The sequence below is a fragment of the Paenibacillus taichungensis genome, assembly GCF_003287275.1.
GTDB lineage: Bacteria > Bacillota > Bacilli > Paenibacillales > Paenibacillaceae > Paenibacillus > Paenibacillus taichungensis_A.
Genome location: NZ_QEVW01000025.1, coordinates 173,014 through 230,684, shown reverse-complemented (window position 1 = coordinate 230,684; position 57,671 = coordinate 173,014). Strand labels below are relative to the sequence as shown.

Here is a 57,671-nt window from a genome sequence, read left to right as displayed (position 1 = left end):
GTAAGTAAGAGACTTTTTACAACAAACAATCGAAGGCTGATGCGAGCGAAACCGGAAGGGGTATAGACATGAGCAGTATTCCCAAAATCGTCATCCTCGGCGCGGGCTATGGCGGGATTCTGACAGCCCAGCGGCTGCAGAAGGAATTGAACTATAACGAGGCCGATGTCACATTGGTGAACAGGCATGATTATCATTATATCACTACACATCTACATATGCCGGCAGCCGGCACAGATACCATTGAACATGCAAGGGTCCCGATTTCGAAGCTGATTGACGAGTTCAAGATAGATCTAGTCAAATCTTCGGTAAAAGAGATCCGCCTGCAGGATCGGAAGATTATTCTGGAGGATGGCACGTTATCTTATGATTATCTGATTATTGGATTGGGTGGGGAACCGGAAACCTTTGGTATTCCAGGCATGCTCGATCATGCCATGACAATTCGCAGCATTAACTCGGTCAGAATGATTCGCGAGCATATCGAATATCAGTTTGCCATGTACAAAAACGATAATAAACGTAACCGTATTCGTTTTGTTGTGGGTGGGGCTGGATTCAGTGGTGTCGAATTCGTGGCTGAACTTGCAGATCGCATTCCTCAGCTTTGCAAGGAATTCGACGTAAATCCCAAAAATGTGCACATCTATAATGTGGAAGCAGCGCCTTCAGCTCTGCCGGGCTTTGATCCGGAACTGGTTGAGCATGCAATGAACGTGCTCAAGAAAAAAGGTGTTACTTTTAAAATAGGTGTTCCAATCAAGCAATGTCTGCCAGACGGAGTCATTGTTGGTGAGGGAGAAAAACTCGATGCAGCAACGGTCGTATGGACCGGCGGTATTCGTGGGAATGCTCTGCTTGAGCAGGCAGGCCTTGAAGTGATGCGCGGACGGGTGAAGGTCGATGAATTCCTTCGTGCCCCAGGGCATGAGCACGTCTATGTCATCGGTGACAATTCACTGGTGTTTAACAACGAAGGGCGTCCATATCCACCAACAGCTCAGATCGCGATGCAGCAAGGTGTTAACTGTGCCAAAAACGTTGTCGCTGCCATCCGTAAAAAGCAGCCGCAGCCTTTTGTGTTTACTAGTAAAGGTACAGTTGCGTCACTAGGGAAAGGTGAAGCTATCGCCGTCGTAGGCGGTAAGAAATACAAGGGATGGAAGGCGGCTCAGCTGAAAAAGCTGGTGGATCTCCGGTACTTGTTTATCATCGGTGGTATTCCCCTGGTACTGAAGAAAGGGCGGTTTTTTGGATGAGACATTGCAGTGTTCAGGTCAGAGGACTACTCACACGCGAAGAACTGGATCGTTACAATGCCCTGATGCAGGTTGGCGGTTATCTGGAGGAACAGGATCAGTATGATCTGGCTTATATCGTTCAGAAGGAAGTGGATATTCTCATTTTGCCTGCCATTGAGCGGCTTAAGGAGAAGGGACGTGACCGTGACCGGGCAACAGCTGAGTTTTTGGAATCTCTGAAAGCGGTTGATGAAGAGGAACAGGATTAGGATTAGCATTCACGTTATCCAAAGGAAACTGAGTCATCCATATTGAACATTTCATATTCATTCAAAAAAGTAAAAGCACCGCTGACCTCTCCTTAATGGAGGAGTTGCGGTGCTTTTGTGATTTATCCGATTTATAGCTTGAGCATCTCTTCCAATGTTCCTTCGTTCAGCAGACTTCCTACATAGAAAGAGCCGAATTCGCCATAACGGGCACTGACTTCGTCAAAGCGCATCTCGTAAACGAGCTTCTTGAACTGAAGTGCATCATCCGCAAACAACGTAACGCCCCATTCCCAGTCGTCGAAACCGACGGAACCGGTAATGATTTGTTTCACTTTGCCAGCGTAACTGCGGCCAATCATGCCGTGGCTGCGCATCATCGTACGACGCTCGTCCATCGACAGCATGTACCAGTTGTCGTTCAGCTCGCGTTTTTTGTTCATCGGGTAGAAGCAGATGTATTGACGCTGTGGCAGAACCGGTTTGAGACGAGCAATGATTTCAGGGTTCTGCATAGGGTCTTCGCCCTCTTTGCCAAGATAATTGCTCAGTTCCACTACACTGACATAAGAATATGATTTGGTAGTGTATTGGGCAAACATCGTTTTGTTGAACGCGTTCTCCACGGCTTTCAGATCTTCCAACGTTTCACGCAAGTGCATCATGACAAGGTCAGCCTTCTGTCCCACAACGGTATATACGACAGTACTTCCTTTGGATGAATCCTCTACAGCTTTCCATTCCTTCCAGAATGCCTGAAGCTCGTCCAGTGCTACGGCGCGTTCCTCATCATCGGCTGCTTTCCAGGCGGCCCAGTTAATCGAGCGGAAGTCATGCAGGGCGTACCAGCCCTCCAGTGTTGATGCGGCTTCGTTCATTGCATTGATTCCTCCTGCAGGTTATATTTCCAAATCCCGGTAAGGGACGGTTGAGTACTTTATCGTCTTCATTGTATCCCAACAGGAAGCAGAAGGGCAAATGAAGAGAAGGTGAATATAGGGAAAATTGTCCAGAAAGTTCGTTGCTTCGCCACATTTTTTGCGGTACACTATCTACTATCGTAGTAAGAGTAACCGAGTCAGTGAAAGAAGAGGTGAACGTCACCCGATGCAGTTTATACCTGTGCTGGTATTGATGGTGTTATTTTTCGTTATGATGTTTGGTATCGGTTTCATTCTGAATATGCTGATGAAGACAACCTGGTTTCCTTCCTATCTGTTCATAATTGTCATTTTGCCTGTCGTCGTGTATTCCTTATGGGATCATACGGCATCGCTGATGTCGCATTTGGGTTCTTTCCATATTGTAGACTATATGACGGGTGTAGCTGGACTTGCTGGAGCGGTCATCAGTGGCTGGGCCATTCGCAAACTTCGTCTGGGTGGGTACAAAATGTTTTAATCGGCTAGCCAAATGGCAGCAAACGCTGGACTGCATTTTCCGTAAAGGTCTTGCCTTTGTCGTAAACGCTTACGATTGCAAAGGGAAGGCTTTTTGGCATGCAGTCAAAAAAAATGTGCATGATTATTTGGACATGTCTCATATATATATGGATAACATTTCTCTATATGTTCACTTGTTTTCTAAGGCAGTAGCTTTTATAGTAATCTAGCAACTCTGCGAAAACGTGAATGCTGTCGACCTAGGACGAAACGGAGCGAGAACAGGTCCGTTTTTTACCTGTTTTTGAGCATTTGAGGATCGGACATTTATGATAGAATAGATAAACATACTTTTGGGGAGAAGGAGATCAAGCTATGCGCATGAAGAATTTGCACCATTATACTGAACATCATCGCTACTGCGTATACAGGGAGTTTGGACTTAGTGCCCTGGATGACCGCATGCTCACCGGAGCGTATCAGCCAATGGTAGGTGCCTTTGCGATAGGCTTGTATCGACTGCTGTTTCAGCATCTTCCCGGTGAACAGGTCGGTTACTCGCCGCTTGAACAGCAACGGAGGTTGTTCATGACGTTGGGACTCGAGCCCAGCGAGAAAGGGCGTAAGTATTTGGTGGAGCAGGCATCCAAACTTGAAGCCGTTGGTTTGCTTCAGACTTCACGGCTGTATATTCCGGAAAATGACGACTACATTTATGAATATGAGCTGCAACCTCCGCTCTCTCCGGCAGAATTTTTCCGTACACAGCATTTGACACTGCTGCTTCGTGACAAAATCGGCAAGTTCGCCGTACTTTCACTACGTTCCGGTTTTTCGGCGATAGAGAGCGGTGAAGCGCCTTACCCAGCAGCGAATAAAGAAAATATTTCCGTTCCTTTTTACGATATATTTGAATTGAATACGCACGTCATTGATTATGAACTGGAGCAGGCGTTGTCGGAAGTGTCGACTTCGGCTCAGCGCAGCGGGATAAGTGGTGCGGCCGAAGAGAACAGCTTGAATTATGCCGACATTATATTGCGTTTTCCGCGTGAGTCGGTTAATCGCCGTCATGTGGAGCAATTGCGGTTCGATCACGAACAGCTTGGCATTGTGAATTATGTGGTAAACAAGTTCAATCTCAGCGTACAGGATGTATGTCGTTTGCTGGATGAAGATGATATCTTTAATCCACAGGGGCAGCTCGTGCTGGATGACCTTCAACACAAGGCGAGCCTGCAGTTCAGACAGACCAAGAAGCGACATGAACAGCAGACGGTACAGGCAGCCAAGGTTGTTGCCCTCAGACAGCATATGGAGGAGCCGGAGCGGAAAGAGGATTCTGGTGAACCGCCTGTCGAACATGTGGTTCAGATGGAATACTACGTCGAAGTGCCTCAGCAATTTTCGACCAAGTGTGATATTCATCAGTACAACATGATGCTGCGTAATGAGCCCTACACACGATTGCTTCAGACGTTCTTCCCTGGAGCCGTACCGGACAACCTGGTGGACATTTTTGAGAAGATCGACCTCAGCTACAAGTTGCCTGGTGAAGTAATCAATGTGCTGATTCATTATTTGATGGCATTGCTTGTATCCGGTGGTGAGCAAAGAATTAACCGTAACTTTGTTGAGGCTATTGCCTCTAACATGCTGCTCAAGCAGGTGAATTCCTATGAGAAGGCGGTACAATACATTCGAGACCAAGCCAAGGTCAAAGGCAAACAGGCTGCTGGTGCAGCTGGAACCCGTTCCCGTACATACGGCAAAGGAACCAAAGCCAAACCCGAAATTCCGATTGTACAAGACATAGGTGCTGACGGCGATGCCGTATCCGAAGAAGAGTTCGAAGAGATGATGAGGTTTGCCCAGCAGATGCAGGCAAGTAAACAAAAGGGAACTTCATAATTCTTATAATAATGACCAAAAGGCGAGTCACCTAAATTAAAGGAGACTCGCCTTTTATTCTTACAAGGAAAAGAGGAGGGCCCCGATGGCAAAATGGGATAACATGCTGTCCATGCTTTGGATGCTGCGATCCGGAAGAAAGCTTACCGCCGCTCAGATCGCGGACAGTTTGGAGATTAGCGTCCGCACCGTGTATCGATATATCGACGCATTATGCGCCAGTGGCGTGCCGGTCGTAGCGGAATCGGGCCATGATGGCGGTATTCGTATTCTGGAGAGTTTTAAGGAAACGCCATTGTTCTTCAACGCTCTAGAGTTGAAGGCACTTGTGGATGCGTTTAAATTTGCCCAAGGTGCTGGTTATCCGTATGTGCAGGAGCTGGAGTATGCGTTGAAGAAGGTGGAGAACGGACTGCACGAAGAGCAGCGCCACGATCTGTCTCGCCAGCAGAGCAGCTTGGACGTCGTTTCTTCAACGCGTGCACCTTCTGTTGTTCCGTTGTTGCGGGACTTGGAACAAGCGACGAAAGACGGGCGAACGGTCCGTATGGTCTATCGCAAAGCGAATGCGGAGCAGGCTGACGAACGTGAAGTCGATCCATATGGGCTAGCGTATGACCGAAATGAATGGTACGTTGTCGCGTTCTGCCATCGGTCGCAGGCGATGCGGACGTTTCGCGTCGAACGAATTGAACAGCTGGAGTCAACCGAAGCGAGGTTTGACAAGCCGGAGTCTTTCTCTGCGTCTGCGTTTTTCTGTGAGCAGTCCAACCAGAGACGGGAGGCAGATGGACCGTTAACGGTTATCCGTATTGAGGGACAGCCTGACACGCTTAATGCGGTCTGCAACCACTGGCATCTGCGCCACTATTTGACGGAACGAACCGACCGGGAGGCGCGGTTTCTGATCGATGCTCCGACGATGAACAAATACCTACCGACATATCTCCTAACGTTCGGCACGGCCATTCGCATCCACGAACCACTGGAGTTGAAGCGGCGGATTCAGGAGAAGGCATACGGTATCGCCAAACATTATGAAAACGATCCGAATTGAAGTTTGCTGACAACATTTGTCAGCGATCTTGTTATATGATAAAGACACATCTGCGGCAGCCAAACCATGTGAAGAAGGGAAAGGTGAATTTATCGATGCTTCAACAACCATACCGACTGTATGATTATCATGTTTGGGCAAATGATCGATTGTTTGCGCACCTGGAGCAACTCCCGAATGAAGTATTCCATGCGGAAGTGACGAGCGTGTTCCCATCCGTATCACAAACATGTGCACACATGTACTTGTTTGAACAGCTTTATATGCTCGTGCTCGCGGAAGTTCCGAACAAGGAGATATTTCCGAAAATCTCGGGCTGGACAGAGGAAGCACAGGGCAAAACCGTGAATGAGATGCGTGAGCTGTTTGGCAGCGTTGCCGAACGTTTCCGAGATTTACTGCGGCATACGCCTGACCCGGACAAAAAAATGACAATCGAGCATCCGAAATACGGTAAAATGGAAACACATTTTTCCGACATTCTACAGCATGTTGTCAACCACGGGACGTATCACCGGGGCAATGTGAGCGCGATGTTGAGACAGCAAGGTTATACCGGTGTGCCAACCGATTATATATTTTATTTGTTGGAACAGCAGAAGGTTCAAGGGTAGTGCCAAACATAAATTAGGCCCTTTCGACTTCCTGTAGGGAAGCGAAAGGGCTGAATTTTTCTATTGTTTTCTCGACGCCTAGAAGTCGGTTAACCTTGTGAATCTTTTATCGCAGAATTGTCGTTGCTTTATTGCCGGCATAATCTTCGATAACGAGCTTCAGGGAGCTCGTGGTGGATGCAGGCGTGAATGTCAGTTCGCTCAGCTTCGTTCTACCCCGAATGATATAAGGGAATTTCTGCGAAACGTAAGTTACTCCGAATTCGCGTGCTACCTCATTTTCATAGACATAGATTTTGTACCAATCCTCCAAATCAGGCAATGCGAGCGTGTACTTTCCATCCTTTACCGTAACCTTTTCTTTGGTGTATGGTGTAATCTGAGTATCTGCCAGTTGTCCGGTCGTTGTGACTGGATTCTGTTTGCCAAGGGCAATATTCAGGACGTAATGTTCACCATTGGTCGGAAGGCCTGTCAGAATGGCAGACTGTTTTCCTTTTTTGACTTGAAGCGTCTTAGTGAAAGGTTCCTTCGTGTACTCCGTTTGGAGTGTAAGCTGGATCGGATCTTTACCTGGGTTCTTCTTCGGGTTTTTCCAACTGACAATAGCATCGCCATTGTTCTTGAATTTAACATCAATGTCCTGAACAGCTTTATTCAAATCATAGGACAGGACGGTTGCTTCACTTTCGGTACCATCTGCGCCTACAGCACGAATGGACAATTTGCCAGCGGGATGTTTGAGCGTTTTAATATAAAATGTGGAGTCATACACACCGCCGACATAAGCGCCGTTCTCATACAGATTATATTGCTTAACCTTCGAATAATCTTCCATATCCCATTCGACAACCAACTCGTCGGTGTTGGTCAGTGCTTTGGTAATATGGAATCCGGTTGGAGCATCGGGTTTGGCGGCAGAACCGTCAGATATACGAATCTCACCAATGTTCATCTGATATTTTTCAATCGTAGTTCCGTTAGGATTGAAGGATAGACCAAAAGCTGCAACAGTCTTCCCTTGGTATGCACTCAGATCGAGTGAAGTTGTCTTCCAGCCTGCCGTGTGCTGACCTGAATCTGGTACTTTGACTTTGACCACTTTGGTTGGTTCATCCTCAAATATCAGTCCGACATACATGGAGGAAGCGTCGTTGGCAGACGGTTTATTATAGGCGAGTTCCAGTTTGGATTGGGCGTTGATCGACAGATCCGTCTTGTACAGACGAAGGAAATTGTCCGTATCCAGACTTCCATTTACGACAAGAGAACTGCCGCCAGTAAACGCACCAACGGAATCATAAGTATAACGAGCACCTTTTTCATAGGTTGGACCATAGTCAAAATCAACAGTGAGTTTGTCACCTTGACTATCCATCCACCACTGCCAGGTAACCGGGATATCCTGAATATTAATATTGGACCATTCGGTTGCATTGGAGACGGTTCCGCCCTCATAATATTTCAGACCGTGGCCTGTATTGAAGTTGGTCACAAAATTGGAGCCGTGTATAACGGAGCGTTCGGTGAGGTAAGCGGCGATGCCGTCCCACTTTGCACCAGAAGCATACACGTCGGATAGATCAACGGATGTCGTACGGCGTGCATTGGTTGGGTCCTGATTTGGACCTGACCACCAAGCGCGGTCGCGCACAAAGGTCATCCATTGGTACTCATCTTCGGCTCTATGATTCGTGCTGCCATCTCCCATTTCTTCATCCAGGGCATTATGGGTAAAGTCGGCACCAAGCGTTGCAATGCTGTTCATCGGTTGACCGTTCTCGTCCAGATTGTTACGCAGATCGTAGAGCTGCTTCCAACGGCCAAACTGGTCATTCCCACCTTCGACACCGGCAAATACCGTTTCCAGTGGGTCAAGTCCCAAACCTGTGGCATGATCGCGCGAATCACGCAGCATGTCATGGTTCCATACGTAATTCAGGAAGATCGAATCCGAGACTCTGCCTAATGCAGAATCTTGCACAAATGGACTATTAAGTCCATTAAACTGGTTTTGGTATTGAATTTTGCCCGTTGTATTGATGGTGGAGTCATACCACTGAACATATAGTCCTTCGTCTCTTAAATACTTCATAAATTTCTTGTAGGAAGCGATGTCTTCAGGTGCAACGCCTTTGGCAACCTCTTCCTGATTGAAAAAGTATCCGTCGTAATTATAATACTGTGCCATCTCGACCAGCTTTGCAGCGACAGGGAAATTCCCTTCTTCATCCTGCACAAGCATCTGCTTGTAGGTTTGTGGTCCACGATCATTGTCTGAGAAGAAGATGTTGGCGATGGAACGGACACCGTTTTTGTGTGCAGCATTGGTGTAAGCCGGATTAGGAATGTTCAAAATGCCAAACTCAAAGTACTTTTCCGTCCATTCCTTATTGGGGTCGTACAATTCCTCAGGCACGCCAGCAGAAGCCATACCATGCCAATAGCTATAATAGTCTGTGTACTGCCAATAATTAAAGAGGTATTCGCTGAATTCATTGGTGTACGGGGTGCTGTCAAAGAATGAATTGCCATAATCGCCACTCATCGTAAACAGCTGGGTGTCCGGGCTGAGTTCGGGGTAAGCCTGCGTAGCCGCAAAGGCATCGTTACGGGGCTGCAAAGGTACATGAGCACGAAGCAAATCACCATGGATATCACTTTCGGGTGTCCAATTCAGGATCTGGGCAGCGGTGTAGCCATGCTGATAAGGCTGATTTACTCCCTTGGCGCTGTCACCTGTGTAAGGGAGCGTGTCTCCGGCATAAACGGATGAGGCAATAACTTGTCCAAGCAGAGCGGAAGTGAGAACCATTGCGGTTACTTTGGGGATAAAGCCTTTGGGTTTGTGTTTGCGTGTCATGCTGTTCCTCCTTCAAGTCGAATGAATGTAAGGTATTCTTTTACACAAAAATAAACTTATGGTTAACGATAGGGCATGAAAGCATTTTCATATAGGGCGAAATTAAAGAAACATAGGTATAAACTAAAGAAAAATTCCAGGTGACAAGTTAATGTTAGAAGGCAGATGATATACTTTAGACAGGAAAACAGCATCGGAGGGAACATGTGACTTGAAAATTGTTAGCGTTTACAAAAATTTCTTTAAAAATAATATGTTTATGAAGATGCTGTTCATCTTCTCCATGATTTCCATTGTAACGATTATTACCTTGTCCTATATCATTTTCCTGTCAGTGTCCGATGCCACGATTGGCCGAGAACTGGCGATCCAGAAAGCGGCGATGGAGAGTGTTGACCGATATATTCATCAGCAGTATGAATCGGTGCAGAACATGGTGAGGGATATGCATCAGAATGAGGCGTTATCGGCCAATATTACCTATCTGATGAACCACACGTACGCCGAGTATGTACAGCATCTGACGAATGGCTATTATGCGAATCAGGATGATTACTCCGCTGATGTACTGAAACATTTTCAGAATATTATGGATCGCAATTCGGATATCAATCAAGTGATGTTATATAGTGCCGAACAGCAGGATCTGTCCTCCTTCAATCAACATAAGCAGTTCAGAAAGCTAAACACCAATGTGGCTCATTCTTATATTCCTGACGTGATGGCGATGGAGACACCGAATATCAGCGCACCAAACTATTGGATTCGTAAAGAAATTGATCAATGGGACCCGGCGCTGTATGCGATTCGTGTGCCTATTAATGATACACAGACCCTTCGAAATTTGGGTCAGTTCCTTGTATTCTTTGACTCAGCAGGTATTGGCAACGCTTTGGATAGTTATGAAAGTAATCTCAAGGGAGAAATTGTGGTGCTGTCAGCCAAAGGCACGGTATTGTTTGATTCCAACAGTAACTATTACGGCAAGAAGTACCCGTATATCAATGTGGCCGATTCCCTGTTTGATCAGACGGATATGGACTCGATGAAAAAGGAGCAAAATATGTATGTGAACAAGTTTGTCTCGGCGGATCAGGGATATGTAGTCGTTGGCACGGTTCCTGTGGATGAGATGGCTGAGGCCTACGCGGGTACACGCAATACAATCGTTTCGATTAGCATCATATGTATCCTGTTTGCAGTACTGGTTCCGGCGTTTTTCATTATTAATTTTGCCAAACGCACTCGGAGAATCATTCGTTTCACCCAAAGGGTGAAATATGGCAACCTGACAGCACGTATCGATGATGCCCGTGATGATGAGCTGGGACAGATCTCGCACAGTTTCAACGATATGCTGGATGAACTTAATCAATATATTGAACGCGTCTACAAAGCCGAGATCAAACAAAAGGAGACAGAACTGGTCGCTCTCCAGGCACGGATTAATCCTCACTTTCTCTATAACACGCTGGAGGTCATCCGGATGAGGGCGATTTCGCAAGGTGCGAAGGATGTCGGCGAGATGATTTACAGTTTGTCCGTGTTATTCAAAAGCCTTGTTCAACAGAAGAAAAATTATACCCTCAAGGATGAGATGGAAGCTTGCCGTTTATATCTGGAATTGTTCCGAATCCGGTATAAGGATATTTTCATGTACACGATTCAGTTGGACCCTGTGCATAACCACCATCCGGTGGTCAAGCTCTCCCTGCAGCCGATTATTGAGAACTATGTGGTGCACGGCATTCAGACAGAACGTTCGGATAATCAATTAACGATCGTTGTTGAAGAACTGGGCGACGCTTTGCAGGTAGAGGTCAGAGATAACGGTAAAGGCATTGAGCCTGAGCGCCTGACTGAAATTTTAGAAGAACTGGAACGTCCGGAAGAGTCGGGTAAAATGTTCGGACTGCGCAGCGTTCACACCCGTTTGCGTTTCCTGTATGGACCGGAATTCGGCATCACGATAGAAAGTACACTCGGAGAAGGAACCCTGATCAGGGTTCGTTATCCTCATACAGAAGGGACAGGTATTTAATATGTACAAGGTATTTATTGTGGATGATGAACCGTTCATCATTGAAGGTTTGTACGATATTTTGGATTGGTCATCGTTCGATATGGAAATTGTAAGCCATGCAGGCAATGGACAGGCCGCATTAAACGCCTTGTCTGCGCAGCCTGTGGACATTCTGATTACTGATATATCCATGCCATTCATGAATGGTCTGGATCTGATTCGGGAAGCAAGGCAATTGCAGCCTGACATCAAGGTAATTATTTTAAGTGGTTTCAATGAGTTTGAATATTTGAAAGAGGGCATGCAGCTGGGCATCGAAAATTACCTGCTCAAACCGATCAATGTGGAAGAACTGGAATCGACGCTTCGCAATACGGCTTCCAAGCTGGACCATGCGTTGTCTCCTCAAACGGATGATGCTTATGGTGTTCAGATTCTGAAAGACAACATCCTTCATCGATGGCTGACGGGACAGATTGCGGCCACGGAATTCGAGGAACGCGCACAGTTCTTGAACCTTTCGCTGGATGCGCCCGATGTTGCAGTAGCTATACTGCGAACTAAAGAAGAAGTATCCGGCATGTTCGAGCGAGTGGAGGGTATGCTCAAGGAAAAGTCCTATGTGAACGTATTTCATGACATTGATGGAGATATCGTCATAGTTGCCAATGTGCATGCAGGTGAGGACGAGAAAAAGAAATTTATGGAGTGCCTTCAGGCATTATCGGCTGCTCTATGTGAGACACATCCTGCTGTTCTGATTGGGGCAGGAAGTCTGATGCGTGGACTTCACCATGCGCCTACAAGCTATCAGGAGGCGAAAAAGGCACTTCAGTATGTGATGATCTATCCTGACCTTAAAGTGATTGATCATGCCATATTGGAGAAGGTGGGAAGCTCTGCTTCTTCCTTCTCGATCGATTGGAAGGAGTACGCGAAGCTCATTCTATCCCGTAATGCAGAGCTGCTTGCGGAGCGAATTCGGGTCGATTTTGAACAGCACCGCGACGGGGTTACTCCGGCTGAGTTGCAGAACATCGCACTGGAAGTGGTCATTCGCTTCAAGATGGAATTGGAGGGCATCAAACATTCGGATGAATCGGCTATTTACCAACGTGGACTTCGCCTTGTATTGGACAGCGGAACGTTTGATGAACTCGTGCAGGCGTTGCAGCAGGTTGGTTCGGAGACGATTCAGTCTCTGCTTCAGGATTTAAAGAATCCAATCGTCAACCAGGTGCTTCAACATATTGACAAACATTACGCAGAAGAGCTTTCGCTGAAGCTGCTGGGTGCTCATTACCATCTTCATCCGGTATATTTGGGACAACTGTTCCACAAGGAGACGGGCGAGACTTTTGCCGAGTATATCAATAAATACCGGATTGAACGTGCCAAGGAACAGCTGCGCAATTCGAATCTGAAAGTGCATGAGATCGCAAGGAATGTCGGGTACTGGGAGACCGGGTATTTCTATAAACAGTTCCGCAAGTATGTGGGAATTTCACCTACCGATTTTAAGGTTTTTGGATAATTTTCAGTGGATCACCGATTGGACCAGTGGATTGAAATAAATGAGACATTCTGGGGACAGGAGGGCATGCAATGGAGTTGCTGCCAAATGTTACTCAGTATGTCTTTTTGATGTAAGCGATTTATTCAAATAGGTACAAATTAATGAATCGGTACGGATTTCTCTTTAATTTGTACCTCGAAATATTAAGTTTATCTTCTTTTTGAAAATGCTTTCATTCGATAAGGTTAAAGCAGTTAGTTTGTAGAGCTAAAGGGAACACGAAAAGGGAGGATCAAGGAAATGAGTAAACAAAGAAAAAGTTTTTCTCTCGTACTTGCATTGTTGATGGCGGTTACACTCGTTCTTAGCGCCTGTGGAGGAAGCAAGGATGCTTCAGAATCAGGGGAAGCAGGAGAGGCTCCTGTCGAGCTGATTTGGTACACCATCGGTACCCCTCAGAAAGATGTTAATAAAGTGATGGAAGAAGTCAGCAAGTACACGAAAGAAAAAATTAATGCCACAGTAACGATGAAAATGGTTGACTGGGGTGACTATCCGCAAAAAATGCAAGTTAACGTAGCATCCGGCGAGCCAATGGACATCCTGTTCACCTCTTCCGGCGGATTCGATTATGTTCAAAATGCTAGAAAGGGCGCATTCCTAGAGCTTGATGATTTGCTCCCTAAATATGGTCAGGACCTTATTAAAACGATTGATCCTGCATTCCTGAGTGGTTCGAAAGTAGACGGACACAATTACGGAATTCCGGCCAACAAAGAGCTGCCTCAACAAGAGGTATGGCGTTTCAACAAAACGCTGCTTGATAAATACAAAATGGACATCTCCAATATCCGTACGTTGGACAGTCTGGAGCCTTTGCTCAAAACGATCAAGGAAAATGAGCCAAGCGTGACTCCATTTGGAATGGATAAAAACTTCGTTCCTTATGTTCCTTACGACTACGTCATTCAGAACTTGCCAATGGCAATCAAACTGGATACGACGGATTACAAGATTGTGAACATTCTGGATACTCCGGAAATGAAAGCAGCTCTCAAAACGATGAGCAAGTACTACAAAGCTGGTTATGTATCACCAGAAGCTGCAACAACAGGCTCCACCAATGACCTGACCACATCAGGCAACTGGTTCCTGGATCGTGCACAGACACAACCGCTCGCGGACAACCAGTGGTCAGCAAGCTACGGATACCCGGTAGTTTCCACACCAGCTAGTGACGCGATCATCACCAACACGTCTGTACAAGGTTCGATCATGGCTATCTCAGCCAACTCCGAATATCCGGAGAAAGCAATGGAGTTCCTGAACCTGTTGAATACGGATCCAGTGCTGCGCAATATGGTTGATTCCGGTATTGAGGGCGTTCACTACAAAAAAGTGGATGACACGCACATGGAAAATCTGGCTGAATCCAAGAACTATGATATGCCTTCTTACTCTCTCGGTAACAACATGTTGTTGTATCTGAACAACAATGACCCGGATAACAAATGGGATGAGTTCAAGAAGTTTAATGCAGAGGGTGTAAATTCCCCAATTCTGAGCTTTAACTTTGACTCAAGCAAAGTGTCGTCGGAACTGACAGCAGTGCAGAATGTCAAAGAGCAATACTGGGCCGCATTGATGACAGGTACGCTGGACCCAGAGAACAATTTGGAGCAAGTGATTGAGAAGTTCAATCAAGCCGGACTTGAAAAAGTGATGGCTGAAGCCCAAACCCAGCTTGATGCCTGGAGAGCGGCAAATAAGTAAGGGTAAATTCAGGGATCGGGCCGCTGCTTGTTGCGCCCGATCCTTTTTCATTCAAGCCTGAAGGAGGATCTCCATATGACCGCATTTTTGAAAAATCTGATTAGAAACCGAGTCATGCTGTTCATGGTGCTACCAGGCGCCATCTGGTTCTTCTTCTTCTCCTACTTGCCATTGGTTGGTACAGTAGCAGCATTCAAACAATATCGTTTCAGCCGCGAAGGCTTCTGGGCCAGTCTGATGAAGAGCGAATGGGTGGGTTGGGATAACTTTAAATTCCTGTTCAGCACCAACGATGCTTGGCTCATTACGCGAAACACGCTTTTTTATAACCTTGCCATTATATTTCTGGGGCTGGTATTCGCTGTAGGTTTGGCAATTCTGCTCTCGGAGCTGGTCAATAAACGATTGGCCAAATTGTATCAAACAGGTATGTTCCTGCCGTATTTCCTATCCTGGGTTATTGTCGGTTATTTCGCGTTCAGCTTCCTGAGCATGGACCGGGGGATGTTGAACCAGATTATTGGGTGGTTCGGTGTTGAACCGATTCAGTGGTATTCGGAAGCGAAGTATTGGCCGTATATCCTGGTGTTCGTAGCTTTGTGGAAAACGATCGGGTACAACAGCATTGTCTATCTCGCTTCCATTCTGGGGATTGATCGGTCGCTGTATGAGGCAGCAATGATCGATGGCGCCAATAAGTGGCAGCAGATTCGCAACATTACGATTCCTTTGCTCTCACCTATCATTATTATTATGACGTTACTGGCTGTGGGTCGCATCTTCTATGCCGACTTTGGTCTCTTCTATCAGGTTCCAAGGGATTCGGGTACGTTGTATGCTGTTACCAATGTTATTGATACGTATGTGTATCGTGGCTTGAAAACAAGTGGTGAGATTGGCATGAGTACCGCTGCCGGATTGTATCAATCCGTTGTAGGCTTCGTGCTTGTTATCATTTCCAACTATGTTGTACGCAAAATCGATAAAGATAGCAGCCTATTCTAGGATAAGGGAAAGGAGTGAACCACTGTGGCTCAAATCGTAAAAAAACGCGACTTCCATCATGTATCCAATGGCTGGAACGTCATTATGAATATTTTGGCCGGACTATTCGCTTTAATCTGTGTATTTCCTTTCGTGTTTGTAGTGATCATCTCGTTCACGGACGAGAAAGCACTGGCCCGTGACGGGTATCGACTGATTCCGAAGGAATGGAGTCTCGCAGCCTATCAGTTTGTGTGGCAGAGTGGTGACACGCTGCTGCGTGCTTATGGGGTAACCATTCTGGTGACGGTACTGGGTACCATCATCAGTCTGATTCTAATGTCGCTGTATGCTTATGCGATATCCCGCAAGAGCTTCCGTTATCGGAGATTTTTCTCCATATTTGCCATTCTGACCATGTTGTTTAACGGCGGGATGATTCCGACCTATATGGTCGTGTCCCAACTTCTTCATTTGAAAGATACCATATGGGCACTGGTTCTGCCGCTCGCAATGAATGCCTTCTATATCATGATCCTGCGTACGTTCTATTCAACCAGTGTGCCGGATGCAGTCATTGAATCCGCGAAAATTGATGGAGCCGGAGAATTCTATACGTTTATGAAAATTGTCATTCCATTATCGCTGCCAGGGTTGGCGACAATCGGATTGTTCAGTACGCTCGGTTACTGGAACGATTGGTTCAATGCACTATTATATATCGATAATCCCAACCTCGTACCGCTGCAATCGATGCTGATGCGGATCGAGTCCAGTATCCAGTTCATCCAGCAGAACTCGGCGAACAGCTCGATGAGTTTGGCGGCGATGCAATCCATCCCGCAGGACACTTCACGGATGGCTATGGTGGTTCTCGCTACGTTGCCGATTATTTTCGCATATCCGTTCTTCCAGCGTTACTTTGTACAAGGTCTGACGGTCGGAGCTGTCAAAGAGTAACCGAATCACTTCTATAGGGTGGAGGCGTCGAAGGATGATGATGTATAAGGATAAAAGTAAATCCGTGGAAGAGCGAGTAGAACATCTGCTGAGCTTAATGACGACGGAAGAAAAGGCGGGTCAACTCATCCAGCCTTTTGGTTGGCAGACATATACGAATGATCAAGGAAACATCACGCTGAATGACTCCTTTAAGCAGCAGGTGGAAAACGGGGGCGTGGGCTCCCTGTACGGTGCACTTCGTGCAGATCCATGGACGGGTGTTACGCTTGAAAATGGATTGTCTGCCAGAGAAGGGGCAGAAGCTGTAAACCTCATTCAGCGTCATGCTGTAGAGCATTCCAGACTGGGGATTCCCATTCTGATCGGAGAGGAATGCTCGCACGGACATATGGCGATTGACGGTACGGTCTATCCCGTTCCTCTGCTCTTGGGAAGTACCTGGAATGTGGATCTGTACCGTGACATGTGTCGGGCGGTCGCTCGCGAGACGCGTGCTCAAGGTGGTGCGGTAACGTATTCTCCAGTACTGGATGTTGTACGTGATCCACGTTGGGGGCGTACCGAGGAATGCTTTGGTGAAGACCCGTATCTCATTGGTGAGTTGGCTGTTGCTTCCGTGCAAGGACTTCAGGGTGAGCGTTTGGACCAAGAGGATGCGGTCGCGGCTACACTGAAACACTTTGTCGGTTATGGCAGTTCGGAAGGTGGACGCAATGCGGGACCGGTGCACATGGGCTGGCGTGAGCTGCTGGAAGTAGATCTGTATCCGTTCCGCAAAGCTGTTGAAGCAGGTGCTCAATCCATTATGCCGGCTTATAACGAAATCGACGGTATCCCGTGTACGGTTAATACGGAACTGCTGGATGACGTTCTGCGAAAAGACTGGGGATTTGACGGTCTGGTGATTACGGACTGCGGTGCCATCAACATGCTCGCAAGTGGGCATGATGTGGCGGCAGATGGATTGGAAGCATCTGTTCAGGCCATTCAGGCAGGGATTGATATGGAAATGTCCGGTGAGATGTTTGGACAATATCTGGTGCAAGCGATCTCGGAAGGCAAACTTGAAATGCAAATACTGGATCAGGCTGTCCGCCGTGTGCTGGCACTGAAATTCAAGCTGGGATTATTCGAGCAGCCTTATGTGGATGCCAATCGAGCGGCAGAAGTCATTGGCAGTGAAGAACATATTCAACTGGCACGCCAATTGGCTGCAGAAGGTGTGGTCTTGCTCAAAAATGAAGCTGCAACGTTACCTCTGTCGACGGCAACAGCGGGCCGAATTGCTGTCATTGGTCCTAATGCAGACCAAGCCTACAACCAGTTGGGTGATTATACATCTCCCCAACCGAAGTCCAAAGTGTCTACAGTATTGGATGGCATCCGCAGTAAGCTTGCCGTAAGTGAGAGTGGGCACCAAGAGGAAGACTCAGCTGGACAATCGAATAGTGAAAATCAGGTGCTCTATGCACCGGGATGTCGCATCAAGGGTGATTCGAGAGAAGGGTTCGAGCACGCAATAGAAACTGCACGTCAGGCCGATACGGTTATCATGGTCGTTGGCGGCTCGAGTGCCCGTGATTTTGGTGAAGGAACGATCGATCTGAAGACAGGTGCCTCCAATGTGTCCGATAACTCATGGAATGACATGGAGTGTGGAGAAGGCATTGACCGCATGACGCTTGGGCTTGCAGGAGTCCAGCTGGAGCTGATTCAAGAGATTCACAAGCTTGGCAAAACACTTGTCATTGTTTACATCAACGGTCGCCCGATCACCGAGCCTTGGGTGGATGAACATGCCGATGCCATTCTGGAAGCGTGGTACCCAGGCCAAGAGGGTGGGCATGCCATTGCGGACATCTTGTTCGGTGAAGTGAACCCGTCCGGCAAACTGACGATATCCATTCCGAAGCATGTGGGTCAATTACCGATTTACTATAATGGCAAACGTTCACGCGGCAAGCGTTATTTGGAAGAGGATCTGGAGCCTCGTTATCCATTCGGATATGGGCTTAGCTATACTACTTTTGATTACAGTGAGCCGAAGCTAAGTAAAGAATCGATGACGGCCGACGAGACAGTCACCGTATCAGTGGAAGTCACCAATACGGGATCTTGCAGAGGTGCAGAAGTCATTCAGCTGTATGTATCCGACGTGGTTAGCCGTGTGGCACGTCCAGCCAAAGAGCTGAAGGGGTTTGAAAAAGTGATTTTGGAACCTGGAGAGACGAAGACTGTAGCCTTCCATATTGGAGCGGAGCAGCTGCAATATATCGGTCGTGATCTCACGCCTGTTGTTGAACCAGGACAATTCCATATTCATATCGGAAGACATGTGAAAGATACGCAGTTCGCCGAGCTGACGGTAGAGGAGGCGTAAGAAAATGGAACGCATCAGACGATTTATTCGCGAGTTGTCCGAACGTCAGTGGTTGGAGCAAATGGAGCTACGTAGCTGGGACATCAGCCGCGCTTATTATAAAGTACCAGGACAATACGAGGATCAGAAGGCTTATCCAGAAGGGGAGGGATTGAATCGTTTCCCGAGTGATCAGGGAACGACCTATTTCTTCCGGACACGGCTGGATGTACCTGCCTCATGGCAGAAAGAACCTTACGGACTTGTGTTTGAATCCGGTGGGGAAGGCTTGCTTCGGGTGAATGGACATTCCTATCAGGGGCTGGATCGTAATCATACGTATGTAACACTCGACCCTTCCCGAATAGGGGCTCAGCCTGAACTTGAGATTGAGCTATTCGATCCGGTACCCGAGCCTGTCGATCCATTGAATCAACAGGCGGTTATACAGCCTCCAATTACATCGATTAGCAGTTTATTGGTGCGACCAAATGAACCTGTCCGCAGCCTTATGTATACGGTCACGATTGTGCGTGATTCAGCGGTGCTGCTTCCGGAAAGTGATTTTCGCCGTGTACGCCTGCTGGAAGCGATCTATCGGGCGATGGATCAATTTGTAGGTCTGACAGAAGAGGCTGTCAAGCAGGGGAATGACATCCACAGTATCGAAGAAAGATTGATCCATGAAGTGCGAGAGATTGGTGGAAACGCCGAAGGCCTGGAGCATATGGTGGGGCAATCACATATTGATATTGCCTGGCTGTGGCCTGTACGTGAGACGGTGCGCAAAACCAGTCGTACATTCTCCACGGTGGATGCACTTATGAATGAATATCCCGATTATGTTTATTCCCAGAGCCAGCCTTTGTTGTATGCTTTTCTGAAGGAACATGATCCCGAACTGTATGAACGGGTGAAGAAGCGCATCGCTGAAGGACGCTGGGAACTGGTTGGCGGGATGTGGGTGGAGCCGGATCTGAACATTCCGAGCGGGGAATCCCTGATTCGTCAGATGTTATATGGTCAGCGTTTCTATATGGAGGAATTCGGCAAAACATCACAGATTGAATGGCTGCCAGATACATTTGGTTATTGTGCTTCCCTGCCTCAGATCCTGAAGCATGGCAATGTGGAGTATTTCATGACGACCAAGCTCGGATGGAATGATACGAACGTATTTCCATATGATTTGTTCCACTGGGTAGGTATTGATGGTACGCCCATCCTGTCTTATCTCAATCATGGTGTAAACGAGCATACCTTGCCGAAGGACATTCATGATCATTGGCAGTCTTACCGCGAGAAGGCGGCGCATCCTGAGCATATGCTTCTGTACGGGCATGGCGATGGTGGTGGCGGCGTGACGCGAGAGATGCTGGAGTACGTGGATCGTTCCGAGTTGATGGTGGGTCAACCGAAGAATGGTTATAGTACCGCCGGAGCCTTTTTTGACGGAATCGAGAAGGCACAGCCTGATCTTCCGAAGTGGCATGGAGACTTGTATCTGGAGCTTCACCGGGGTACATATACGACCCATGGTCGCAATAAGCGCAACAATCGGAAGGCTGAGGTGCTTTATCGCGAAGCGGAGCTCTGGAACACACTTGCCCTACCGGATATGGAGCCACAGCAGGATGCTGAAGTACGTTCAGCGCTGCATGATGGATGGAAGCTGATTTTACTGAATCAATTCCATGATATTATCCCAGGCTCTGCAATTACCGAATCGTATGTAACTTCAGACGAGGAATATGTCCGGGTATTTGAATTGGGTAGAGCAGGACTGAATCAAGGTGTTGCTGCATTAACGAGAGGGATTAACACGCAGGGGCCAGAGGGTTCTATTCCTTATGTTGTGTTCAACAGCCTTGGTTGGAATCGAAGTGAAGTCGTTCAACTTCAAATGCACGATGGATTGGATCGATACGTCATCGATGAAGAAGGTCAGCGTTTGCGCATGGATCGGGAAGATAGCCAAATTTCGGTTCTGGTGACGGATATTCCAGCGTTGGGTCATAAGACGATTTGGCTTGTACCGGAGAATGCAAGGGAAACAAATGTACGGGAAATGACCAGCATTGCTGGGCAAAAGAACTTTACAGATACATGGGAAACCGCGTATTACCATGTTCAATTTAATGAGAGTGGCGAGATATCCCGCTTGTGGGACAAGACAGCAGAACGCGAGATTCTGAAGCCAGGTGAACGCGGCAATCAATTTCACTTTTTCCATGACCGTCCGACGCTCTGGGACGCCTGGGATATCGATAGCCGTTATGAGGCTCAGGTTGCTGGAGAAGTGGAGCTCTTGGAGCAGAAGCTGGTTCTGGCGGGCACCACGAAGGACGTACTTCGTTTTCAGTGGAAGCTTCATCAGTCTGTGATAACACAGGATATGGTGTTCTATCATGACAATCGACGAATCGATTTCAACACCCATGTAAGCTGGAATGAAGATCATAAATTGCTCAAAGTGGGCTTCCCGATCGATATAGTGACTTCCAAAGCAACCTATGAAATTCCATTCGGTGCATTGGAGCGTCCAACTCATCGCAACACGAGTTGGGAGCAAGCCCAGTATGAAGTGTGCGGACACCGCTTCGCAGATGTCGCCGAGCACGGATATGGCGTCAGTCTGCTCAATGATTGCAAATATGGATACGACGTACAGGGAAGCACCATTCGTCTCTCCTTGTTGCGTGCACCGAGATGGCCTGACCGGACTGCGGATATCGGAGAACATGATTTCACCTATTCCCTGTATCCACATGAAGGCGACTGGAGAAGTGCACATACGGTACGTCAGGCAGCCGAATTGAACCATGAAGTGCCTGTGCATCAGGTGGACCAGAACGCAGGCGAACGCCCGGCAACTGGAGCATGGATTGAATTCGACAGTAGCCATGTCATTTTGGATACGGTCAAACCGGCAGAGGATGGACAGGGCACAGTGCTCCGTTTCTATGAGTCTTCGGGCACCCGTGAACGTGTGACGCTGCAATGGCCGCATGAATATGAACAAGCTTATCTCTCCAGTGCCTTGGAAGAAGCGGGCGAGCCTTTGGATACCACCAATGGTCAGATTACTTTATCTTTTAAACCTTACGAAATAAAAACCGTGCTGCTACGGTAAACCTTTTTGATATATTTTGAGCTATGTAAGATGAACTAAAACATGTACACGATAACGGAGAGGGCAGAACCAGATGGAGAAACGGAGTGTTCGCCTAAAAGCTTTCTGAAAGAAAGCTACATCGGAAGCATACGCTATCCCCGGATTTTCCCTTTGGAGAAGGGAATCAGAAAAATCTGGGGATAACAGCGATCGGGAGATGGTACTGCAATCGTAGTGTCCTAGTGTACAGTTAATGGGTTTATCTTATTACGGCTACACCATTCAATTTGTTTAAGGAGTGCACTCATACATGGAACAATTCAGACTACCCAAAATCCCAATGCCACCTGTTGCATTGCCAAAAGCCGTTCAGGCTGTAATGGAAGAAGCAGAGCAGAAGCTGGCGCATCGACCGAAGCTGCTTCAACTATTCAAGAACTGTTTCCCGAATACGATTGAAACAACAACGAAATTAATGGATGACGGTACGACCTTTGTCATCACTGGCGATATTCCAGCTTCCTGGTTGCGTGATTCCGTGGAGCAAGTGGTGCATTACATTCCATTTGCCAAGGAAGATCAAGACCTGCAACGTATTATCGGCGGTCTGATCAAGCGCCACATCCAGTACGTTCATATTGATCCATATGCCAACGCCTTCAACGAGACAGCCAATGACTGGCACTGGAACACCACCGACGTGACCGAGATGTCACCTTGGGTGTGGGAGCGCAAATTCGAGATTGATTCTTTGTGCTTTGTTGTGCGTCTTGCTTATTTATATTGGAAAGAAACCGAACTGACGGATATTTTCGATTCCAGCTTCAAAGCCGCCATGCGCAAAATCGTGGATTTGTTCCGGGTGGAGCAGCATCACATGGAGAAATCGCCATACAGCTTTACTCGCAATAACGGCATTGCTACGGATTCAATCCGTAATAACGGACGAGGCATGCCCGTCAATTACACAGGCATGATCTGGTCCGGTTTCCGTTCCAGTGATGATGCGTGCGATTTCCATTACAACATTCCAGGCAATATGTTTGCCGTCGTTGCCCTGCGTCAGATGCAGGAGTTCGCGGAGTGGGTATTCCGGGACATGGAGTTCCTGCAGGAGCTTAAGGATCTGGAGGCGGAAGTAGATCATGGTATTCAGCTGTACGGTATTTACCGTCATCCTGAATTCGGTCCGATCTATGCTTATGAGACGGATGGTTTCGGCAACTACTGCCTGATGGATGATGCAGGTACACCGGGACTGATGTCCATTCCTTATCTTGGTTACGTCACAGCGGATGATCCGATCTATCAGAATACGAGACGTTTTGCGCTCAGCAAAGAGAATCCGTTCTATTATGAAGGCAAAGTAGCCAAAGGAATCGGTAGCCCGCATACACCGCCGGATTACATCTGGCATATGGGACTGTCCATGCAAGGACTGACGGCCCAGTCTGCTGAAGAAAAGCTCGAAATCATTGGGATGCTGGAAGCAACGGATGCGGATACAGGATATATGCATGAGGGTTTCCATGCCGATGATCCGACGATTTTTACGAGAAAATGGTTTGCTTGGTCCAACAGCCTGTTCTCCCAGTTGGTCTATAAATCCATGAAGGATGGTTTGCTATGAGCAGCGCACAGGTGAAGAGAACCAAGTTGATTATTTTCTCTGATCCAACGTTTCCGGTGGAAGGCACTTTGCCAACGCAAGGTGCTCTTGATTCATGGAAAACCTCGGAAGAGATCATTGTTGTGGGCGCGGATGAGTTGGCTTCGGCTTTGAGCGGGTCGGCAGGTGAAGGATGTTTTGTGAACCTGCATGCGCCTTATTTTCCTAAATCTGCTTGGACCGAAATTGCAGCTTTTCTTCATCAGGGCGGAAGTCTGATCAACATTGGTGGCGCACCATTCAAACGTCCTGTTCGTCAGGAGAATGGGGCATGGATTACCGAGTCGGAACAAACGGCGTATCACCAGGAACTTTATATTCATGAGGCGTTAAAGGTATCCGCAGCCAAAGTGGATTCACTTGCTTCATCAGAAGATATTCCCCTTCTTGCAGGCAAGGAGGGACTGTTCGAAAGTGCGGATACGTGGAATCTGGTACCTCATACAACCAAAACAAGCGATTTGCCACACCAGATGGGTTCCTCAGGTCCGATGAGCACGCAGATTTCTCCGCTGCTCCGCGGCCGCAGCAAGGATGGTCGCAGCATCGCTGCCCCAATCGTATTATGGGAAAACTCCCGCAGTACGTTTGCCGGTTCGCGCTGGCTGTTCGTGCATCTGCCTTTGACGGCTGCCTTCTGGGAACAGAACGGAGCAGCCGAAATGGTGAACTGGGCGCAGTATTGCGCCAAAGGTGTAACCGAGCTATCTCTGAAGCCGAACTATGCTTCGTATGAATTGGGTGAACGAGCTTCACTGATCCTCCAAACCCAAATTCTACAGCGTGCGGGCAGCAGACGAAGTGAGCCGGAACTTTGGACGTTTGATCTAACAGTTGAACGGGAAGATCGTACAAACGGCACGGTAGAGAAAGTATGGAGTCATCAACTGAAGCTGGAACTTTCCGGCGAACAGCGTTTTGAACGCATTCTTCTTCCGGTTTCAATCGAGAGCGGACTGTACCGAATCGTGGGTCGTGTTCAGGCACCTGATGGAGAAGTTCGCATACTGCGGCAGGGCTTCTGGGGTCAGGACGCAGCCTTGTTGGCAGAAGGGGAAGTCATCACACGCAGCAGAGATTATTTTATCAAAGACGGTCGTCCATTGCCTGTTGTTGGTATGACTTACATGACCTCAGACGTGGCTCGGAAATTCCTGTTCCTTCCCAATGCGGATGTGTGGGATCGGGATATGGCACAGATGGCGAAAGCCGGCATTAACTGGATTCGGACCGGAATCTGGACGGCCTATCGCAACATGATGCAGGTGGATGGTCACATGTCCGAGGATGTACTGCGTGCGATTGATGCGTTCCTGTTAACGGCAAAACGGCATGGTCTTCAAGTGACGTTTACCTTCTTCTCCTTTACACCCGAGACGTGGGAAGGAACCAATCCATATTTGGACCCGCAGAGTGTAGATGCACAGAAACGATTCATTCGCAGCATTGTTAGTCGTCACAGACATTCCACACATGTGGACTGGGACTTGATTAATGAACCGTCGATGTTTGATCCTGTGCGCATATTCTCTGATGGGCCACGTTCGGCAAGAGATTCGTATGAGCAGCAGGCGTTTATCGAGTGGCTTCAGCAGCGGCATCAGACGATTGAAGCGTTGCAGGAGGCATGGAACATGTCACCTAAGCAGCTGCCGGACTTTACCGCAGCAGTCATTCCTGAACCGGAAGAAATCAATTTTGATGTACAGGACATGCACAAGGCTAAAAAGGGAACACGCTGGCTTGATTACTGTCTCTTCTCGATGGAGATGCATAATGTTTGGGCGAGAGAGCTTGTAGGCACGATCAAGGATCTTGTTCCCCACCATCTGGTTACCGTGGGGCAGGATGAAGCTCTCGGAGCACAGCGGCCTTCACCGTTCTTCTACGAGCGTGAAGTGGACTATACAACCGTGCATTCCTGGTGGCTCAACGATGACCTGATCTGGGACGGCATTTTCGCCAAAACACCACATAAACCCAATCTCATTCAGGAGACAGGGATCATGTATGTGGAAACCCCGGATGGCCGGGCCAAACGTACAGAGGAAGAGCTTCACAGCATTCTGGAGCGCAAATACGCCTATGCCTTCTCAACAGGCGGAGCCGGAGCTGTGCAATGGATCTGGAATACGAATTTCTATATGGATAATGCCAATGAATCTCATATTGGAGCGCTGAGAGCGGATGGTACGGAAAAACCTGAAGCCGATGTGTCTTACGATTTTGGCCGATTCATGGAGCAGATTCGAGACCTGTTTACCGATCGCGAGCTGGAGGACATTGCAGTGGTCTTCCCGTATTCCAACGATTTCTCAAACCGTTCCCTGGCTTACGATGCAACCACAAAATTGACCCGTGTGATGGCATATGAGCTGAAGCAGCCATTCCGGGCGGTATCCGAGTATCATCTGGAGGCATTGAAGCAGCAGCCTCCGAAGCTGATCATGGTTCCGAGTCCGCACAACATGGACAGCGATGCGTTAAGCGAGCTGCTGAACTTCGCGGAGAATGAGGGAGCTACGCTGCTTATCACTGGACCACTCGGGTTGGATGCTTATTGGAAGAGAAGTGATCGGGCAGATCATCTTGTCGGCCAGCGCAGTCTGGGCAACGTACAGCGAGAAGAAATGCTGAATATTAACGGAGTGAATCACCGCGTCACTTATGGTCGTCGCCGGATTGCCGAGGTGGCGAAGGAAACGTTGCTTCATGCGGAGAATCATACACCTGATGAAGTAGTAGTACTGCCATTAGGCAAAGGCAAGTTGATCTGGAGCCCGCTGCCGCTGGAGTTGAACGGCCGGGATGAGCCGCTGGCTGACCTGTATCAATATGCATCAGAAGTGGCTGGTATTGAAAATGAACTGGAATGGATATCCGGCGGTGATTTGGCAGGGATTTATGGCCGGAAGCTGAGCTTTCCGAAAGGGAATCTGTACGTATTTGTATCGGAGTTTGCTTTGAATCATGAGGTGAAAGTCAGAGACACACGTACGGGAGTCCTGTATACGTTCCTGTTGGAGAAAAATCGCTCGGTGCTGTTTGCCACAGATGCTGCCGGACAGCTGCAAGCCGTATATCGTCCGGATGAAGTAGAGATTGTACAACAAGAGGTAGAGGGGGAATAATACAATGACCAAACCAACAAGCAAATCAAAAAGAGCGCATATTATTTCTCATACGCACTGGGATCGGGAATGGTATTTGCCGTATGAGAAGCATCATATGCGATTGGTGCAACTGGTGGATGCCTTGCTGGATCAGCTCGATCAAGGGCCGGATTTTAAAAGCTTTTACCTGGACGGCCAGACGATCATCATCGATGACTATCTTCAGGTTAGACCTGAGCAGAAGGAACGGCTGGAGAAGCATATTCGCGATGGCCGTATTGTCATAGGGCCTTGGTATATTTTGCAGGATGCCTTCCTGACCAGTGGTGAAGCGAACGTACGTAATATGCAGGTTGGACATCGGGATGCCAAACGTTATGGAACACCTTCAAAGATCGGATACTTCCCAGATACGTTCGGACTTGTGGGTCAGACACCGCAGCTTATGCTGCAATCTGGCATCGATAATGTCTTTTTTGGGCGAGGCGTGAAGCCAACGGGCTTCAACAACATGGTGTCTGACGATGGATACGAATCCAGTTTCTCAGAGCTGATGTGGGAAGGGCCAGATGGATCTAAAGTGCTCGGTGTTTTATTTGCCAACTGGTACTCTAACGGGAATGAGGTTCCAGTGGACGAAGCTTCAGCTCGTAAGTTCTGGGAAACCAAGCTGGCTGACGCGGAGAAATATGCATCGACCAATGAATTGCTGTACATGAACGGGTGTGATCACCAACCGATTCAGAAGGATCTGCCTGAAGCTATCCGCATGGCTGAACAATTGTATCCCGACATCGAGTTTGTTCACTCCAACTTCCCGGACTATCTGTCAGCGTTGAAAGCATCTGCGGTTCAGGAACTGTCTGTTGTAAAAGGAGAGCTGCGCAGCCAGCGTACCGATGGCTGGGGCACTTTGGTGAACACGGCTTCGGCACGCGTTTATCTGAAACAGATGAACCAGCTGGGCCAAGCCATGTTGGAAAAAGTGGCTGAGCCACTGGCTTCGTACGCGCACCTGCTAGGTCATCCATATCCTCATGATCAGTTTACCTATGCCTGGAAAACGTTGATGCAGAATCATCCGCATGACAGCATCTGTGGCTGTAGCGTTGACGAGGTACATCGCGAGATGGTCACCCGGTTTGATAAGAGCCGTCATGTCGCTGAGGCCCTGATTGAGGATAGCACCAGCCAAATCGCTGCAGCTGTGGATACTTCAACCTTTGAACGATATGGTGATGAAGCGCGGCCTGTGGTTGTGTTTAACACATCGGGATGGGAGCGCAGCGGTGTGGTTCAGATTGAACTGGATGCGGCCCGTCTGTACTTCCGTGAAGGCTTCTCATTGGAAGATATGGCAGCCCAAATGAACGCCATCGACCTGTCAGGTCGTATATTGGTGGATGAAAAAGGCAACCCGGTTCCGTGTACGGTAGAAGATCTGGGTCTGCAATTCGGCTATGATCTGCCGGATGATCGATTCCGTCAGCCATATAGCTGTCGTCGGGTGAGAATCACCTTTGAAGCAGAGAATGTGCCTGCACTTGGCCTGAAGACGTATGCCTTGGTTCGCATGGACAGCCATGCTGCGAGTGATTCAAATACACTGCTGCGTGGTGAACGTGGCATGGAAAATGAATATTTTAACGTAACTATTGCAGACAACGGGTCTTTTGCACTCACGGATAAACGGACAGGCCGGACGTATAAAGATCTTGGCGTGTATGAAAATGTCGGTGATATCGGCAATGAGTACATGTTCAAGCAACCGGAGAACGAAGTAGCATTGACTACGAAGGATCTTCGGGCCGAAATTCGTGTTATTGAAGATGCGCCTTACAGAGCTTCGTACGAAATTGTTCATCATTGGGAAATTCCTGAATCCGCTGACGAAACGCTTGATCGTGAGCAGCGGGAACTGATTTATTATCCGCATCGCAAAGCTCAACGTTCCAAACAAATGGTTACGCTCAAGATCCGAACCATTGTGTCGTTAAGCCGCAGTGGAAAAGGCATCAAGCTCGAAACAACCTTTAACAATCAGGCGAAGGATCATCGGGTGCGGGCACTCTTCCCGACGGATCTGACAGCTGCTGTTCATCACGTTGACTCGATGTTCGAAATTGCTACTCGCGATAATACGCCTGCACCGGAATGGCAGAATCCGAGCAATACCCAGCATCAGCAAAGTTTTGTTGATGTGAGTGAGGATCAGGCTGGATTGGTTGTAGCCAATCTGGGGCTGAATGAATATGAGGTTCTTGAGGATGGACGGAATACGATTGCCGTGACATTGCTTCGTGCGGTGGGAGAGCTTGGAGACTGGGGATTGTTCCCTACACCGGAAGCTCAGTGTCTTGGTGAGCATTCCTTCCAACTGGAGATTATCCCTCATGACGGGAACGGAGCAACTTCCGGAGCGTACATTGAAGCTTATCAGTTCCAGATTCCATGGACTTTGGCTCAGACGAACGTGCACCCGGGATTCCTGACGCCGAGCAACTCACCGTTTGAGTGGCAAGGGGACGGTCTTGCTTTTTCTTCACTGAAGGTGAACGAGGATTCGGGTGATCTGATGTTGCGTTGGTATAATATGGGGTCGAATACAACTGGGTTGAAGTTTGCTGCTTCTGAGTCCATCCCGCAAGCATTGGAAGATGCATATCAGAGCAACATTCTGGAAGAAGAGACAGGCAAACTGAATGCTTCGATGATAAATGAATCTTCAACTGCCTTGACTAGCAAAGAATGGGCTCTTCAAGCGGGACCTTGTGAGATTGTTACGGTGGGGTTGCGTCGTTAATTTTCCAAGCGTGATCGGATCAATTTTTTGTGTACTGACTAACCGAAGTTCTGTGTACTGTCATGGAATGGATAATGCTTTTTCCAGCTGAAAATGTTGAGTTATTCCTCAAGTTTATATAGAATGAACAGTAGAATTACAAGCGATCGAAGGTTACCCTGCCATCATGATGGTCATCGTAAAATTCAATTGTTCATTCTATATTGAAACTATTAAGGGGGCTTGAAGCCATGGAATCCTTGGGAGGACTGCTTCAGCAGCTGAATCCTTCCTTTCGTGAACAGTCGCGGCGGATTGCGGCGGAATTGATGGAAGATCCGTACGTACGCGAATTCCGCGCAGGTCATCCTGAACTGAAAGATGCACAGCTTATTACCGATCTGAGCAAGCTGTATCAGTATGCCAAAGATTCGAAGAACTGTGCGAACTGTCCGGGGCTCGACAACTGTCCTAACGATTTCCAGGGTCACTTTTGCAAACTGGAAGTAGAGCATTTTAACGGTAAACCCGAAATTATAGATAAAAAAGCACCTTGTTCCAAACATATCGCCCGGCAAAATGAGCATGTTATCAAGCAAAGAATCCGCAGCTTCTATGTGGACGAGCGTGCACTCAATGCAGGATATAACGATGTGGAAATCATGGGCAAGGATCGGATGCGTGCTCCGGCGGTGAACCAGGTTCTGCGTTATATTAACGACACCAAGGAGAATGGATTGTCTCCGCAAGGACTGTTTTTGGAAGGATCATTTGGAACGGGCAAGACGTTTCTGATGTGTTATCTGCTGCATGAACTCGCGGTTGTGGGCCACACAGGTGTTATTATCTATATGCCTGATTTTGTGGAGGATCTGAAATCCATGATCAGTGAAGGAAACAAGCTGAAGGAAACGACGGATATTCTGAAAAGCTGTGATCTGCTCATCTTTGATGATATTGGGGCAGAGAATCTGAACCCTTGGGTTCGGGATCATGTGATGGGTTCCATTCTGAACTACCGTATGAATCGCAAACCTACATTTTACACGTCCAACTATAACTTGGATGGGCTGGAGAAACATCTTAGCTTCACCAGCAGGGACGGCGAGGAAATGAACAAAGGCCAGCGTTTGATGGACCGGATTCGTCCGTTTGTTGATGTCATCTCGGTTCGGGGTGAGAATCAGCGGGGCAAACGTTAATTTCTACTTATGTTACCGATCTGATCTATTTTTTACTCTTATAGTCCCAAAAAAAGCCTGGCTTTCGCATCGTCGCGAAAACCGGGCTTTTTTGGCCTGCGTGCAGCCTGAAGTTCCTATTCGGTGATAAATTTGAAAATCACCATTCCGAAAAAGATAACCGTCATCAGGCCGGCCATGCCAGCAACACCCGCTATCAGATCAAACAGATCGTTACGGGGTTCCTCGTTCACATGTTCACGCGGGTCGTTGATCCGCACATTTGCATCCATGGTATTGCCTCCTTATGGGGATAACAACTCGCCCTTACAGGGAGCTGCAGCCCGGAGTAATTTTAGTATACTTGGAAAAGAAAGCGTTTGTAAAGATTTTGCAGTGAACCTGCAAGTTCTTCAATTGTGAAGATTTGATGTTGGGAAGATGAACATTGATGTGTTCATTTCACAACATTAGAGTACCTGTGTTATACTGGAAGTGTCGTTCACGACGTTACAGGTTAAAATAAACCGTAAGTATATATAAGGAGGACAATTTCATGGCTATTGTTAACGTATCCGATCAATCCTTCAACGCTGAAGTCGAAGGCGAAGGAACGGTTCTTGTTGATTTCTGGGCGCCTTGGTGCGGTCCTTGTAAAATGCTCGCTCCAATCCTGGAAGAGCTGTCCACCGAAGTTGGCGATGCAGTGAAAATTGCTAAAGTCAATGTGGACGAAAATCCGGAATCCGCTTCCCGCTTTGGCGTAATGAGCATTCCAACATTGATCTTCTTCAAAGATGGTCAACCGGTTGATAAAGTGGTTGGTCTGAACTCGAAAGATGCTCTCAAAGGAATTATCGAAAAACACCAATAATTAACCAAGATTTCACATACGCCTCCGGTTATGCGCCGGGGGCGTTTTGCGTCGAATACTTTCATATAGGACAATATAAGATATACTATTTATTATAAGGTGAAACTGAAATTTACATGAACAACGGAGAGGGCAGAAATGACCTGTAGAAACGAAGTGGTCGCCAAAAAGCTTTCTGAAAGAAAGCTGCTTCGTAAGCATGCGCTATCCCCGGATTTATACGTTATAAGAAAAGAATCAAAGAAATCTGGGGGTAACAGCGATCGAAAGGTCATTCTGTCATCAGAGTGCCTCATGTAAGGTGAAGCTATCAGCTTTCTCAGTAATCGGGAAGGAGGACCCACCGAATTATGGATGAATTCATTACAAATGTGCAGGAACAGGAGAAGGCACTGGAGCAGATCCGCCACAAGTTGGCTTTGCTGCCCGACATGTCTGGCTGCTACCTGATGAAAAACAGTGAAGGTACCATTATCTATGTAGGTAAAGCCAAAGTGCTGAAGAATCGCGTAAGATCATATTTTATCGGCAGTCATAATGGGAAGACACAGCGCCTGGTGTCCGAAATCCGTGATTTCGAATATATCGTTACCGGCAGTAATATGGAAGCACTCATTCTGGAGTGTAACCTGATCAAGAAACATATGCCGCGGTATAACGTGTTGCTCAAGGATGATAAGACATTTCCTTACCTTAAAATTACGAATGAAAAGCATCCCCGACTCGAAGTGACCCGGCGGGTGCTCAAAGATAAAGCCAAATACTTCGGACCTTATCCGAATTCATATGCGGCACACCAAACGAAAAAGCTGCTTGACCGGATGTATCCGTTACGCAAATGCGGCGTGATGCCGAAGGAAGTATGCCTGTATTATCATATGGGACAGTGCCTCGCTCCCTGTGTGCAAGAAGTGGGCAAGGAGCAGTATGATGAGATTTCCCAGGAGATCAGTTCTTTTCTAAGTGGAGGCCATGAGGAGATCAAGAAGGATTTACAGCGCAAAATGCAGGAAGCGGCTGAGGATCTGTATTTTGAACGAGCCAAGGAACTTCGGGATCAGGTCATTGCCATTGATGCGATGATGGAAAAACAGAAAATTACGATGGCGGACGCCAGAGACCGCGATGTGTTTGGTTTTGCCATTGATAAAGGCTGGATGTGTGTCCAGATTCTATATATGCGTCAGGGGAAAATGATCGAACGCCACGTATCGACGTTCCCGTTTTACGGTGAGGCCTACAGTGACTTTATGTCTTACGTGACCCAGTACTATAGTGATAATCCAGCATTGCCACAGGAGATCTTACTGCCGGAAATGCCAAAAGATCTTGCAGCGGGTGACGACAGTGCTGATGCTGATGCAGTGGTACCTGCGGCGGTGACAGCCGAGTCAGAACAGACAACGCACTTGGCGCAAGATTCTGCGATGGATTTACGTGTTGCCGAGTCCCGTGCATCCTATGGCGATATCCAACCGGAAGCAGAGGCTGAGGAAGCTGCGATGGCTATACAGGACGACGCTGTTGCTCAGGAAGATGTATCGGCTGATAAACAGCCTCCAGGCTTCGAAGATCCATCTCAGGTCGCAGCAGCATTGCAGGAATGGCTGGAAATTAAAGTCCACATTCCGCAGCGCGGATTGAAACGGCAGATGATCACGATGGCTGTAGATAACGCGCGTGTAGCGTTGGAGGAGAAATTCCGTCTGATCGAGCGAAACGAAGAGCGAACCTCGAAAGCTGCTGAAGGACTGGGGCGCTTTATTGGACTGGATCAGCTTCACCGTATTGAAGCGTTTGATAACTCGAACATCCAGGGCACGAACCCGGTATCTGCCATGATTGTATTTACTGATGGTAAACCCGATAAGAAAGAATACCGCAAATACAAAGTGCGTTCGGTTGAAGGACCGGATGATTATGAAACGATGCGAGAAGTTATCCGTCGCCGTTACGAGCGGGTATTGAAAGAAAATCTGACCCAGCCTGACCTGATCGTGGTCGATGGCGGCAAAGGACAGATCTCGGCTGCGGTCGATATTTTGGAAAATGAGCTGGGGCTGTTTATTCCGGTATGTGGACTGGTGAAGGATGCGAAGCACAAGACCTCACAATTGATGATCGGCAATCCGCCGGAAGTCATCTCTCTGCCGCGTGACAGTCAGGAGTTCTACCTGTTGCAGCGGATTCAGGATGAGGTTCACCGTTTTGCAATTTCGTTCCACCGTGAGCAGCGTGGGAAATCGATGGTGACTTCCCGTCTGGATGCCATTCCGGGCATTGGAGAAAAGCGGCGTAAGCTGCTGTTGAAGCATTTTGGCTCTTTACGCAAAATAAAAGAGGCCAGCGTCGAAGACTTCCGGCCTCTATCCATTGGTGACAAGCTTGCGAATCAGATTATTGCAGCACTTCGTGATGAGGAGTCGTGACATACGGCTTCTCTTTTTGTTTTGGATTCATCTTATAGATGACATAACCAACGATCGCCGGAAGCACAATCCAGAAAAGTCCTGCGGAAATGTTCAGTGCATCACCCATGAAGATCAGGCTTAGCCCCATCAACAGGCTGTCAAAGATAACATGTGCGAATACAACGGCGATGAAGCCGTGACGCAGCATGATCAGACTGAACAGGAGTCCGATGACAGTAAGCTCTATTGGACGTGTGATGACCGGATAGATCGGGTACAAGGTGTGTCCCAGAGCCCAGATTAATGTTGGGATAAGGCAGGCAATGAACGTATTGCGTACAACCTTCTGCATCATGCGAATCCCGAACAGGCGATACACTGTTTCCTCACCGATTCCCGCCATCCAGGCCATAATCGGGAAGATCCAGGCATAACTCATGTTGTATGTGGACTGGTCAGCCGATGTTGTTGACCAGCTTCCAATACTGCGCTCCAGAATAAAGAACAGTACCGATTGCACACCCAACAGAATCAACGCCCATAAGTAACCTGTATACATACTGTGCAGTACATATTTGCCGTATCCGGGTTCTTTGGCCCGAGGCCAAGGATTCAGGCCGATTTTGCGCCACATGCCGTCACCGGCAACGAGCGACAGATAGATGGTTGCACTCATGACCAGCGTTATCCCAGCCTGCATGACCATCAGGAAAGTCAGCATAAAGTTAGACAGCCCCTGCGCCTGAAAGAGCGGAATCATGTTCAGTGTGCCAATCACGGAAGCCGCAAAGTATACCAGAGACAGAACAATTCCGCGTTTGAACGACGTGTGAGCTCTCGTCAGAATACTGTAGATAATCGCGAGCACGCCAAGCACAAAGGTCAGAAAAGCATAACCGCCGTAAGTCATCCAGTTGGCTTGCCGGGTTTGATTTTCTACATAGTCGGTATGGGAGGCAGGGACTGAGAAAACAGATTCGAAGGAGCGGACGGCTCCATTTTCAAATGTAAAGTTCAGTTCCAGCTTGGAATCCCCAATTTGCTTTTCATTATCCGTGTATTGCAGCCCCGCTTCTTCTTCACGGGTGTCCAGCTGAAGTTTTGGCACATTATAACCGAATTCGCCAAGCACGCCAGCGGCAAGCTGTTCTTTTTCATTTAGGGAAAGGTTATCTTCAGCTAAACGTTGAGCAGCATTCACTTTACTTTTGTCCTGCTCAGCCTCGATGGATGCATACAGGGAAGAAGGCAGTTCGCGCTTGAAGCCGACAACTTTTCCTGTTCTCATATGTACGTCAACATTCAAATAACCGCCTTTGTCCTGATCGGGCAAACGAACGCGGTACACATCGTAAGGATAGGCTGTTTCCCATTTCTTGTTATAGGTTTCTAACTGTTTGGTTTTGGCCATATACCCATAGATATCGGAATGGGTTTGGTACGTCACCAGCTCGTTTCCGGTATCCGTCGGAAGGGTATAATCAGGTAGAGAAGCTGCAAAAGATCGTGCCGATTCCGCCGCTTTCTCCTTGCTTATGAAGGAAGTAGACTGGATATCAGTCGTTTGCGATGAGGTGGCAGGAAAGATTTGAAAAACGAAAAACAGAATCAGGCCAATCGCCGCAAGCAACCCTAAACGCTTAAAGTTAGCTTTGAGTACCAAAGGCTGCCCTAAGGGATTCATTTAATATTGTTCCTCCTTTATTAATATGGATATTAAAGTAAAGATAGCACAGCCCAAGCCCCGAATGCCAATGACGAAACGAGAAGTCGTGCAAATGCATGAAAACGAATGAAAATGATCGAAACAATCTGATCTATCCGTCGCCATATCTGAGTTTTTCCCTTTTTGACGGAATTCGATGCTATTTACACAAAAATCGTTTTGTATACAAACGTCGCAGCGCTTATAATTTTGAATCAAATGTCCAATATTCCGCATGTCTTTAGGTTAACAAGGGAACGAATAGAAAGTATAAAATATATTCCAACCTGATGTATATGTGTTACAGCGAAAATCATACATGTTTACGCTCCGAAATGAGGCTTTCCAAGAGCTTGGATCTTCCGTCAAGTCATATGGAAAAGCACGTCGGAGAAAGGCTCCACGTTGGTGGGGTCATTTTCTTTTTGGCAGAGGTGGATGATACTCAAGTGAAAATGAATGTTCAATGGATGCGTCTATCGCCACCCCGAATTCTGGTCCTAGGGTTCGCGGGTATTATATTGCTTGGGACACTTCTGTTGATGCTCCCGGCATCCAGTCGAGGCGGGGTCAGCCTTCCTTTTATTGACGCACTCTTCACGGCAACTTCAGCAGTCTGCGTGACGGGGCTGGTTGTGGTGGATACGGGTACTCATTTTTCGACGTTGGGTCAGATTATCATTGCAATCCTGATTCAGATTGGCGGTCTTGGCTTTATGACGATGTCGACACTGGTGGCGATTGCATTCAAACGGCGGATCTCTCTGCGTGAGCGGTTGATTTTGCAGGAAGCGATGAACCAGAGTACGATGGAGGGCATTGTCCGCCTTATTCGCAAGGTTGTGATCTACTCGCTCATATTGGAAGGCATATGTGGCACGTTATTCGCCATTCGGTGGTCGTTTGATATGCCGATGGGGCAGGCCGTCTATTATGGATATTGGCATGCGATCTCCATGTTCAACAATGCCGGGTTTGATATGTTCGGAGATTTCCGCAGCTTAACCGGGTATGTGTATGATCCGCTCGTGAATTTTACAGCCATGTTCCTGATCATTGCAGGCGGTATTGGTTTTGTCGTTCTGTCTGATCTGGTGGAGTACCGGAGGACGAGGAAGCTGTCGCTGCATTCCAAAGTGGTATTGCTGACGACAGGATTGTTAATCGTATTTGGCGCTCTAGTTATATTTGTATTTGAATTCAGTAATCCCCGGACCCTGGGGGGGTTGAACTGGGGTGGTAAAATTCTCGGTTCGTTCTTCCAGTCGGTTTCCCCGAGAACAGCAGGGGCGAATACAGTAGATATTGCTGGCCTGAGACAGGCAACGCAATTTTTCATCATTATATTAATGTTTATTGGTGCTTCCCCTGGTTCTACGGGAGGCGGTATTAAAACCACCACATTCATGATTATGGCCGGAGCTGTCATTGCCATGATGCGGGGGCGGGAAGATATCGTCTTTTTCAGATATCGGCTCCTACAGGAACGGATTTTCAAAGCACTGACGATTACACTGCTTGCACTGTTGCTCATTATTGCCGTTACGATGGTGCTTAGTACGACGGAAGACAGCAGCTTTTTGATGATATTATTTGAGACAACATCCGCCTTCGGCACTGTAGGTTTATCTATGGGGCTTACACTGAAGCTGACCACGATCGGCAAGCTTTTGATCTGTTTCACCATGTTTGCAGGACGTCTTGGACCAATTACGCTCGCGTATGCACTCGGACAGAAAAAGGGTAAAGAGTTGTACAGGTATCCGGAAGGCAAAATGATTATTGGATAAGGGGTTCGTGAAGAACAATGAAAACACAGCAGTTTGCGGTAATTGGGCTTGGACGCTTTGGCTCCAGTCTGGCACAGGAATTAATGGAGCTTGGCTATGAAGTGCTGGGGATCGATAAAAATGAAGAAGTCGTCGAAGACATGAGTGAATTGGTCACCCATGCCGTCGTCGCGGATTCCACGGATGAGGAAGTGCTGCGCTCCCTGGGCATCCGCAATTTTGACTGCTGTATCGTTGCCATCGGGGCGGATATCCAGACCAGCATTCTCACTGCCATTTTACTGAAGGAACTCGGTGTAAAAACAGTTGTGGCCAAAGCCATTTCAGTTCTTCATGGACGGGCACTGGACAAGCTGGGAATCGATCGTGTCGTTTATCCTGAGCGTGATATGGGAATCCGGGTTGCCCATCAGCTCGTCACCCCGAATCTGCTCGATTATATCGAATTGTCCGATGATTACAGTATTGTGGAGATGAAAGTTCCAGCCTGTCTGCATAATAAAACGCTGTCCACTCTGAATGCTCGAGTACGCTTTGGTTGCAGCATTGTAGCGTTACAAAAGGAAGCCGGGGTCATTATTGCCCCGACTGCACTGGACTCGCTTCAGATGGGTGATATCATGGTAATTATCGGCATGAATGATGACATTGACCGTTTTGAGGAAGAAGTGATCAGCCAAGAGAGCTAGAGCTGAGTCTATTAAATGAAAGCAGAGCATTGAGCTCGGCTGATTGATATGAATGCTAAGGCGTCGGCGTCCTCCGTGAGGGCAGCGGCGCCTTTGCTGTAAAGAGCGCAGCCGTTTCCCTGACCCACTGTCTGGAGGTTTGGCTGAGGTCTTCCTTTTCCCCATAGATCATGCAGGTTGTGCGACGGGTCTGCTGCAGTTGCGGCAGATATACCGAGACGAGATCATTGTCCGCAAGCAATTGAGGGCGGAGATACGATTTGGGCAACAGGGCTGCGGCTTTGCAGGTAGGCAGAAGACGGACAATCGCTTCAAAGGAGTCAATCTCCATGCGAATATCCGGCATCACGGCGCAGCGCTGGAACAGGTCGTCGGTTAATTTGCGATACCAGGTTCCTTTGGAGAACGTAATCATCGGCAGGTCTTGCAAATGCTCCATTCCGGCTTCTTTACCCGATAGCGGATGTGTTAAAGGCACAACCAGCTCCAGATGATCATCAAAGAGCGGAACACAGTTCAGCCCGGCTTCACTTATGGAAGAGGCAACGATGCCCACATCTGCTTTTTTATCCCGTACAAAAGAGACAATTTCATGCGTTTTCCCTGTCACCAGCTTGATTTCCGCGTTCGGATGTTTCTCCATAAAGGCATTTACCAGCGGTGGCAATGTTGTTTGAAGCGTTGTCAGACTGGCTCCAAGCGTAATGGAGCTTTGTTCTTCGTCTTTGTATTGGGCCAGCATGGTCAGAAATTTCTGTTGCTGCTGTTTCTGCTCTACCGCGAAAGTGTACGCGAACTGACCAACGCTGGTTAATTCAAGTCGTTTACCACGGCGATGAAAGAGCGCCACGCCGAGTTCATCCTCCAATTTGGAGATTTTGCGAGATAGCGCGGGCTGTGAAAGATTCAGCAATTTCGATGCACGGTTCAGACTGGACTGCTCTACAACCGCCGCAAAAGCGTTTAATTCCTCGAACATGAGCACTAACCTCTTTTCTACTGAACGTATGAACGTACTTTGCGTGAGGCATCTCCTTGTCAAATATTTCTCCATGTTGTATGGCCTGCACGACCGATGTTTATAACTTATACCTATAGGTTATAACATTTAATAATTATATTGCAATTCCCTTATAAGAAAAAAAGGAGTAACATGAATCGTGACACAAGTTGTTCACACCTGAAGAAAACGGAACAATTTGTCGAACCTTTCCTTGGGAAAGGTTTGTGTCATGATAAGCGAATTTTATTTATGAAAACGTTGTATTTAGCGAAAGGGGATCGACATTTTATGAAAGGGTTTTACTCCAGAAAGCTGCACTCCTTGCTTGGCGTCATTCCGCTCAGTCTGTTTTTCATTGAGCATATGGTGACGAACTTCTCGGCAGTTGAAGGCGGCAAAGAAGGCTTTAACGATGCAGTTGCATTTCTGAATGGCCTGCCGCTCGTGATTGTACTTGAAACGCTTCTCATCTGGTTGCCGCTGTTCTATCACGGTGTATATGGTTTGTACATTGCCTATCAGGCCAAGCCTAACGTGGGACGTTTTGGCAATGAGCGCAACTGGCGCTATACGTTGCAGCGCGTCAGCGGTGTCATTACGTTTGTGTTCGTCATCTGGCATATTTGGGAAACTCGTTTCCAGGTTGCGCTGGGGAATGTCACACACGAAGAGCTTGGCGGTGTCATACACGGCATCGTGATGAACCCGGTAACGTTTATTTTATATCTGATCAGTGTGGTTGCGGCATCTTATCACTTTGCCAACGGTTTGTGGTCGTTCCTGGTTAGCTGGGGAATTACCGTCGGTCCGCGTGCGCAGCGTGTATCTTCCTACATCTGCATGAGCTTGTTTGCTATTGTAGCTCTCATGTTTATTGCATCGCTGCTTGCTTTCCGGAGCATGGATTTCCAGGTAGCCACTTCTATGATTGACGCAGTTAAGACAGTTCTGATTTAAGCATTTGGACTTTAAATGCTGACTTATAAGGGAGTGAACAGCAATGGCATCATCTAATGTAATTATTGTGGGCGGAGGTCTCGCGGGATTGATGGCGGCGATCAAATCGGCTGAAGCCGGAGTCCATGTTCATTTATTTTCACTGGTTCCCGTCAAAAGATCCCACTCCGTATGTGCCCAAGGCGGTATCAACGGTGCGGTAAATACCAAAGGTGAGGGCGACTCCCCATGGGTACACTTTGACGATACCGTATATGGCGGTGACTTTTTGGCGAATCAGCCTCCAGTCAAAGCGATGTGTGAAGCGGCACCAGGCATTATTCACCTGATGGACCGGATGGGCGTAATGTTCAACCGGACACCGGAAGGTTTGCTCGATTTCCGTCGTTTCGGTGGAACGAAGCATCACCGTACAGCGTTTGCTGGTGCAACGACTGGACAACAATTGCTCTACGCGCTGGATGAGCAAGTACGTCGCTGGGAAGCAGCCGGTCTCGTTACGAAATATGAGAACTGGGAGTTCCTGCAGGCGGTTGTGGATGACGAAGGCACCTGCCGCGGGATTGTAGCACAGGATCTGAAAACAATGAAGGTACAAACGTTCCCGGCAGAAGCCGTTATTCTGGCGAGCGGCGGCCCTGGCATTATTTTCGGTAAAACAACCAACTCGGTTATCAATACAGGTACTGCCGCTAGTGCGGTGTATCAGCAAGGTGTAAATTACGCGAACGGTGAGTTCATTCAGATTCACCCGACTGCCATTCCAGGCGATGACAAACTGCGTCTGATGTCCGAATCGGCTCGTGGTGAAGGTGGACGGATCTGGACGTACAAAGACGGCAAGCCTTGGTACTTCCTCGAAGAAAAATATCCGTCATACGGTAACCTTGTTCCGCGTGATATCGCGACGCGTGAAATTTTCAGCGTCTGCGTGGATATGGGCCTCGGCGTGAACGGCGAGAACATGGTATATCTCGACTTGTCCCACAAAGATCCGAAGGAGCTGGATGTGAAGCTCGGCGGAATCATTGAGATCTACGAGAAGTTCATGGGCGATGACCCACGTAAAATCCCGATGAAAATTTTCCCGGCAGTCCATTATTCCATGGGCGGCATGTGGGTAGATTATAACCAAATGACCAACATTCCAGGACTGTTCGCAGCTGGTGAATGTGAATACCAATACCATGGTGCAAACCGTCTGGGTGCAAATTCCCTGGTATCGGCAATCTACGGTGGTATGGTGGCTGGACCAAAAGCGGTTGAATATATCAAAGGACTCAAAAAATCGTCCGCAGATATCAGTTCTTCCGTATTCGATGGTTATACCAAGCGCCAAACCGATAAATACGAAGGCATCCTAAATATGCAGGGCAATGAAAATGCTTATGTCATTCACAAAGAGCTTGGCGAGTGGATGACGGCGAATATGACGGTGGTACGTTACAACGATAAGCTGGAAGCGACCATCGGCAAAATTAAGGAATTGAAAGAGCGTTACGGCAAAATCAACATGTACGACACTTCCGGTTGGAACAACCCGGGTGCAGCATTTACCCGTCAGCTGTGGAACATGCTTGAACTGGCAGAAGCAATGACGCTGGGCGCATTGCTGCGTAACGAAAGCCGTGGAGCGCATTACAAGCCGGAGTTCACTGAACGGAACGATGAGGAATTCCTGAAAACAACGATCGCAAGCTGGTCGAAGGAAGGTCCAAAAATTTCGTACGAGCCTGTAGACGTTTCCCTGATCCCACCACGGATCCGCGACTACTCGAAGGATTAATTAAAGCGAAATTTCGGTCTATTCATAAAGTTAAAGACTTAGCAACTTAACGGAAAAGCAGTAGACACATAGAGGCAAAGCGTACGCGGAGCTTCTCAAAGTTACTGCTAACCAGAATGAATTATTGCTACTTTCAGTAAAGCGGCTTATGTGCACGACGCAGCGGAGGAAGCAGAAATGCCCAGAAGAAGCGAAGCGCCCGCCTTTGCTGTATAACATCAAGAGGATTTATTTTATATTTACATGATCTAAAAGTTAACACCTGAACGGAGAAGGCAGAAGAATACTGAAGAAGCGAAGCGTTCGCCTTTATCCCCGGATTTCCACCCTTATAAAAGTGGATCAAAGAAATCTGGGGATAACAGCGATCGGAAGGATCTTCTGCCAGCGGAGTGACCATTTGTGAACAACATTGTGGTCTTGTAACGATAGCAATCAATCATCGTCACCAAAGGAGGGGACAACGATATGACGGACACAGCTACAGCAAAAAAAACCGTCAAGTTTATCATCACCCGTCAGGACAGCCCGGAGTCATCTTCGTACAACGAAGAGTTTGAGCTTCCGTACCGTCCCGGCATGAACGTTATTAGCGCCCTGATGGAGATCCAGCGGAACCCGGTCAATACAGAAGGCAAGTCCATTGCCCCGGTCTGCTGGGAATCGAACTGTCTCGAAGAAGTCTGTGGAGCATGCTCCATGGTCATCAATGGCAAGCCGCGTCAAGCGTGTGCGGCCCTGATTGACAAGCTCGAACAACCAGTTCGCATCGAACCGATGAAAACCTTCCCGGTGGTTCGTGACCTCGTCATCGACCGTACCCGGATGTTTAACGCCCTGAAACGGGTTAAAGCGTGGATTCCGATTGACGGTACCTATGACCTCGGTCCAGGTCCGCGGATGCCTGAGAAGAAACGTCAGTGGGCTTACGAGCTGTCCAAATGTATGACATGTGGTGTATGTCTCGAAGCCTGCCCGAACGTCAATGAGAAAACAGACTTTATCGGTCCGGCAGCTCTTTCTCAAGTACGTCTGTTCAATGCTCACCCAACAGGGGAGATGAACGCTGAAGACCGTCTGGAAGCACTTATGGAAGACGGAGGTATTGAGGGTTGTGGTAACTCGCAGAACTGCGTACGCTCTTGTCCAAAAGGTATTCCGTTGACTACCTCCATTGCCGAAATGAACAAACAAACAACCAAACACATGTTCAAACGCTGGTTGGGCGTGTAATCTAGTCATATCAAATGCAGAACTTCGGATCTGCACCATTAGAAGAAGTCGTGATCCTTGGCATATATAGCCTAAGATCCCGGCTTCTTTTTCTGTACCCGCAAAGGAACCGGGCTAGTCATGCAGAATATGGTATACTAAGGGGATGGATTTGGAGCGGAAGAAGGAGGGGGACGCATGGGAGAAACACCGCGTGAGGGCAGCAAGATCTCGCCGCCCCGGCGCTCGCAGTATGGATCTGATTCGGAAGACTCCATTTTTCCCGGAGAGGAAAAGGATCATGATCCCTCCCGGCGCAGTTTTTTGCTGCGGATGATCTTAATGACGGCGAGTGCCAGTTTGCTCACAGGAGGATATGCCTGGTTGTGGGAGCCTCGTCATCTGGAGATCAAGCATGTTGAATTGAAACTGCCCAAGTTTCCAAAAGCATTCGAGGGACTGCGTGTGATTCAGTTCAGTGATGCCCATCTTGGATTCCATACGGGGCTGAAACAAATGGAGAAGCTGGCTGAAACGATACGGGAACAGCAACCTGATCTGATTTGTTTTACCGGAGATATGGTTGAACGGGAAGCAGAACCGATGCGTGAATGTATTCCTGCACTGGCTTCGATGCAAGCGAAGTATGGTAAATACGCCGTATTGGGGAACCATGATTACCGTGGCCAGCAGCAGCATGAAGTGGAGCTGATGTTCAAAGAGGCCGGTTTCACGTTGCTTCGAAACAGCCATGTTCTGATTGAACGTGGGGATTCACGTATTGCGATCGTAGGTTTGGATGACGCGCTTACGGGCAGACCTGATCCTCTTGTAGCAATCAAGGGATTGAGTAGAGAGGTTTGGAAACTGCTACTTATGCATGAGCCTGATTATGCAGACATTGCAGCACCTTACGGTTTCGGACTACAGCTCTCTGGACACAGTCATGGCGGACAGGTGCGTTTTCCCTGGATAGGCGCACTGACTACACCGAGAGGTTCACTCAAGTATATTCAAGGGTTATATTACGCAGGGGATAAGCATATGCCAGTCTATGTGAACCGTGGCTTTGGCATGACCCAACTGCCGATTCGCTTTTTGTGCAGGCCGGAATTGACGGTTTTTGAATTAAAGGGTTAACAACATAAAGAATATAGAGCATAAAGGGAGGTTAGCCAGATGGAACGAATTGCGATTGTATCCGATATTCATGGCAATATGACTGCTTGGGAAGCGGTATTAAAAGATATTCGGAGTCGCGGATTGAAGCGAATCTTTTGTCTTGGCGACCTCGTTGGCAAAGGACCTGATCCGGTACAGGTTGTCGATCTGGTGAGGGAGACATGTGAGCAAGTTATCCGTGGCAACTGGGATGAGTTGGTTGCCGTTAATCAGGACAATGAGAATTTTACTTGGCAAGCGAAGCGGTTGGGTAAAGAACGATTGTTGTATCTGGAGAGCCTGCCGTTTAGCCACCAATTAGAGCTGAGTGGTCGTACCATCCGCTTGGTGCACGCCTCTCCCCAAAGTGTATATCACCGCGTACAGCCGTGGGATGAGATTGAGAAGAGGTTAGCGATGTTCGATGCTCCGGCAGATGAGCCTGGGCTTGGTGTGGCGGATGTCGTGGGATATGGAGATGTGCATAACGCATACTTACAATTTATGAATGGAAAAATGTTGTTCAATGCAGGCAGCGTGGGTAACCCGCTTGATTTTACCCAGGCTTCTTACTGTATCCTTGAAGGAGAGAACAGCAGCGATCGGAACACCCCGTTCAATCTTCAATTTGTAAGGGTGCCTTATGATATTGAGCAGGAAGTGAAGACTGCTCAGCAGGCTCAGGTGCCTTCGCTCGATTTCTATATCCGAGAACTTCGTACGGGCGTATATCGCGGGCTACAAACGGATTAGTTAACTAAGGAATAATGCCCTGTAATGAATTGGCATACTAATGTTCAGGCTACTGAGCGGAGTATTGTGGAGTATAGCGATGTTTCATTGTTTATACATGTATTTTATTTGCGCCGGATCATCTTCAGAGCATGCTTGTCTTACCGGACTAGAACCCGTTAGGCAAAAGGAGCGATTGTCATGCTGACCCGAAAAATGCTGGGCCAAGGATTGCCTGCTTTATGGACAGAGCGCCTTGTTCTTCGATCATTACGTCAGAGTGATTACAGCACATTGTCGGAGCTGTTTTCCGACCCTCAGGTGATCCGTTATGTAAACAGGGGGAGTCAGCCCACACCAATCCGGGCTCGGCGATTATTGAATCAGATTCGCAGCAGCAGTGCCAAGCTGGATTCACTGCATTACGGCATCTGCTGGAAAGGCAGCGATCAGATCATCGGCATCACTTCATTCCAGCATTGGAACGACCAGAACGGTACCGCACAGATTGGATATATTCTGAACAGGTCCTGCTGGGGTAAGGGAGTCGCAACTGAGGCAGTACAGCGTTTGCTGGAATTCGGTTTTGCCGAGCTTAATTTGTGCAAAGTGGAAGCCCGCTGTTACGAAGCAAATGTATCATCCGAACGGGTTCTCTGCAAAAGCGGTATGATTTATGAACGGACCTTGCCCTCGTTTGTTTTGAATCATGAGGATGGAGAGACGCCGGATACCCTGCTGGATGTTAAGGTGTATAGTCTGTATCGTGAACAGCATGTCCGTTCTCATTGGGAAAATCGGCTGCAAACGTTGGTATCCGACAAGCACGAGTAACATAAAATAGAGCATATTGCATAAATCCAAAGAGCGTCTTTCAATCAGAAAAATATAGATCGTAATGTTTCTGTTTGTCTATATTTTTACTTGGAAGCGAGTTGAACCAAATTATGCAAAATGCTGAATTAAATGAAGCAGCAGAGGTTTGAAACGAACTTCAATCATTTGTTACACAATTGAAATATAGCTGCAATTGAACTCTAACAGACAGCGGGTAAACTTATCTCATGACCCCCTTTTTGATAATAGATTATGCTGTTGGGACCCGCTGTTTGCGGGTTCATTTTTTTTGTCCATACAAGTTTAACGATGAAATTTCTACACCAACACTCAGATGACAGAACTACTTTCCATTATCGTGTAAATATTTAGTTGAACTTATATAACATCTTTTTTCATATTCGGCTACAAACCTAAAACCCCCACAGCGTAATTTTACGCCGTGAGGGCTATTGTGGTTTTCTAGGTTTAAAACGGTACAACTTGCATTTGTTTCTGCTTAAAATATACCCATTCGGTGAATCCAATCTCTTGAAGACGTGTACGAACTTCATCCAGTTCATCGGCCACACGCTGCGGTTTATGTGCGTCTGATCCAAAGGTCACCTTCACTCCGTAATGATGCGCACGCTCCAGAATGGCATCGGACGGGTACCAGCCACCACTAAGCTTGGTTTTACCAGACGTATTAATTTCAATAGCCACGTTCGATTCTGCAATGACCTGCAACGTTTCATCAATGGCTTGATCTGCGATAATGTCCGAGAAAGGAGGATAATTTCCTTTCATGGCATCAATATGTCCGAGAATCTGGAACATGCCGCTTCGGGCTGATTGCCGAATCAATGCGTAGTAACTCTCTTTCACTTCAACCTTACGCGCATCGCTTAATCCGTTCCAGCGGGTTTTGTTGAATATGCTGACATCTTCCGTATGGTGAACAGAACCAATAATATAATCAAAAGGAAATTGCCCCAACGTACTGCGATACAAATCGGCATGGGCAGGGAAATAGTCGGATTCAATGCCAAGCAGCACATCAATCTTGCCCGTGTATTCTTCCTTCAGAGCCAGTACTTCTTCCACGTAATGACGCAATTCCGACTTGCCCATCGCGATCCGGGGGAAAGCCTGTTCTTCGTCACTGCCGAAGTAAGGTGTATGATCCGAGATACCGATGACCTGAAGTCCAGACTGAATACCTGCCTCAATATAGTCGCGAATATTGCCGTCTGCATGACCACAACGAAAATGATGGGTGTGAAGATCAAATTTCATATGGAAATCCTTCCTTTCTCATGGCTCATTTATCATTCTGAACTGATGAACTGGGTCTCCGGCATGCCTTTGAGATCGCTCAGGAATTGCTGCATGGCCGAATTGAGATAACGACTTGATTTGTAAATAACTCCGACAGGGTGACTGACCTCCAGTTCACTGAGTGGAATCATACGCAGTGTGCCTTGCCGTAACTCATGGGCAACGGATTGTTTGGATATAACGGCTGCCCCGAGGTTAATCTCAACCATCCGTTTCACTTCCTCGCTGCTCGACAACTCCATGACGATATTGGGCTCAATATTATGTTTTTTGAAAATGCCTTCCGTAAAACGGCGCCCCACCGTATCCGGAGATAGCAAAATCAGAGGTGTGCTGCGCAGAACATCCACAGCAGCATGCTTTTGCTTCGCCAGTGGATGGGAAGGAGATACCACAAGTTCGAACGTATCATAATACAGCACGGACGTATTCAGGTTAGGATTACGCTCTGTAAGATAACCGATACCGAGATCGACCATACCATTCTCGACCTGGGTATAGATCTGTGAGGAAGGCAGGGATTGGATGCTGGTCTTGATGAGTGGAAATTGATCCTGAAAGTAGGATAAGACCCGTGGCAAAATCTGAATGGCAATGGATGTGGTTGTACCGAGTCTGATATGTCCCTGAGGGGTCTCATCGAGATCCATCAGCTTCTGTTTCAGCTCTCCCACGATGTCCAGCATACGTTCGGCATGTTGAAGAAATACCTGTCCCCGATCGGTGAGGGTGACGGGTTGGTTCCGATCGACAAGAACGGTGCTGAATTCATCCTCCAGGCTCTTGATCTGGGCCGAGACGGCGGGCTGAGTCAAATTTAGGAGTTCTCCGGCTTTGCGGAAACTCATCGTTTTCGAGATGGTAATCAGCGTCTCCAGTTGACTGATATTCATGTATTGCCTCCTTGCACGTAAAATGTCTTCTGTCTATCCATAGGTGGAATCCCGTAACTGGTCATTATTCCGTTCCTTAAATTATAGGTGATTCAGGACAGCAGGGCAATGAAGGGAACATCATAGATTTGGGGAGGTCCATTAGAACGAGAAATTAATTTTATTTCAAGAAATTAAATTTTTAACATTTTAAGAAACAGTAAAAAAGTCCTAAATGCCTTTTGCCATGCCTCTCCATGGCAATTGTTCCTGCAACAGATGCGAAAAGCCTCGTTTTTTCGCTAGAATCAGCTATAAACATTTGCCCCGCGGATGACGATAAATTATAGTACACATGCCTTACCGAATTCTTGGTGAATTCTTGTACGTGATAAAGTATAATAAATTTATTGAATATGGGACTTTTGGTGTGTGACCAATAACCCAGTGTAAGGGGGACAACAGACAGTGAAAGCGGAAGTGATTAATCCTTTCCTGGAATCCGCACGGAACGTATTCGAACAGCTCATCCAGGTTTCGCCTTCCACCGGGAGTCTTGGCGTGAAAAATGTGGAGTACATTGCAGACCATGTCTGGATCGTGATCGGAATGACTGGACAACTGAGCGGAAACATCGTGTTTGGAATACAAGAGTCGGTTGCATTGAAAATTGTTTCTGCCATGATGGGCGGTTTTGTCATTACAGAAATGGACGAAATGAGTAAAAGTGCTATATCGGAACTTGGCAATATGATTAGCGGGAATGCAAGTACCATCCTGTCCAATCAGGGTGTCGTTGTTGATATTACACCTCCACAAGTGATGAATTCCGAATATCTGACTTCCTTTAGTGCAACGAAGGCATTGAGCATTCCTTTGCTGATGGACGGAATCGGTGAGATGGATATTCAAGTAATGATCTCGTAGAATAGAACCATACGCCTCTAGGGGCAATATGTGTTCAATACGGGAGGACGTCGGGTATGCTGAAAGATCAGGTTGTTTTTATCACAGGTGCGTCGAGCGGAATTGGTGCGCTCTGTGCGCAGATGCTGATAGAAGAAGGAGCCATACCGATTCTGGCTGCCCGCTCACGGGACAAGCTGGAAGAGATTGGTGCTTCGCTGAAAGGGCAACATGAACTGCTCACGTTAGATGTAACGAATGACGAGCAAGTTCAGATAGCCGTGGATGCGATGTTGCAGAAATACGGACGAATCGATATTTTGCTGAATAACGCTGGTTACGGAAAATTTGCGGCGATGACGGATATGTCTGTGCAGGAATTCGATGAGATGATGGACGTTAATTACATGGGCATTGTCCGCTGTACCAAGGCAGTGCTGCCGCAGATGTTACAACGAGGCAGAGGACAAATCGTGAATGTAGCTTCCATGGCTGGTAAGATCGGAACCGCCAAATCCGCTTCATATACGGCAACCAAACACGCCGTACTTGGCTTCAGCAATGCCCTGCGCCAGGAACTTCGCAAAACCGGAGTCACGGTAACGACCATTAATCCCGGACCCATCGATACACCGTTCTTTCAACGGGCAGACCCCTCCGGTAACTATGTTAATAACGTACGCTGGATGATGCTGAAGCCGGAAGAGGTTGCGGGGCATATGATCCGGGCGATGAAGAAGCGTAAGGAAGAAGTGAATCTGCCCAGACTGGCTTCGGCTGGAGTGTGGCTGTATCAGCTATTTCCGCGTCTCGCTGACAGGCTGTCGCACGGTGTAATGAATCAGAAGTAAGATGCAACAATGGGCATCATATATCGGATAAAAGAAGGGCTCCGCCGAGGGGCTTTTCTTTTTTTTGTGTGCAAAGACATGTTTCATGAATAAGATTTGGTCCGCAGGCTTTTTTCGCATATAATGAAAGGTAATGTGATGACAGGCTTCGGTTTTATTAGTACAAGCAGGGCTAGAGCATCGAAACGAATAAATTTAAAGGATGGACATACATGACGAATCAAACATTTGCTTCAATTGGCGTAGAACAGGATCTTGAGGCTGTACTCGCCAGACATGGCATCAACGAACCTTCACCGGTACAGGCACAGACAATCCCGGTTATTTTGGAAGGTCGCGATGTGGTTTCGAAATCTCAGACGGGAACAGGCAAGACGCTCGCTTATCTGCTGCCACTGCTGCAATCCATCAAAAGTGACGTAAAAGGGACACAGAAACTCATCATAGCTCCTACACAAGAGCTGGCGATGCAAATTGTCCGCGAGGCACAGCGCTATGGGGAAGAACGCAAAATTGGCGTTCTGGGGCTAATTGGAGGTGCAGCGGTAAAACGTCAGATCGAGAAGCTGCGTGAGCACCCGGAACTGGTTGTGGGAACGCCAGGACGACTGAAGGAACTGATTACGCTGAAAAAGCTGAAAATGCACAATGTCTCCACGATCGTTATTGACGAGGCAGACCAGGTATTCCAGCTCGGCGGGGTAAGTGATGTGGACTTCGTATTGCGCAGTGCGCTGCGCGACCGTCAGCTCATCTTCCTGTCAGCAACGATTGATGAACATACTGCTGGACTCGCGAAGCGGGAGATGAAAGAGCCGGTACAGATCGGAATTGAACCGGACCGGGCAACCGCTGCGGGACTTGAGCATTTTTATTTTGTGGAGGAAAACCGCAACAAAATTGATATGCTGCGTCGTCTGGTTAGACAGTATAACCCGGATCGCGCCATCGTCTTTGTGAATGCTACCGAAGATATTGGCGAGGTTGAAGCAAAAATGAATCATCTGGGCTTCTCCGCAGCTGCGTTGTATGGGGATGCTGACAAAGTGACCCGTAGCAACGTGCTCTCCGCTTTCCGTAATGGCAAACTGCAACTGTTGATCGCGAGCGAGGTTGCAGCCAGAGGACTGGATATTGAAGGTTTGCCGATGGTCATTAACTATGACCCTGCATTTGATTCGGAACACTATGTTCACCGTGCAGGAAGAACAGGTCGTATGGGTCGCAGTGGTATCGTGTTGTCAATCGTGGATGAAACGCAAATTTTCATTATGCGCAAGTTTGCGCGGGAACTTGGAATCGAATTGCCGGAACGTGTATTATTCGGAGGTAAAGTGCTGGAGGCTGATCCGCGTCCGGATACGCGGCCTGAAGGGCATTCTTTCTCTAGAAAACCAGGGCAGTCCCGGGATCGTAAACCTGGTCAGGCCAACCGCAATGGTGGTGCCAGAACAGCTGCCTCGAATCAACGTCCGGCGGGCGGCAAGCCGGCTGGTAATACAGGCAGAACAGAACGGGACCAGGATCGCAAGAACAAGGGCGCTCCCAAATGGAGCAAAGGTAAAGAATCACGCTCTGAAGAATAAAACCTGACGAAAGAGGTGCAGGGATAGATGGATAACGTTCAACCACCCGTATTGAAAATCAACGGGCTAAGCGGAGGATATAGTGCCAAACGGCCCGTCCTCCACGGCATCGATCTGGAAGTTGGACGCGGAGAAATGGTCGGACTGATCGGATTAAATGGTGCTGGCAAAAGTACTACGATGAAGCATATTTTAGGATTGATGACCCCTCAACAGGGAGAAGTGCGGGTCATGGGCAAGAAGCGGGACGAAGACCCACAGGTATATCAATCGGCCATGGCCTTTGTACCGGAATCTCCTGAGCTGTACGACGAGATGACAGTTATGGAGCATCTGGAGTTTACGGCTAGAGCATATGGTGTCTCTGAAGCTGATTTCAAAAAGCGTACGGAGAAACTGCTCGACTTGTTCCGCATGAATGAGAAAAGTACAAGTCTGTCGACCCACCTGTCCAAAGGTATGCGGCAAAAGGTCATGATCATGTGTGCTTTTGTGGCCGGCCCGCCACTCTATATCATTGATGAACCTTTCCTGGGACTTGACCCGCTCGGAATCCGCTCTTTGCTTGATTTTATGCTCGAAATGAAGGCTTCGGGATCATCGATTCTGCTCAGTTCACACATTCTGTCCACCATTGAAAATTACTGTGACCGTTTTATAGTCCTGCACCGAGGACAGGTCATTGCACATGGGACGCTGAATGAGCTGCGTACTCAATTCGGGGAATCGAATGCCACGTTGGAGCATATGTTCTATTCCCTTGTACAAGGCAGGGATTAAGCATGGATCTTAAGCAGCTATGGAAGCAAAGACGCACGGGATTCTGGAATGGAATTCTGCCTTATCTGGGTTATGTCATTCAGAGCGGCGTAGCCATGGTTTTCTTATTTCTCGTCATTGCGTTCTCCGCCTGGTATACATCGTTTGTACAGCACATTCCGGCGGGATTTCCGATTCGCTGGATTACGCTGCTGTTGCTGGCACCCCTGGTGCTGTTTAGCAGTTATCGTACATATCTGCATCCGGCAGACATCGTATTTTTACGTCCGCAGGAATATCGGATGCACGAATATCTGAAAAACAGCTTCGCTCGTGGCATTATCTATAAAACCTTGGGTATGCTGCTCGTATTTGTAACGTTGTGGCCGCTCTATGTTCGAGCAGATCAGGATGCAAGGCCATTTGGGTGGTTTATCCTGCTTCTCCTGTTATGGAAAGGGTTATCGAGCTATGGGGCTTGGCAAGAACTGCGCATGGTGCAAATCGGTGCCGCCAGAGGATATCGTTTGCTCCGATGGGCATTGGCTGTACTGGCGATTGCCGCCTGGCTGTGGCAGCCTCCACAACGAAGCATCTGGTTCCTGCTGCTGCTGGCTGTCGTTTACATCGTTGCCCTGCGTATCCCTCTGAAACATCGGGTTTCATGGGAACGTCTCATTCAGGTGGAGCAGGGCCAGGCTGGCCGAGTGATGCGTACGCTGGGTTGGTTTGTAGATGTGCCTTCATCAGGCCAAAAAGTAAGTTCTCGCCGCTGGCTCAGCAAATGGGGGAGTGGCCTCCCGTGGAATGCAGGGAAAGCCTATCGCTATCTGATCACCAAAACGTTCATCCGAACTGAAGTGTTCTCCATCGTTGTGCGTTTAGTTGTGCTGGGCATGCTGCTGTCCTGGTGGACGGCAGGCAGTTATTTTGGTATTGGTGTATACCTGTTCTTCCTGCTGCTTGCAGGTGTGCAACTGGGTGCGCTGCGACGCAGTCATAGTGAATCGTTCTGGATTATGATTTATCCCATCTCGGGAGAGAGTCGTCGTTCCCAGGTGCTGGGGTTCATCTCGAATCTGCATGCGCTGGTTGCCTTGCTTATGTGGCTGCCGATGTTGGCTGGAGGATGGAGTGGACTGAGCATGACCATAGCAGCACTGGTCCTTGGTGTGCTGGTCATCTACTTGATGCGACGTTCTCAGGGCAACAAGTGGTTGAAGGAAGAAGAGGATGAATGAACGGTTGGGCGTCTGACTAGTTAACGTTCGATGGCAACGCCGACTAGGGGCTCTCGCGTAACATAATCAAAGAAGGGTATTCCGAGCTGTATCCCGGAATACCCTTCTTTGTGCTACAGTCAGCTTACCTTGTTCCGACTCCTGGTAAGGACGTATGGACTAACAGAGGAACGATTTTGTGATAATGACGAGCAAGATGAACAGAACGAGAATAGCACCTGTATTTGTAAATCCTCCGTAACCGTAACCGCCACATCCATACCCGCCTCTTGTTTCTTCAACTACTCCAGACATATGTTCATTCCCCTTTCAAGTGGTGTTAGGCACGCCCTTGCGTACATCGTATATTATGTGCCTTGGGGATAGGCTGATTGGGCCGTTGCCCGGTAAAGCCTGAAAATCATCGTTTTGGGCATTTGCCCGTCAAAGTAGCCATACGTTTTCAAAGCACACACAAAATACCCCTTCATATCGAGAGACATTCATCAGGATACAAAGAGGTTCATATTAGTAAGGAAACGGACGTTAGTCCGCTCCCAGACTTATTTATTTGGATAAGCATTACTGCATATGAATTAAGTTGTCTGTAGATCCAAAACGCCACGATAGATCGTATCGAACAGATCTTCCAGTCCGGATTCTTCAATACAGGAGAAGGCAACTCGAAGATCAGCCTCACCCAGCGCGATGGTACCGACGCCGTATTTCTGTAGCAAATGGGTCCGGAGCTGCTCTGCGCCCACATCCTTCAGCTTCAGACACATAAAGTAACCTGAGTTGAACGGATAGTAATCCCATACCTCACCGTATTTACCGCTATCGAGAATGGATTTTACTTTGTTGGCGCGGCCTTTCATGATTTCAAACTTCTCCAGCTTCTGTGCTTCGAACTCAGGTGCTTTCAGCGCATCCAACACAAAAGTTTGGGAAGGATGCGGACCACTGGAGATGGTTGCCCGGATAATACCGAGTGTTTTTTGCTCCAGAGCATGGAGAACTGCAGCATCTTCATGGGCGTACGTAATGAATCCAACGCGGAAGCCCCATACGAATTCTTCCTTGGTGGCACCGTCAACTTTGACAGTTAACACACGTGGGTGGAGGTTCGCCAGTTTGCCAAACAGGGATTCGTGAATGGAATCTTCGAAGAAGAGACCAAAGTAGGCATCATCTGTCACAGCAACGACATTCACACCAGCCTCAGCTGCTTGACGGATCGTATCCACGATTGCGTCTGCTTCTTCGGCTCCAGGCGTATAACCTGTTGGGTTGTTCGGGAAGTTAAGCAGCACGATGGCTTTGCCTTTGTCCTTCTGCGCCAGCAACGCTTCGAGTAGGCCAGCGCTGTTGAAGTTCAATTGTTCATCGAACAGCGGATAATGAACTAACTCGCCGTGACGACGAATTCCAAAGGTCAGCTCATAATTTTCCCAGTTTTTATCCGGATATATAACAGCGTCCCCTTCTTCGGCGAACAGGTCGGCTACAATACTCAGTCCATGAGTTAATGCATTAGTCACAATGGGGTTACCAAACGTTTTACCTTCAAGGGAAGGTGTTTCCTTCAGCATCTTGTCTCTCCATACGGTCCGCAACTCAGGCTTCCCTGCAGGCGGAGCGTAAGGGTACAAATCCTTCGGTTGGTATGCGGAAAGTTTATCTTGAATAACAGCTAAGTGCATCGGCACACCGCCCTCAAGAGCAATACCAATCGTAGCATTGTAGGTTTTGGCCAGACTTGCTGCTTCAGCAGACTGACTCAAGATACCTTCTTTTGGAAAATAGATTTCTTTGCCGAGCTGCGACAGCATGGAGTAGACGTGACTGCTGCCTGCCTGAATACTTTCGTTCAACTGTTCAGCCAGTGGATTCATTCTTTTCATCCTTCCAAGTCTTTGGGATTCAACTGCCTAACATTATAACACCTTGCCTTGCCCCCGTCACGGAAATTACGCATAATGACAGTTTTATCACTTCACCGCGTTGTTGCGGGTGTTATTGAGTTAGGTTAATGTTACTTTCTCCCGGTTGATTATACTATGAAAACTGGATGTTATTTTTGATGAAAAGGACAATATTTCCGCATCATTTCGGCAGTTTCCGCATCTCGTCCTTCGTTACGCTGCTCCAGTTCGCCACTAATATGATCAAACCGTTCAGCCGAGAGGTTCTGTCCAAATTTGAACTTGGCACTGATCCGTTCAGGAACAATGCGGACTACAGCAACGGCCTTGAGATTACCCTTGTAGCGGGGGTCAGCTGCATCAATGGGGATATATCCTCCCTGCGGTTGGAGTTTCTCCATGAAGCGTTGCAGAACCTTGCCCTTGATGTCCAGATCCTGAATCGGCTCTGCCTGTCCGAATGCCATGACACTTTTGAAAAAAGAGGTTGCCGGACAAGCTAAATCGGGATCACTGAAATAAGATGGAATCAAGGAAAACTCTTCTGCTACGGTAAAACTGACGGAGGAATCCTGCTTGATCTGCTTCATCTTCTCCCCGGCAAGACTGCCGTGAAAATAAAAACAACCGTCCATATATACAAAGTTTAGCGGTGTTACCCGTGGCTGCCCGTCTGGACTGACCGTCCCGAGAAAACCAAAGGAGCATTGGTCCAGAAATGTTATTATTTCTTGCTCTTCATCTACATTGAATTCTTTTCTTCTCATCGGTGTTCCCCCTTGAATGGCATGTGAATTAGAATCGCTGTACCTTAGCCATAACAATAGAACCTGCATTGACATATAAAAAGATCCAATTTACATTCATTTTAATAGACCAATTTATTTGGAAATAGAGGTGCACGATGGAATTGTGGCTGCCTATGGATTCATACGAGGTTCAACACCGTTACAAGTACGAGGCATTGTACCATGCTTTACGTGATGCCATTCATGCAGGGACGCTGGTTGGAGGTACAAGGCTGCCTTCCACCCGAGAGCTGGCACGTCAATATGAAATGTCACGCGGCTCCGTGGCCCAGGTATACGACATGCTGCTCGCCGATGGTTATGTGCGGGCACATAGGGGAAGAGGAACTTTTGTTTCGGACACCTTAACAGCGCAGGAACATGCGGAACAGGAGGCAATCATTCAACTTTCCCCATGGGGAGAGCGGGTGAGTACACTGAATATTCAGAATCAAAAGGAAAAACGGTCAGCCTTTGAAAGGGAGCAGCAGGTCATCAACTTCCATGTACAGCGTATGCCAGCCGAGCATTTCCCACAAGCGGAATGGAAAAGTGCGCTGGCCGCTGTTCATCGGAGCGGGTCTCATGAACGCAGTGGTGCTGCTGGAGACCCCGAACTGCGTGAGGCCATTGCATCACATCTGAGATGGACACGGGGCATCCAGGCTGAGGCATCACAGATCGTGCTGTTTAGTGGTTCCATGCAGGGCATCACTTTGCTGGCACAGCTGCTTATCCCTGAGGGGACCTCTGTTGTATTGGAAAATCCGGGATATCAGGGAATTGCTCATGCCGTAAAGTCCTGCGGAGGAAAGATTATTCCAGCAGAAGTAGATAACGGGGGGATTATTCCGCAGTCCTGGGAAGCGAAGACGTTATTTGTGACACCAACCCGCCAGTTTCCTACAGGAGCAGTACTTGGTCTGGACAGACGGAGAGCCTTACTTGAATGGGCTTCGGGGCGAAATGCCGTCATTATTGAAGATGATTATGATAGTGAATTTCGCTGGGGAGGTAGGCCGATTGAACCGCTCAAAGTACTCGATCGTGAACAACGTGTCATCTATGTCGGATCGTTCTCACAAACGATGGTTGCATCCTTCCGGCTTGGTTACGCGATTCTGCCACCTGGCCTGGTGCAACCACTGATCGCTGCAAAAGCACTGTACGAACCCGTACCTCCTGCTCTTCTGGAGCAGCGTGCACTTGCGAAGTTTATGACGCGAGGGGGGTATTTGCGCCATCTAAGAAGGTTAACCCGTCTCTATGGGGAACGGCATGCTTTTTTTGTCAGTGAGATGAAACGGGAATTACCGGAACCTTTCATTATGCAGGCTGGGGATGCTGGATTGCATATTTATGCTACGTGGAAAGGGGATATCGACAGTTACGAGCGGTTCAAGGTACTGGCTCAGGAAGAAGGTGTCGTATTCCGCGATGCGGTGCGTTATCGGCTGACTCCTGGTCAT

43 protein-coding genes (1 of these 43 running past the window's edge) are annotated in these 57,671 nt (G+C 47.9%); 33 read left to right on the top strand and 10 right to left on the bottom strand.

Annotated features, from left to right (window positions below):
* The first annotated feature begins 68 nt into the window (after positions 1-68).
* Both DC345_RS28380 and DC345_RS28375 read left to right on the top strand, forming a co-directional pair.
* Positions 69-1,262: an NAD(P)/FAD-dependent oxidoreductase gene (locus DC345_RS28380; RefSeq protein WP_024632649.1), complete on the top strand. Its 1,194-nt coding sequence runs from the start codon at positions 69-71 to the stop codon at positions 1,260-1,262.
* On the top strand, positions 1,259-1,513 hold the full coding sequence (locus tag DC345_RS28375; protein ID WP_064635718.1) for a hypothetical protein: 255 nt from the start codon (positions 1,259-1,261) through the stop codon (positions 1,511-1,513). Before DC345_RS28380 ends, DC345_RS28375 begins: the two co-directional genes overlap by 4 nt.
* A 131-nt stretch (positions 1,514-1,644) precedes the next feature.
* Here DC345_RS28375 and hemQ read toward each other — a convergent pair whose 3' ends face one another.
* Entirely contained in the window at positions 1,645-2,391 is a 747-nt protein-coding gene (hemQ, locus tag DC345_RS28370; protein WP_063566107.1) for a hydrogen peroxide-dependent heme synthase, read from the bottom strand.
* Positions 2,392-2,620: 229 nt separating this feature from the next.
* On the opposite strand from hemQ, the gene DC345_RS28365 reads away from it, so the two are divergent.
* From DC345_RS28365 to DC345_RS28350, 4 genes are all read left to right on the top strand, one after another.
* Positions 2,621-2,914: a YuiB family protein gene (locus DC345_RS28365; protein ID WP_053783239.1), complete on the top strand. Its 294-nt coding sequence runs from the start codon at positions 2,621-2,623 to the stop codon at positions 2,912-2,914.
* 356 nt (positions 2,915-3,270) lie between these two features.
* Positions 3,271-4,806: a replication initiation and membrane attachment family protein gene (locus DC345_RS28360; protein WP_113055992.1), complete on the top strand. Its 1,536-nt coding sequence runs from the start codon at positions 3,271-3,273 to the stop codon at positions 4,804-4,806.
* Between the two features lie 85 nt (positions 4,807-4,891).
* Positions 4,892-5,863 carry a helix-turn-helix transcriptional regulator gene (locus tag DC345_RS28355; protein ID WP_113055991.1) on the top strand — a complete coding sequence of 324 codons (972 nt, stop codon included), beginning with the start codon at positions 4,892-4,894 and terminating at the stop codon, positions 5,861-5,863.
* A gap of 95 nt (positions 5,864-5,958) precedes the next feature.
* The gene (locus DC345_RS28350) at positions 5,959-6,477 is read left to right on the top strand and encodes a DinB family protein (RefSeq protein ID WP_113055990.1); all 519 of its coding nucleotides are present in this window, start codon (positions 5,959-5,961) and stop codon (positions 6,475-6,477) included.
* 106 nt (positions 6,478-6,583) lie between these two features.
* Here DC345_RS28350 and DC345_RS28345 read toward each other — a convergent pair whose 3' ends face one another.
* Positions 6,584-9,340: an endo-beta-N-acetylglucosaminidase gene (locus tag DC345_RS28345; protein WP_113055989.1), complete on the bottom strand. Its 2,757-nt coding sequence runs from the start codon at positions 9,338-9,340 to the stop codon at positions 6,584-6,586.
* Between the two features lie 211 nt (positions 9,341-9,551).
* Here DC345_RS28345 and DC345_RS28340 point away from each other — a divergent pair, with 211 nt between their 5' ends.
* From DC345_RS28340 to dnaI, 11 genes are all read left to right on the top strand, one after another.
* Positions 9,552-11,381, top strand: coding sequence for a sensor histidine kinase (locus DC345_RS28340; protein ID WP_113055988.1), 1,830 nt, complete (start codon positions 9,552-9,554; stop codon positions 11,379-11,381).
* 1 nt (position 11,382) lies between these two features.
* Complete coding sequence (locus tag DC345_RS28335) at positions 11,383-12,897, top strand: response regulator transcription factor (protein WP_113055987.1); 1,515 nt, start codon at positions 11,383-11,385, stop codon at positions 12,895-12,897.
* A gap of 282 nt (positions 12,898-13,179) precedes the next feature.
* Positions 13,180-14,652, top strand: coding sequence for an ABC transporter substrate-binding protein (locus DC345_RS28330; RefSeq protein ID WP_076290896.1), 1,473 nt, complete (start codon positions 13,180-13,182; stop codon positions 14,650-14,652).
* 75 nt (positions 14,653-14,727) lie between these two features.
* Positions 14,728-15,657 (top strand): ABC transporter permease, encoded by a 930-nt coding sequence (locus DC345_RS28325; protein ID WP_076290895.1) that lies wholly within the window; start codon positions 14,728-14,730, stop codon positions 15,655-15,657.
* An 84-nt stretch (positions 15,658-15,741) separates the two neighbouring features.
* A complete protein-coding gene (locus tag DC345_RS28320; protein ID WP_258530908.1) occupies positions 15,742-16,596 on the top strand; it encodes a carbohydrate ABC transporter permease in 855 nt (284 codons plus the stop codon).
* Positions 16,597-16,630: 34 nt separating this feature from the next.
* On the top strand, positions 16,631-18,979 hold the full coding sequence (locus DC345_RS28315; RefSeq protein ID WP_181586761.1) for a glycoside hydrolase family 3 N-terminal domain-containing protein: 2,349 nt from the start codon (positions 16,631-16,633) through the stop codon (positions 18,977-18,979).
* Positions 18,980-18,983: 4 nt separating this feature from the next.
* A complete protein-coding gene (locus tag DC345_RS28310) occupies positions 18,984-22,091 on the top strand; it encodes an alpha-mannosidase (RefSeq protein ID WP_113055985.1) in 3,108 nt (1,035 codons plus the stop codon).
* Positions 22,092-22,383: 292 nt separating this feature from the next.
* The gene (locus DC345_RS28305) at positions 22,384-23,703 is read left to right on the top strand and encodes a glycoside hydrolase family 125 protein (protein WP_113055984.1); all 1,320 of its coding nucleotides are present in this window, start codon (positions 22,384-22,386) and stop codon (positions 23,701-23,703) included.
* Positions 23,700-26,873: a beta-galactosidase gene (locus DC345_RS28300; protein WP_113055983.1), complete on the top strand. Its 3,174-nt coding sequence runs from the start codon at positions 23,700-23,702 to the stop codon at positions 26,871-26,873. The genes DC345_RS28305 and DC345_RS28300 overlap by 4 nt, the downstream gene beginning before the upstream one ends.
* 4 nt (positions 26,874-26,877) lie before the next feature.
* The gene (locus tag DC345_RS28295; RefSeq protein WP_113055982.1) at positions 26,878-29,658 is read left to right on the top strand and encodes an alpha-mannosidase; all 2,781 of its coding nucleotides are present in this window, start codon (positions 26,878-26,880) and stop codon (positions 29,656-29,658) included.
* 230 nt (positions 29,659-29,888) lie between these two features.
* Positions 29,889-30,839, top strand: coding sequence for a primosomal protein DnaI (dnaI, locus tag DC345_RS28290; RefSeq protein WP_053783224.1), 951 nt, complete (start codon positions 29,889-29,891; stop codon positions 30,837-30,839).
* Positions 30,840-30,955: 116 nt separating this feature from the next.
* Here dnaI and DC345_RS28285 read toward each other — a convergent pair whose 3' ends face one another.
* A complete protein-coding gene (locus DC345_RS28285; RefSeq protein ID WP_090810527.1) occupies positions 30,956-31,111 on the bottom strand; it encodes a YqzM family protein in 156 nt (51 codons plus the stop codon).
* A gap of 263 nt (positions 31,112-31,374) precedes the next feature.
* On the opposite strand from DC345_RS28285, the gene trxA reads away from it, so the two are divergent.
* Positions 31,375-31,692, top strand: coding sequence for a thioredoxin (gene trxA, locus DC345_RS28280; RefSeq protein WP_036605788.1), 318 nt, complete (start codon positions 31,375-31,377; stop codon positions 31,690-31,692).
* A 350-nt stretch (positions 31,693-32,042) separates the two neighbouring features.
* Positions 32,043-34,121 carry an excinuclease ABC subunit UvrC gene (gene uvrC, locus DC345_RS28275; RefSeq protein WP_113055981.1) on the top strand — a complete coding sequence of 693 codons (2,079 nt, stop codon included), beginning with the start codon at positions 32,043-32,045 and terminating at the stop codon, positions 34,119-34,121.
* On the opposite strand, the gene DC345_RS28270 is transcribed toward uvrC, so the two are convergent.
* Complete coding sequence (locus DC345_RS28270; RefSeq protein ID WP_113055980.1) at positions 34,090-35,787, bottom strand: CPBP family intramembrane glutamic endopeptidase; 1,698 nt, start codon at positions 35,785-35,787, stop codon at positions 34,090-34,092. The genes uvrC and DC345_RS28270 overlap by 32 nt on opposite strands.
* A gap of 476 nt (positions 35,788-36,263) precedes the next feature.
* Between DC345_RS28270 and DC345_RS28265 the strand changes: the two genes are divergently transcribed.
* Together DC345_RS28265 and DC345_RS28260 are read left to right on the top strand one after the other, a co-directional pair.
* Entirely contained in the window at positions 36,264-37,598 is a 1,335-nt protein-coding gene (locus tag DC345_RS28265; RefSeq protein ID WP_397333785.1) for a TrkH family potassium uptake protein, read from the top strand.
* 17 nt (positions 37,599-37,615) lie between these two features.
* Positions 37,616-38,287, top strand: a complete 672-nt coding sequence (locus DC345_RS28260; RefSeq protein ID WP_076290888.1) for a potassium channel family protein — start codon at positions 37,616-37,618, stop codon at positions 38,285-38,287.
* A gap of 55 nt (positions 38,288-38,342) precedes the next feature.
* Here the strand turns inward: DC345_RS28260 and DC345_RS28255 are convergent, their stop codons facing one another.
* Complete coding sequence (locus DC345_RS28255; protein WP_113055979.1) at positions 38,343-39,266, bottom strand: LysR family transcriptional regulator; 924 nt, start codon at positions 39,264-39,266, stop codon at positions 38,343-38,345.
* Between the two features lie 312 nt (positions 39,267-39,578).
* Between DC345_RS28255 and DC345_RS28250 the strand changes: the two genes are divergently transcribed.
* From DC345_RS28250 to DC345_RS28225, 6 genes are all read left to right on the top strand, one after another.
* Positions 39,579-40,247, top strand: a complete 669-nt coding sequence (locus tag DC345_RS28250; RefSeq protein WP_076290972.1) for a succinate dehydrogenase cytochrome b558 subunit — start codon at positions 39,579-39,581, stop codon at positions 40,245-40,247.
* A 43-nt stretch (positions 40,248-40,290) separates the two neighbouring features.
* Positions 40,291-42,033, top strand: a complete 1,743-nt coding sequence (sdhA, locus tag DC345_RS28245) for a succinate dehydrogenase flavoprotein subunit (protein ID WP_113055978.1) — start codon at positions 40,291-40,293, stop codon at positions 42,031-42,033.
* A 468-nt stretch (positions 42,034-42,501) separates the two neighbouring features.
* Positions 42,502-43,266 (top strand): succinate dehydrogenase iron-sulfur subunit, encoded by a 765-nt coding sequence (gene sdhB / locus DC345_RS28240; protein WP_053783217.1) that lies wholly within the window; start codon positions 42,502-42,504, stop codon positions 43,264-43,266.
* A 177-nt stretch (positions 43,267-43,443) separates the two neighbouring features.
* Entirely contained in the window at positions 43,444-44,385 is a 942-nt protein-coding gene (locus tag DC345_RS28235; RefSeq protein ID WP_113055977.1) for a metallophosphoesterase, read from the top strand.
* 39 nt (positions 44,386-44,424) lie between these two features.
* Entirely contained in the window at positions 44,425-45,159 is a 735-nt protein-coding gene (locus DC345_RS28230; protein ID WP_113055976.1) for a metallophosphoesterase family protein, read from the top strand.
* A gap of 180 nt (positions 45,160-45,339) precedes the next feature.
* Complete coding sequence (locus DC345_RS28225) at positions 45,340-45,972, top strand: GNAT family N-acetyltransferase (protein WP_113055975.1); 633 nt, start codon at positions 45,340-45,342, stop codon at positions 45,970-45,972.
* A gap of 471 nt (positions 45,973-46,443) precedes the next feature.
* Here the strand turns inward: DC345_RS28225 and DC345_RS28220 are convergent, their stop codons facing one another.
* Entirely contained in the window at positions 46,444-47,253 is an 810-nt protein-coding gene (locus tag DC345_RS28220; protein WP_113055974.1) for a histidinol-phosphatase, read from the bottom strand.
* Positions 47,254-47,285: 32 nt separating this feature from the next.
* Positions 47,286-48,188, bottom strand: a complete 903-nt coding sequence (locus DC345_RS28215) for a LysR family transcriptional regulator (protein WP_113055973.1) — start codon at positions 48,186-48,188, stop codon at positions 47,286-47,288.
* Positions 48,189-48,635: 447 nt separating this feature from the next.
* Here DC345_RS28215 and DC345_RS28210 point away from each other — a divergent pair, with 447 nt between their 5' ends.
* From DC345_RS28210 to DC345_RS28190, 5 genes are all read left to right on the top strand, one after another.
* Entirely contained in the window at positions 48,636-49,094 is a 459-nt protein-coding gene (locus DC345_RS28210; protein ID WP_113055972.1) for a chemotaxis protein CheX, read from the top strand.
* A gap of 56 nt (positions 49,095-49,150) precedes the next feature.
* Positions 49,151-49,924 (top strand): SDR family NAD(P)-dependent oxidoreductase, encoded by a 774-nt coding sequence (locus tag DC345_RS28205; protein ID WP_113055971.1) that lies wholly within the window; start codon positions 49,151-49,153, stop codon positions 49,922-49,924.
* Positions 49,925-50,136: 212 nt separating this feature from the next.
* Positions 50,137-51,510 carry a DEAD/DEAH box helicase gene (locus DC345_RS28200; protein WP_113055970.1) on the top strand — a complete coding sequence of 458 codons (1,374 nt, stop codon included), beginning with the start codon at positions 50,137-50,139 and terminating at the stop codon, positions 51,508-51,510.
* 27 nt (positions 51,511-51,537) lie between these two features.
* Positions 51,538-52,290: an ABC transporter ATP-binding protein gene (locus DC345_RS28195; RefSeq protein WP_113055969.1), complete on the top strand. Its 753-nt coding sequence runs from the start codon at positions 51,538-51,540 to the stop codon at positions 52,288-52,290.
* Positions 52,291-52,292: 2 nt separating this feature from the next.
* The gene (locus DC345_RS28190) at positions 52,293-53,510 is read left to right on the top strand and encodes an ABC transporter permease (protein WP_113055968.1); all 1,218 of its coding nucleotides are present in this window, start codon (positions 52,293-52,295) and stop codon (positions 53,508-53,510) included.
* A gap of 159 nt (positions 53,511-53,669) precedes the next feature.
* On the opposite strand, the gene DC345_RS32005 is transcribed toward DC345_RS28190, so the two are convergent.
* The 3 genes from DC345_RS32005 to DC345_RS28180 all read right to left on the bottom strand — a co-directional run bounded on the left by DC345_RS32005 (position 53,670) and on the right by DC345_RS28180 (position 56,181).
* Positions 53,670-53,804 carry a YjcZ family sporulation protein gene (locus DC345_RS32005; RefSeq protein WP_208642755.1) on the bottom strand — a complete coding sequence of 45 codons (135 nt, stop codon included), beginning with the start codon at positions 53,802-53,804 and terminating at the stop codon, positions 53,670-53,672.
* A 281-nt stretch (positions 53,805-54,085) separates the two neighbouring features.
* Positions 54,086-55,384 (bottom strand): aminotransferase class I/II-fold pyridoxal phosphate-dependent enzyme, encoded by a 1,299-nt coding sequence (locus DC345_RS28185; protein ID WP_113055967.1) that lies wholly within the window; start codon positions 55,382-55,384, stop codon positions 54,086-54,088.
* Positions 55,385-55,563: 179 nt separating this feature from the next.
* The gene (locus tag DC345_RS28180; RefSeq protein WP_113055966.1) at positions 55,564-56,181 is read right to left on the bottom strand and encodes a pyridoxamine 5'-phosphate oxidase family protein; all 618 of its coding nucleotides are present in this window, start codon (positions 56,179-56,181) and stop codon (positions 55,564-55,566) included.
* A 155-nt stretch (positions 56,182-56,336) separates the two neighbouring features.
* Between DC345_RS28180 and pdxR the strand changes: the two genes are divergently transcribed.
* On the top strand, positions 56,337-57,671 hold the 5' portion of the coding sequence (gene pdxR, locus DC345_RS28175) for a MocR-like pyridoxine biosynthesis transcription factor PdxR (protein ID WP_258530901.1). The gene runs 105 nt beyond the window's last position; 1,335 of the gene's 1,440 nt are visible here — the first part of the coding sequence; the start codon lies at positions 56,337-56,339; its stop codon lies off the right edge, out of view.

Excerpts from the sequence above, each read along its gene's own strand:
- DC345_RS28255 (WP_113055979.1), bottom strand. The coding sequence starts at position 39,266 with ATGTTCGAGGAATTAAACGCTTTTGCGGCGGTTGTAGAGCAGTCCAGT.
- DC345_RS28325 (WP_076290895.1), top strand. The coding sequence starts at position 14,728 with ATGACCGCATTTTTGAAAAATCTGATTAGAAACCGAGTCATGCTGTTC.
- DC345_RS28335 (WP_113055987.1), top strand. The coding sequence starts at position 11,383 with ATGTACAAGGTATTTATTGTGGATGATGAACCGTTCATCATTGAAGGT.
- DC345_RS28265 (WP_397333785.1), top strand. The coding sequence starts at position 36,264 with ATGAATGTTCAATGGATGCGTCTATCGCCACCCCGAATTCTGGTCCTA.
- DC345_RS32005 (WP_208642755.1), bottom strand. The coding sequence starts at position 53,804 with ATGTCTGGAGTAGTTGAAGAAACAAGAGGCGGGTATGGATGTGGCGGT.
- sdhB (WP_053783217.1), top strand. The coding sequence starts at position 42,502 with ATGACGGACACAGCTACAGCAAAAAAAACCGTCAAGTTTATCATCACC.
- DC345_RS28380 (WP_024632649.1), top strand. The coding sequence starts at position 69 with ATGAGCAGTATTCCCAAAATCGTCATCCTCGGCGCGGGCTATGGCGGG.
- DC345_RS28300 (WP_113055983.1), top strand. The coding sequence starts at position 23,700 with ATGAGCAGCGCACAGGTGAAGAGAACCAAGTTGATTATTTTCTCTGAT.
- DC345_RS28225 (WP_113055975.1), top strand. The coding sequence starts at position 45,340 with ATGCTGACCCGAAAAATGCTGGGCCAAGGATTGCCTGCTTTATGGACA.
- DC345_RS28185 (WP_113055967.1), bottom strand. The coding sequence starts at position 55,384 with ATGAATCCACTGGCTGAACAGTTGAACGAAAGTATTCAGGCAGGCAGC.
- DC345_RS28195 (WP_113055969.1), top strand. The coding sequence starts at position 51,538 with ATGGATAACGTTCAACCACCCGTATTGAAAATCAACGGGCTAAGCGGA.
- DC345_RS28205 (WP_113055971.1), top strand. The coding sequence starts at position 49,151 with ATGCTGAAAGATCAGGTTGTTTTTATCACAGGTGCGTCGAGCGGAATT.
- DC345_RS28250 (WP_076290972.1), top strand. The coding sequence starts at position 39,579 with ATGAAAGGGTTTTACTCCAGAAAGCTGCACTCCTTGCTTGGCGTCATT.
- DC345_RS28365 (WP_053783239.1), top strand. The coding sequence starts at position 2,621 with ATGCAGTTTATACCTGTGCTGGTATTGATGGTGTTATTTTTCGTTATG.
- DC345_RS28320 (WP_258530908.1), top strand. The coding sequence starts at position 15,742 with ATGAATATTTTGGCCGGACTATTCGCTTTAATCTGTGTATTTCCTTTC.
- sdhA (WP_113055978.1), top strand. The coding sequence starts at position 40,291 with ATGGCATCATCTAATGTAATTATTGTGGGCGGAGGTCTCGCGGGATTG.
- dnaI (WP_053783224.1), top strand. The coding sequence starts at position 29,889 with ATGGAATCCTTGGGAGGACTGCTTCAGCAGCTGAATCCTTCCTTTCGT.
- DC345_RS28305 (WP_113055984.1), top strand. The coding sequence starts at position 22,384 with ATGGAACAATTCAGACTACCCAAAATCCCAATGCCACCTGTTGCATTG.
- DC345_RS28350 (WP_113055990.1), top strand. The coding sequence starts at position 5,959 with ATGCTTCAACAACCATACCGACTGTATGATTATCATGTTTGGGCAAAT.
- DC345_RS28355 (WP_113055991.1), top strand. The coding sequence starts at position 4,892 with ATGGCAAAATGGGATAACATGCTGTCCATGCTTTGGATGCTGCGATCC.
- DC345_RS28285 (WP_090810527.1), bottom strand. The coding sequence starts at position 31,111 with ATGGATGCAAATGTGCGGATCAACGACCCGCGTGAACATGTGAACGAG.
- DC345_RS28330 (WP_076290896.1), top strand. The coding sequence starts at position 13,180 with ATGAGTAAACAAAGAAAAAGTTTTTCTCTCGTACTTGCATTGTTGATG.
- DC345_RS28230 (WP_113055976.1), top strand. The coding sequence starts at position 44,425 with ATGGAACGAATTGCGATTGTATCCGATATTCATGGCAATATGACTGCT.
- DC345_RS28200 (WP_113055970.1), top strand. The coding sequence starts at position 50,137 with ATGACGAATCAAACATTTGCTTCAATTGGCGTAGAACAGGATCTTGAG.
- DC345_RS28295 (WP_113055982.1), top strand. The coding sequence starts at position 26,878 with ATGACCAAACCAACAAGCAAATCAAAAAGAGCGCATATTATTTCTCAT.
- trxA (WP_036605788.1), top strand. The coding sequence starts at position 31,375 with ATGGCTATTGTTAACGTATCCGATCAATCCTTCAACGCTGAAGTCGAA.
- DC345_RS28235 (WP_113055977.1), top strand. The coding sequence starts at position 43,444 with ATGGGAGAAACACCGCGTGAGGGCAGCAAGATCTCGCCGCCCCGGCGC.
- DC345_RS28310 (WP_113055985.1), top strand. The coding sequence starts at position 18,984 with ATGGAACGCATCAGACGATTTATTCGCGAGTTGTCCGAACGTCAGTGG.
- DC345_RS28315 (WP_181586761.1), top strand. The coding sequence starts at position 16,631 with ATGATGATGTATAAGGATAAAAGTAAATCCGTGGAAGAGCGAGTAGAA.
- hemQ (WP_063566107.1), bottom strand. The coding sequence starts at position 2,391 with ATGAACGAAGCCGCATCAACACTGGAGGGCTGGTACGCCCTGCATGAC.
- DC345_RS28215 (WP_113055973.1), bottom strand. The coding sequence starts at position 48,188 with ATGAATATCAGTCAACTGGAGACGCTGATTACCATCTCGAAAACGATG.
- DC345_RS28345 (WP_113055989.1), bottom strand. The coding sequence starts at position 9,340 with ATGACACGCAAACACAAACCCAAAGGCTTTATCCCCAAAGTAACCGCA.
- DC345_RS28360 (WP_113055992.1), top strand. The coding sequence starts at position 3,271 with ATGCGCATGAAGAATTTGCACCATTATACTGAACATCATCGCTACTGC.
- DC345_RS28220 (WP_113055974.1), bottom strand. The coding sequence starts at position 47,253 with ATGAAATTTGATCTTCACACCCATCATTTTCGTTGTGGTCATGCAGAC.
- DC345_RS28260 (WP_076290888.1), top strand. The coding sequence starts at position 37,616 with ATGAAAACACAGCAGTTTGCGGTAATTGGGCTTGGACGCTTTGGCTCC.
- DC345_RS28180 (WP_113055966.1), bottom strand. The coding sequence starts at position 56,181 with ATGAGAAGAAAAGAATTCAATGTAGATGAAGAGCAAGAAATAATAACA.
- DC345_RS28375 (WP_064635718.1), top strand. The coding sequence starts at position 1,259 with ATGAGACATTGCAGTGTTCAGGTCAGAGGACTACTCACACGCGAAGAA.
- DC345_RS28270 (WP_113055980.1), bottom strand. The coding sequence starts at position 35,787 with ATGAATCCCTTAGGGCAGCCTTTGGTACTCAAAGCTAACTTTAAGCGT.
- DC345_RS28190 (WP_113055968.1), top strand. The coding sequence starts at position 52,293 with ATGGATCTTAAGCAGCTATGGAAGCAAAGACGCACGGGATTCTGGAAT.
- uvrC (WP_113055981.1), top strand. The coding sequence starts at position 32,043 with ATGGATGAATTCATTACAAATGTGCAGGAACAGGAGAAGGCACTGGAG.